The 57,671-nt window shown below is 55.6% G+C and carries 46 protein-coding genes, 2 tRNA genes, 2 rRNA genes and 1 pseudogene (2 of these 51 cut by a window edge); 28 read left to right on the plus strand and 23 right to left on the minus strand.

The annotated features are described in order from the left end of the window. The 4 genes from BH712_RS15410 to BH712_RS15425 all read left to right on the plus strand — a co-directional run. Positions 1-976 (plus strand): 23S ribosomal RNA (locus BH712_RS15410) (it extends 1,930 nt beyond the left edge of the window). A gap of 72 nt (positions 977-1,048) precedes the next feature. Beyond that, a 5S ribosomal RNA gene (rrf, locus tag BH712_RS15415) occupies positions 1,049-1,164 on the plus strand. 55 nt (positions 1,165-1,219) lie between these two features. Further along, positions 1,220-1,296 (plus strand) — tRNA-Asp (locus BH712_RS15420). Between the two features lie 52 nt (positions 1,297-1,348). Beyond that, positions 1,349-1,424 (plus strand) — tRNA-Trp (locus BH712_RS15425). Between the two features lie 100 nt (positions 1,425-1,524). On the opposite strand, the gene hdfR is transcribed toward BH712_RS15425, so the two are convergent. Continuing rightward, the gene (gene hdfR, locus BH712_RS15430; protein WP_017693775.1) at positions 1,525-2,346 is read right to left on the minus strand and encodes an HTH-type transcriptional regulator HdfR; all 822 of its coding nucleotides are present in this window, start codon (positions 2,344-2,346) and stop codon (positions 1,525-1,527) included. A gap of 118 nt (positions 2,347-2,464) precedes the next feature. On the opposite strand from hdfR, the gene BH712_RS15435 reads away from it, so the two are divergent. Then, positions 2,465-2,803 carry a MaoP family protein gene (locus BH712_RS15435; RefSeq protein ID WP_006808641.1) on the plus strand — a complete coding sequence of 113 codons (339 nt, stop codon included), beginning with the start codon at positions 2,465-2,467 and terminating at the stop codon, positions 2,801-2,803. 28 nt (positions 2,804-2,831) lie between these two features. Here BH712_RS15435 and BH712_RS15440 read toward each other — a convergent pair whose 3' ends face one another. Continuing rightward, a complete protein-coding gene (locus BH712_RS15440; protein WP_032673461.1) occupies positions 2,832-4,352 on the minus strand; it encodes a YifB family Mg chelatase-like AAA ATPase in 1,521 nt (506 codons plus the stop codon). A gap of 341 nt (positions 4,353-4,693) precedes the next feature. Between BH712_RS15440 and ilvL the strand changes: the two genes are divergently transcribed. The 7 genes from ilvL (at position 4,694) to ilvA (ending at position 11,244) form a co-directional block, all read left to right on the plus strand. After that, complete coding sequence (gene ilvL / locus BH712_RS15445) at positions 4,694-4,792, plus strand: ilv operon leader peptide (RefSeq protein ID WP_001311244.1); 99 nt, start codon at positions 4,694-4,696, stop codon at positions 4,790-4,792. Positions 4,793-4,878: 86 nt separating this feature from the next. Beyond that, the gene (gene ilvX / locus BH712_RS25000) at positions 4,879-4,929 is read left to right on the plus strand and encodes a peptide IlvX (RefSeq protein WP_166792073.1); all 51 of its coding nucleotides are present in this window, start codon (positions 4,879-4,881) and stop codon (positions 4,927-4,929) included. Between the two features lie 2 nt (positions 4,930-4,931). Beyond that, positions 4,932-6,578, plus strand: coding sequence for an acetolactate synthase 2 catalytic subunit (gene ilvG, locus BH712_RS15450; protein WP_006808639.1), 1,647 nt, complete (start codon positions 4,932-4,934; stop codon positions 6,576-6,578). Continuing rightward, positions 6,575-6,838 carry an acetolactate synthase 2 small subunit gene (gene ilvM / locus BH712_RS15455; protein ID WP_003860184.1) on the plus strand — a complete coding sequence of 88 codons (264 nt, stop codon included), beginning with the start codon at positions 6,575-6,577 and terminating at the stop codon, positions 6,836-6,838. The genes ilvG and ilvM overlap by 4 nt, the downstream gene beginning before the upstream one ends. A gap of 18 nt (positions 6,839-6,856) precedes the next feature. Continuing rightward, positions 6,857-7,786, plus strand: coding sequence for a branched-chain amino acid transaminase (locus BH712_RS15460; RefSeq protein WP_006808638.1), 930 nt, complete (start codon positions 6,857-6,859; stop codon positions 7,784-7,786). A gap of 60 nt (positions 7,787-7,846) precedes the next feature. Further along, entirely contained in the window at positions 7,847-9,697 is a 1,851-nt protein-coding gene (gene ilvD / locus BH712_RS15465) for a dihydroxy-acid dehydratase (RefSeq protein WP_006808637.1), read from the plus strand. 2 nt (positions 9,698-9,699) lie between these two features. Then, the gene (gene ilvA, locus BH712_RS15470; protein ID WP_062933753.1) at positions 9,700-11,244 is read left to right on the plus strand and encodes a threonine ammonia-lyase, biosynthetic; all 1,545 of its coding nucleotides are present in this window, start codon (positions 9,700-9,702) and stop codon (positions 11,242-11,244) included. 45 nt (positions 11,245-11,289) lie between these two features. On the opposite strand, the gene ilvY is transcribed toward ilvA, so the two are convergent. Further along, a complete protein-coding gene (gene ilvY / locus BH712_RS15475) occupies positions 11,290-12,180 on the minus strand; it encodes an HTH-type transcriptional activator IlvY (protein ID WP_006808635.1) in 891 nt (296 codons plus the stop codon). A 152-nt stretch (positions 12,181-12,332) separates the two neighbouring features. On the opposite strand from ilvY, the gene ilvC reads away from it, so the two are divergent. Next, positions 12,333-13,808: a ketol-acid reductoisomerase gene (ilvC, locus tag BH712_RS15480; RefSeq protein WP_006808634.1), complete on the plus strand. Its 1,476-nt coding sequence runs from the start codon at positions 12,333-12,335 to the stop codon at positions 13,806-13,808. 38 nt (positions 13,809-13,846) lie between these two features. Here ilvC and trmL read toward each other — a convergent pair whose 3' ends face one another. The 5 genes from trmL to lldP all read right to left on the minus strand — a co-directional run bounded on the left by trmL (position 13,847) and on the right by lldP (position 19,497). Then, a complete protein-coding gene (gene trmL, locus BH712_RS15485) occupies positions 13,847-14,320 on the minus strand; it encodes a tRNA (uridine(34)/cytosine(34)/5-carboxymethylaminomethyluridine(34)-2'-O)-methyltransferase TrmL (RefSeq protein WP_006808633.1) in 474 nt (157 codons plus the stop codon). A gap of 46 nt (positions 14,321-14,366) precedes the next feature. Next, on the minus strand, positions 14,367-15,707 hold the full coding sequence (locus tag BH712_RS15490) for an MFS transporter (RefSeq protein WP_006808632.1): 1,341 nt from the start codon (positions 15,705-15,707) through the stop codon (positions 14,367-14,369). A 180-nt stretch (positions 15,708-15,887) separates the two neighbouring features. Further along, on the minus strand, positions 15,888-17,075 hold the full coding sequence (gene lldD, locus BH712_RS15495) for a quinone-dependent L-lactate dehydrogenase (RefSeq protein ID WP_006808631.1): 1,188 nt from the start codon (positions 17,073-17,075) through the stop codon (positions 15,888-15,890). Beyond that, complete coding sequence (lldR, locus tag BH712_RS15500; RefSeq protein ID WP_006808630.1) at positions 17,072-17,845, minus strand: transcriptional regulator LldR; 774 nt, start codon at positions 17,843-17,845, stop codon at positions 17,072-17,074. The genes lldD and lldR overlap by 4 nt, the downstream gene beginning before the upstream one ends. Further along, on the minus strand, positions 17,842-19,497 hold the full coding sequence (lldP, locus tag BH712_RS15505) for an L-lactate permease (protein ID WP_006808629.1): 1,656 nt from the start codon (positions 19,495-19,497) through the stop codon (positions 17,842-17,844). Before lldP ends, lldR begins: the two co-directional genes overlap by 4 nt. Before the next feature lie 1,098 nt (positions 19,498-20,595). Here lldP and BH712_RS15510 point away from each other — a divergent pair. The 4 genes and pseudogenes from BH712_RS15510 to BH712_RS15525 all read left to right on the plus strand — a co-directional run bounded on the left by BH712_RS15510 (position 20,596) and on the right by BH712_RS15525 (position 25,472). After that, positions 20,596-21,177 carry a fimbrial protein gene (locus tag BH712_RS15510; RefSeq protein ID WP_006808628.1) on the plus strand — a complete coding sequence of 194 codons (582 nt, stop codon included), beginning with the start codon at positions 20,596-20,598 and terminating at the stop codon, positions 21,175-21,177. Between the two features lie 30 nt (positions 21,178-21,207). After that, positions 21,208-21,883, plus strand: a pseudogene (locus BH712_RS15515) (fimbrial biogenesis chaperone). Between the two features lie 4 nt (positions 21,884-21,887). Continuing rightward, positions 21,888-24,368, plus strand: coding sequence for a fimbria/pilus outer membrane usher protein (locus BH712_RS15520; RefSeq protein WP_006808626.1), 2,481 nt, complete (start codon positions 21,888-21,890; stop codon positions 24,366-24,368). A gap of 9 nt (positions 24,369-24,377) precedes the next feature. Continuing rightward, on the plus strand, positions 24,378-25,472 hold the full coding sequence (locus BH712_RS15525) for a fimbrial protein (protein WP_006808625.1): 1,095 nt from the start codon (positions 24,378-24,380) through the stop codon (positions 25,470-25,472). Positions 25,473-25,610: 138 nt separating this feature from the next. Here BH712_RS15525 and BH712_RS15530 read toward each other — a convergent pair whose 3' ends face one another. Beyond that, positions 25,611-25,913 (minus strand): hypothetical protein, encoded by a 303-nt coding sequence (locus BH712_RS15530; RefSeq protein WP_006808624.1) that lies wholly within the window; start codon positions 25,911-25,913, stop codon positions 25,611-25,613. A gap of 192 nt (positions 25,914-26,105) precedes the next feature. Here BH712_RS15530 and BH712_RS15545 point away from each other — a divergent pair. Next, a protein-coding gene (locus BH712_RS15545; protein ID WP_108454466.1) for an IS3-like element ISEc52 family transposase occupies positions 26,106-27,274 on the plus strand; the annotation gives its coding sequence in 2 pieces (ribosomal slippage) (positions 26,106-26,355 and positions 26,355-27,274; 1,170 coding nt in all). Positions 27,275-27,279: 5 nt separating this feature from the next. On the opposite strand, the gene BH712_RS15550 is transcribed toward BH712_RS15545, so the two are convergent. From BH712_RS15550 to BH712_RS15570, 5 genes are all read right to left on the minus strand, one after another. Next, complete coding sequence (locus tag BH712_RS15550; protein WP_006808623.1) at positions 27,280-28,065, minus strand: DUF4011 domain-containing protein; 786 nt, start codon at positions 28,063-28,065, stop codon at positions 27,280-27,282. A gap of 267 nt (positions 28,066-28,332) precedes the next feature. Further along, a complete protein-coding gene (locus BH712_RS15555; protein ID WP_006808622.1) occupies positions 28,333-28,695 on the minus strand; it encodes a YibL family ribosome-associated protein in 363 nt (120 codons plus the stop codon). 58 nt (positions 28,696-28,753) lie between these two features. Continuing rightward, on the minus strand, positions 28,754-29,344 hold the full coding sequence (gene mtlR / locus BH712_RS15560; RefSeq protein WP_006808621.1) for a mannitol operon repressor MtlR: 591 nt from the start codon (positions 29,342-29,344) through the stop codon (positions 28,754-28,756). Then, a complete protein-coding gene (mtlD, locus tag BH712_RS15565) occupies positions 29,341-30,489 on the minus strand; it encodes a mannitol-1-phosphate 5-dehydrogenase (RefSeq protein ID WP_032673460.1) in 1,149 nt (382 codons plus the stop codon). Before mtlD ends, mtlR begins: the two co-directional genes overlap by 4 nt. A 102-nt stretch (positions 30,490-30,591) precedes the next feature. After that, entirely contained in the window at positions 30,592-32,499 is a 1,908-nt protein-coding gene (locus tag BH712_RS15570) for a PTS mannitol transporter subunit IICBA (RefSeq protein WP_006808619.1), read from the minus strand. Between the two features lie 664 nt (positions 32,500-33,163). Here BH712_RS15570 and BH712_RS15575 point away from each other — a divergent pair. The 5 genes from BH712_RS15575 (at position 33,164) to selB (ending at position 38,681) form a co-directional block, all read left to right on the plus strand. Continuing rightward, positions 33,164-33,520 carry a DUF3302 domain-containing protein gene (locus tag BH712_RS15575; RefSeq protein ID WP_006808618.1) on the plus strand — a complete coding sequence of 119 codons (357 nt, stop codon included), beginning with the start codon at positions 33,164-33,166 and terminating at the stop codon, positions 33,518-33,520. Positions 33,521-33,522: 2 nt separating this feature from the next. Beyond that, positions 33,523-34,659: an HlyD family secretion protein gene (locus tag BH712_RS15580; RefSeq protein ID WP_006808617.1), complete on the plus strand. Its 1,137-nt coding sequence runs from the start codon at positions 33,523-33,525 to the stop codon at positions 34,657-34,659. Between the two features lie 89 nt (positions 34,660-34,748). Next, positions 34,749-35,357, plus strand: a complete 609-nt coding sequence (locus BH712_RS15585) for a glutathione S-transferase (RefSeq protein ID WP_006808616.1) — start codon at positions 34,749-34,751, stop codon at positions 35,355-35,357. A 103-nt stretch (positions 35,358-35,460) separates the two neighbouring features. Then, positions 35,461-36,846, plus strand: a complete 1,386-nt coding sequence (gene selA / locus BH712_RS15590; RefSeq protein WP_032673459.1) for an L-seryl-tRNA(Sec) selenium transferase — start codon at positions 35,461-35,463, stop codon at positions 36,844-36,846. Beyond that, entirely contained in the window at positions 36,843-38,681 is a 1,839-nt protein-coding gene (gene selB, locus BH712_RS15595; RefSeq protein WP_006808614.1) for a selenocysteine-specific translation elongation factor, read from the plus strand. The genes selA and selB overlap by 4 nt, the downstream gene beginning before the upstream one ends. 3 nt (positions 38,682-38,684) lie before the next feature. Here selB and BH712_RS15600 read toward each other — a convergent pair whose 3' ends face one another. After that, a complete protein-coding gene (locus BH712_RS15600; protein WP_032673457.1) occupies positions 38,685-39,569 on the minus strand; it encodes an ROK family protein in 885 nt (294 codons plus the stop codon). Positions 39,570-39,735: 166 nt separating this feature from the next. On the opposite strand from BH712_RS15600, the gene aldB reads away from it, so the two are divergent. Next, positions 39,736-41,274, plus strand: coding sequence for an aldehyde dehydrogenase AldB (gene aldB / locus BH712_RS15605; RefSeq protein ID WP_006808612.1), 1,539 nt, complete (start codon positions 39,736-39,738; stop codon positions 41,272-41,274). Between the two features lie 99 nt (positions 41,275-41,373). Here aldB and BH712_RS15610 read toward each other — a convergent pair whose 3' ends face one another. Continuing rightward, the gene (locus BH712_RS15610; RefSeq protein ID WP_032673456.1) at positions 41,374-43,323 is read right to left on the minus strand and encodes a glycoside hydrolase family 127 protein; all 1,950 of its coding nucleotides are present in this window, start codon (positions 43,321-43,323) and stop codon (positions 41,374-41,376) included. A gap of 10 nt (positions 43,324-43,333) precedes the next feature. After that, the gene (locus BH712_RS15615; RefSeq protein WP_006808610.1) at positions 43,334-44,734 is read right to left on the minus strand and encodes an MFS transporter; all 1,401 of its coding nucleotides are present in this window, start codon (positions 44,732-44,734) and stop codon (positions 43,334-43,336) included. Between the two features lie 224 nt (positions 44,735-44,958). Here BH712_RS15615 and BH712_RS15620 point away from each other — a divergent pair, with 224 nt between their 5' ends. Together BH712_RS15620 and BH712_RS15625 are read left to right on the plus strand one after the other, a co-directional pair. After that, on the plus strand, positions 44,959-45,777 hold the full coding sequence (locus BH712_RS15620) for an AraC family transcriptional regulator (protein ID WP_006808609.1): 819 nt from the start codon (positions 44,959-44,961) through the stop codon (positions 45,775-45,777). A 93-nt stretch (positions 45,778-45,870) separates the two neighbouring features. Then, positions 45,871-46,326, plus strand: a complete 456-nt coding sequence (locus BH712_RS15625; protein WP_032673455.1) for a 4Fe-4S dicluster domain-containing protein — start codon at positions 45,871-45,873, stop codon at positions 46,324-46,326. A gap of 7 nt (positions 46,327-46,333) precedes the next feature. Here BH712_RS15625 and avtA read toward each other — a convergent pair whose 3' ends face one another. Together avtA and BH712_RS15635 are read right to left on the minus strand one after the other, a co-directional pair. Then, positions 46,334-47,587: a valine--pyruvate transaminase gene (gene avtA / locus BH712_RS15630; RefSeq protein WP_032673454.1), complete on the minus strand. Its 1,254-nt coding sequence runs from the start codon at positions 47,585-47,587 to the stop codon at positions 46,334-46,336. 237 nt (positions 47,588-47,824) lie between these two features. Beyond that, positions 47,825-49,855 (minus strand): alpha-amylase, encoded by a 2,031-nt coding sequence (locus BH712_RS15635; protein WP_032673453.1) that lies wholly within the window; start codon positions 49,853-49,855, stop codon positions 47,825-47,827. 314 nt (positions 49,856-50,169) lie between these two features. On the opposite strand from BH712_RS15635, the gene BH712_RS15645 reads away from it, so the two are divergent. Further along, on the plus strand, positions 50,170-50,994 hold the full coding sequence (locus BH712_RS15645) for a protein bax (protein WP_006808605.1): 825 nt from the start codon (positions 50,170-50,172) through the stop codon (positions 50,992-50,994). Between the two features lie 35 nt (positions 50,995-51,029). On the opposite strand, the gene xylR is transcribed toward BH712_RS15645, so the two are convergent. The 4 genes from xylR to xylF all read right to left on the minus strand — a co-directional run bounded on the left by xylR (position 51,030) and on the right by xylF (position 56,008). Beyond that, on the minus strand, positions 51,030-52,208 hold the full coding sequence (gene xylR / locus BH712_RS15650; protein ID WP_006808604.1) for a D-xylose utilization transcriptional activator XylR: 1,179 nt from the start codon (positions 52,206-52,208) through the stop codon (positions 51,030-51,032). 34 nt (positions 52,209-52,242) lie between these two features. Next, positions 52,243-53,424, minus strand: a complete 1,182-nt coding sequence (gene xylH, locus BH712_RS15655) for a xylose ABC transporter permease XylH (protein WP_003860151.1) — start codon at positions 53,422-53,424, stop codon at positions 52,243-52,245. After that, a complete protein-coding gene (locus BH712_RS15660) occupies positions 53,402-54,943 on the minus strand; it encodes a xylose ABC transporter ATP-binding protein (RefSeq protein ID WP_006808603.1) in 1,542 nt (513 codons plus the stop codon). Before BH712_RS15660 ends, xylH begins: the two co-directional genes overlap by 23 nt. A gap of 72 nt (positions 54,944-55,015) precedes the next feature. Continuing rightward, positions 55,016-56,008: a D-xylose ABC transporter substrate-binding protein gene (gene xylF, locus BH712_RS15665; protein WP_006808602.1), complete on the minus strand. Its 993-nt coding sequence runs from the start codon at positions 56,006-56,008 to the stop codon at positions 55,016-55,018. A 370-nt stretch (positions 56,009-56,378) separates the two neighbouring features. Between xylF and xylA the strand changes: the two genes are divergently transcribed. Beyond that, positions 56,379-57,671, plus strand: the 5' portion of a protein-coding gene (xylA, locus tag BH712_RS15675; protein ID WP_026080557.1) for a xylose isomerase. The gene runs 30 nt beyond the window's last position; 1,293 of the gene's 1,323 nt are visible here — the first part of the coding sequence; the start codon lies at positions 56,379-56,381; its stop codon lies beyond the right edge, outside the window.

Genomic DNA, 57,671 nt, shown 5'->3' on the forward strand with positions numbered 1-57,671 from the left:
GGTAGCGAAATTCCTTGTCGGGTAAGTTCCGACCTGCACGAATGGCGTAATGATGGCCAGGCTGTCTCCACCCGAGACTCAGTGAAATTGAACTCGCTGTGAAGATGCAGTGTACCCGCGGCAAGACGGAAAGACCCCGTGAACCTTTACTATAGCTTGACACTGAACACTGGTCCTTGATGTGTAGGATAGGTGGGAGGCTTTGAAGCGTGGACGCCAGTCTGCGTGGAGCCGCCCTTGAAATACCACCCTTTAATGGCTGGTGTTCTAACGTAGACCCGTAATCCGGGTTGCGGACAGTGTCTGGTGGGTAGTTTGACTGGGGCGGTCTCCTCCCAAAGAGTAACGGAGGAGCACGAAGGTTGGCTAATCCTGGTCGGACATCAGGAGGTTAGTGCAATGGCATAAGCCAGCTTGACTGCGAGCGTGACGGCGCGAGCAGGTGCGAAAGCAGGTCATAGTGATCCGGTGGTTCTGAATGGAAGGGCCATCGCTCAACGGATAAAAGGTACTCCGGGGATAACAGGCTGATACCGCCCAAGAGTTCATATCGACGGCGGTGTTTGGCACCTCGATGTCGGCTCATCACATCCTGGGGCTGAAGTAGGTCCCAAGGGTATGGCTGTTCGCCATTTAAAGTGGTACGCGAGCTGGGTTTAGAACGTCGTGAGACAGTTCGGTCCCTATCTGCCGTGGGCGCTGGAGAATTGAGGGGGGCTGCTCCTAGTACGAGAGGACCGGAGTGGACGCATCACTGGTGTTCGGGTTGTCATGCCAATGGCACTGCCCGGTAGCTAAATGCGGAAGAGATAAGTGCTGAAAGCATCTAAGCACGAAACTTGCCCCGAGATGAGTTCTCCCTGAGACTTTAAGTCTCCTGAAGGAACGTTAAAGACGATGACGTTGATAGGTCGGGTGTGTAAGCGCAGCGATGCGTTGAGCTAACCGATACTAATGAACCGTGAGGCTTAACCTTACAACGCCGAAGATGTTTTGGCGAAGAGACAGACAATCAAATTTCAGCTTTGATACAGATTAACAGAATTTGCCTGGCGGCTTTAGCGCGGTGGTCCCACCTGACCCCATGCCGAACTCAGAAGTGAAACGCCGTAGCGCCGATGGTAGTGTGGGGTCTCCCCATGTGAGAGTAGGGAACTGCCAGGCATCAAATTAAGTAGTAAGCCGGTGCATTAATCCGGTGGTTACAGAAGTATTCGGTGGAGCGGTAGTTCAGTCGGTTAGAATACCTGCCTGTCACGCAGGGGGTCGCGGGTTCGAGTCCCGTCCGTTCCGCCACTTATTAAGACATTAAGCCTGCCCTTTCGGCAGGCTTAATGGCAAAAACTTTAGGGGCGTAGCTCAGTTGGTAGAGCACCGGTCTCCAAAACCGGGTGTCGCGAGTTCGAGTCTCTCCGCCCCTGCCATATAGAATCCTTTGCTTCGGCAAAGGATTTTTTTTTGCCTGCAAAACAGCTCAACACCTTCCTGAAGAATAATCAGCCTGCGCTCCCGCAGGCTTTTGCGTTAATCCAGTATGCTGGTTTTTAACAGATCTTTTATCTGCGACTGCTTATCGCTGTTTTGCAGCCAAATGGCATACAGCGGCCTGGAGAGAGTTGTCGAATCGGTGACAACATGAAGTGCAGGTTTATTATCCGCCCAGCGAACAGGTAACCAGGTACAACCTTTCAATGCGGGAAGATGCTGGCAGGCGATTTCCGCAGAGCTTGTCGTGAGTTGCGGGATATCATCGCTGGCGATTAACCCCGTCTCGTGCTGCTGAAAATCAGGCCCCCACTCCAGGCGTAAATAGTTAAGGTCGGCCTTCATCATTGCAGGCTCCGATGCATAGAGCGCCAGACTAAACTGTCCAACAATCTGGCTGCTAAATTCGTCCATCTTGGGGGCTTCTGTGGTGATCAGCAGATCAAGCTGCCGTTCGTGGAGTTGCTTAACCAATGACTGACGTTGTGCAATCCTCGCCTCAAATTGCAGATGGTTGTGTGTGCGATATAGCCGCATAAGCCACTGGCTGAGCATACATTCCCATAGTGATGCGCTGGCACCGATCGAGAATTCATTATGCCGGGAGGTGTGCGCAACCTCCTTTCGCGCTGCCTGCCAGGTATTCATCAGGGTTTCTGCATACGGCAACAGTTTTTCACCGGCCGGTGTTAAACGAATATTGTTGCGATGGCGAGTAAAAAGGTTCACACCCAGTTGATTTTCCAGCTGTCGAATACGAAAACTGACTGCTGACTGCGTCAGGTAAAGGGCTTCAGCTGCTCGCCCAAAGTGCCGCGTTCTGCTCACTTCGAGGAAAGTTTTTAGCAATTCCGTATCCACATCTTTCTCCACAAAATTATTTGTCGTTATGATTTAAATGTTTTGTTTTACACTCTGTCAAGCGTAACTAATACTCCGCGCCATAAATAGCTCGGCCAAAGAATTAGGAGCGTGTAGGATGGCGGAAAGCTTTACGACGACTAATCGTTTTTTCGACAATAAACATTATCCGCGCGGGTTCTCTCGTCACGGCGATTTCACGATCAAAGAAGCTCAACTTCTTGAGCGCCATGGTTATGCCTTTAACGAGCTGGATCTGGGTAAACGTGAACCGGCAACCGAAGATGAAAAACAGTTTGTCTCTGTTTGCCGTGGTGAGCGTGAGCCGCAATCTGATGCAGAACGTGTATGGATCAAGTATATGGCTCGCATTAAGCGTCCTAAGCGTTTCCATACGCTGTCTGGCGGTAAGCCGCAGATGGAAGGTGCAGAAGACTACACCGAGTCTGACGATTAAAAAGAGAAGGGGCTACGGCCCCTTTTTTTTACGCCAGCATTTTTTGCAGATGCAACAGCAGCCGATCGATCGCACGGTAACTCAAGGCCTCCTGCAAATGGCGCCTCTCAATGCCGGGGCAGCCTTCCACGTCAGCGACCGTGCGGGCTACTTTCAACAAACGCTGCCACGCGCGAATGGATAGCCCAAACCGCGTCAGTGTCTCTTCCAGCCAGCCTGCATCTTCAGCGTTGAGAGAACAAAACTGTCGGATCCCGGCGTTATCCAGCCGGGCATTCAGCCTGTTCTGACGAGCATACTGCCGCGCCTGCGCCGCAATAACCCGTTCGCGCACCGCTGCTGAACTTTCCCCTTTCATACCGGCTTGTCTCAGCAGACCGGGCGGTGGCAGGGGGATCTCGAGAGATAAATCAAAACGGTCGAGGAAGGGGCCAGACAGCTTACTCAGATAGCGCAGGGTCTGCTCCGGCGTACAGCGGTTATGGTTGCCCTGATAATGTCCCGTAGGGCTAGGGTTCATCGCAGCGACCAGCTGAAACTGCGCAGGGTAGCTTATTTTGGCGCGTGTACGAGACAGATGGATTTCGCCGGATTCAATCGGCTCCCGCAACGCATCCAGGACGCGGCGTTCAAACTCTGGCAATTCATCCAGAAACAGAATGCCGTTGTGCGCCAGTGAAATTTCACCCGGTCCGGGGATCGACCCTCCGCCTACCATCGCGGTAAGAGACGCGCTGTGGTGTGGAGAGCGGAAAGGACGGCGGCGCCACTGTTTATGCAGCGACGTTGAACTGACTAGGCTAAATATCGCGGCGCTTTCCAGCGCTTCGTGATTATTGAGGGGTGGCAGCAGGCCGTTCAACCTGCTCGCCAGCATCGTTTTCCCCGTGCCTGGCGGACCTATCAGTAACAGGTTATGCCCACCCGCGGCCGTTATCTCTAACGCCCGCTTACCCTGATCCTGGCCCATAATATCGCTGAGGTCATCGGGAGAATCTGGCGCCACCTCGTCATTCTCCTGCGGTTCGGCAAGCTCATGTCGGCCTTCCAGCCAGGCGCAAACCTCCTGCAAATGTCCCGCGACAAGACATCCCTTTTCGGCGATAAGGCTGACTTCAGAGGCATTTTCATTGGCCACAATGATTTGTCTTCCCGCGCGTATGGCTTCAAGCGCACCCGAGATTGCTCCGGGAACGCCTCTTAACGCGCCTGTAAGCGCTAATTCGCCCACGAACTCGCACGAGCTTAGCCCTGGCGTCTTGAGCTGTTCAGAAGCCGCGAGAAGCGCTATAGCAATAGGTAAATCATATCGCCCACCCTCCTTAGGCAAATCTGCTGGCGCAAGATTGATGGTGATCTTCTTCGCCGGAAAAGCATAACCGCTATTAATAATTGCGCTGCGTACGCGATCCCTCGCCTCTTTAACGGTCGTTTCTGGCAAGCCGACCAGCGTCAATCCGGGCAGTCCATTGCTTAAATGAACCTCCACAGAGATAAGCGGTGCCTTCACGCCGATAGCCGCGCGTGTATAAACAACTGACAGTGACATAAGCCCCTCCTTGGCGGCGACTATGCCAGTATCATTTATTCCTGTTGAGTGTTGATTCACTGATTTACGGTGCTCGTTCAAGACTTTTGGCGGCAAAATGTAACCATTACACGTTGGCGGAAGCGGCCTCGCAGAAAAGCAATCACGTGCGCCTTGCCTCTCGGAAGAGGGCAAAAAAATGAAAAATCTTCATTTCTATTTTTTCCCTATATAAAACAACGATTTTGAAAGAAATAGTTCGCATGCTACAGAAATGGGTCATAAAAAAATCTTGTGCCACATGAAATATCTGTGGTAACTCTTTAGGTATTCCTTCGAACAAGATGCAAAAAGAACTGAAAATGACAGCCCTTCTACGAGTGATTAGCCTGGTCGTGATTAGCGTGGTGGTGATTATTATCCCACCGTGCGGGGCTGCACTTGGACGAGGAAAGGCTTAAGAATCAAGCCTTAACGAACTAAGACCCCCGCACCGAAAGGTCCGGGGGTTTTTTTATGACTAAAAAACTTAAATGAGGAGCAGAGAATGACGACTAGCACAAAATTCTGTTTCTCCAGATTTATGACGGGGAACTAACTATGAATGGGGCACAATGGGTAGTACATGCGTTGCGCGCGCAGGGAGTCGAAACCGTATTCGGTTATCCGGGTGGCGCAATTATGCCGATTTACGATGCACTGTATGACGGCGGCGTGGAACACCTGTTGTGCCGACATGAGCAGGGCGCAGCGATGGCCGCCATCGGATATGCCCGTGCGACCGGTAAAACCGGCGTCTGTATGGCCACCTCCGGTCCGGGCGCAACGAACCTGATCACCGGCCTGGCTGACGCGCTGCTCGATTCCGTTCCCGTGGTGGCGATCACGGGCCAGGTTGCTTCTCCGTTCATCGGTACCGATGCCTTCCAGGAAGTGGACGTCCTCGGTTTATCGCTGGCCTGCACCAAACACAGTTTCCTCGTTCAGTCCCTCGAAGAGCTGCCGCGCGTGATGGCCGAAGCGTTCGAGGTTGCCAGCTCTGGCCGTCCTGGCCCGGTTCTGGTGGATATCCCGAAAGATATCCAGGTTGCACTCGGCGATCTGGAGCCGCATTTCTCTACCGTGGAAAGCGACGATGCGTTCCCGCATGCCGAGGTTGAAGAGGCGCGTCAGATGATCGCGCAGGCGAAACAACCGATGCTGTACGTAGGCGGTGGCGTGGGTATGGCGCAGGCTGTTCCGGCGCTTCGCGCGTTCATTGCAACCACGCAAATGCCCGCCACCTGCACGCTGAAAGGCCTGGGCGCGGTAGAAGCGGATTACCCGTACTACCTCGGCATGCTGGGGATGCATGGCACCAAAGCGGCAAACCTGGCGGTGCAGGCATGCGACTTGCTCATCGCCGTAGGCGCCCGTTTTGACGACCGCGTCACCGGCAAGCTGAATACCTTCGCGCCGAATGCCAAAGTGATCCATATGGATATCGACCCGGCGGAGATGAACAAACTGCGTCAGGCGCATGTCGCGTTGCAGGGCGATCTTAACGCGCTGTTACCGGCGCTGGAGCAGCCGCTGGATATCAGTGCATGGCGCCAGCACACCGCAGACATGCGCGCCGAGCATGCCTGGCGTTACGATCATCCCGGCGAGGCCATCTACGCGCCGCTGCTGTTGAAGCAGTTGTCCGACCGCAAACCCGCAGACAGCGTGGTGACGACGGATGTCGGCCAGCACCAGATGTGGTCAGCCCAGCACATGACCTACACCCGCCCGGAGAACTTCATCACCTCCAGCGGCTTAGGCACGATGGGCTTTGGCCTGCCCGCTGCCGTAGGGGCACAGGTTGCCCGCCCGAACGATACCGTTATCTGTATCTCCGGTGACGGCTCCTTCATGATGAACGTTCAGGAGTTGGGCACCGTGAAGCGTAAGCAGTTACCGCTGAAGATCGTCTTGCTCGATAACCAGCGTTTAGGGATGGTTCGCCAGTGGCAGCAGCTGTTCTTCCAGGAGCGTTACAGCGAAACAACGCTGACCGACAACCCCGATTTCCTCACTCTGGCCAGCGCCTTCGGCATTCCTGGTCAGCACATCACCCGTAAAGACCAGGTTGAAGCGGCACTCGACACCATGCTGTCAAGCGAAGGGCCATACCTGCTTCATGTCTCAATCGACGAGCTTGAGAACGTCTGGCCGTTGGTACCGCCAGGTGCCAGTAACTCACAAATGCTGGAGAAATTATCATGATGCAACATCAGGTCGCCGTGCAGGCTCGCTTCAACCCGGAAACCTTAGAACGCGTTTTGCGCGTGGTCCGTCACCGTGGCTTTCAGATTTGCTCGATGAATATGGAAACGGCCACCGACGCGCAGAACATCAGTATCGAATTAACCGTTGCCAGCCCGCGGCCGGTCGACTTACTGTTTAGTCAGTTATCAAAACTGGTAGACGTTGCCCATGTTGCCATCTGCCAGAGCACAACCACATCACAACAAATCCGCGCTTAAGCGTGACAGGACGAAAAAATGACGACAAAAAAAGCTGATTACATTTGGTTCAATGGCGAGATGGTTCGCTGGGAAGACGCGAAAGTTCACGTGATGTCCCACGCGCTGCACTACGGTACCTCTGTGTTTGAAGGGATCCGTTGCTACGATTCTCACAAAGGGCCAGTGGTGTTCCGCCATCGCGAACACATGCAGCGTCTGCATGACTCAGCCAAAATTTATCGTTTCCCGGTCTCTCAAAGCGTTGATGAGCTGATGGAAGCCTGCCGCGACGTGATCCGTAAGAACAACCTGACCAGCGCCTATATTCGTCCGCTGGTCTTCGTGGGCGACGTCGGCATGGGCGTAAACCCGCCAGAAGGTTACACCACCGATGTGATCATTGCTGCGTTCCCGTGGGGCGCCTACCTGGGCGCGGAAGCACTGGATCAGGGGATCGACGCAATGGTTTCTTCCTGGAACCGCGTGGCGCCTAACACTATCCCGACTGCGGCTAAAGCGGGCGGTAACTACCTCTCCTCACTGCTGGTCGGCAGCGAAGCACGTCGCCACGGCTACCAGGAAGGTATCGCGCTTGACGTGAACGGCTACATCTCCGAAGGCGCGGGCGAAAACCTGTTTGAAGTGAAAGACGGCATTCTGTTCACGCCGCCGTTCACCTCTTCCGCGCTGCCGGGCATCACCCGCGACGCCATCATCAAGCTGGCAAAAGATCTGGGTATCGAAGTGCGCGAGCAGGTACTGTCCCGCGAATCCCTGTATCTGGCCGATGAAGTATTCATGTCCGGTACCGCGGCTGAAATCACGCCGGTGCGCAGCGTCGACGGCATTCAGGTGGGCGAAGGCCGCTGTGGTCCGGTGACCAAACGCATTCAGCAAGCCTTCTTCGGCCTCTTCACCGGCGAAACAGAAGACAAATACGGCTGGTTGGATCAGGTTAATCACTAAATATAAATTTGGGACGGCACGCACCGTCCCATTTAATCGTCAGACGGGAGTCAATAAAGCATGCCTAAGTATCGTTCAGCCACCACCACCCACGGCCGTAACATGGCGGGTGCCCGCGCGCTGTGGCGCGCCACCGGAATGACCGACGCCGATTTCGGCAAGCCGATTATCGCCGTGGTGAACTCCTTCACCCAGTTCGTACCGGGCCACGTGCACCTGCGCGATCTCGGTAAACTGGTTGCCGAGCAAATCGAAGCCTCCGGCGGCGTGGCGAAAGAGTTCAACACCATTGCGGTGGATGACGGTATCGCGATGGGCCACGGGGGGATGCTCTATTCACTGCCGTCGCGCGAGCTGATCGCCGACTCGGTGGAGTACATGGTTAACGCCCACTGCGCCGATGCGATGGTCTGTATCTCCAACTGCGACAAAATCACCCCGGGGATGCTGATGGCCTCCCTGCGCCTGAACATTCCGGTGATCTTCGTCTCCGGCGGCCCGATGGAAGCGGGGAAAACCAAGCTGTCCGACAAAATCATCAAGCTCGACCTGGTCGATGCGATGATCCAGGGCGCGGACCCGAAAGTCTCTGACGAGCAGAGCGACCAGGTGGAACGCTCTGCGTGTCCGACCTGCGGCTCCTGTTCCGGGATGTTCACCGCCAACTCCATGAACTGTCTGACCGAAGCGCTGGGCCTCTCGCAGCCGGGCAACGGCTCGCTGCTGGCGACCCACGCCGACCGTAAGCAACTGTTCCTGAACGCCGGTAAGCGCATCGTTGAGCTGACCAAACGCTACTACGAGCAGGACGATGCCAGCGCGCTGCCGCGCAACATCGCCAGCAAAGCGGCGTTCGAAAACGCCATGACGCTGGATATCGCCATGGGTGGCTCCACCAACACCGTTCTGCACCTGCTGGCCGCCGCGCAGGAAGCTGAAATCGACTTCACCATGAGCGACATCGACAAGCTCTCCCGCAAAGTGCCGCAGCTGTGTAAAGTCGCACCGAGTACCCAGAAGTACCACATGGAAGACGTGCACCGTGCTGGTGGTGTCATCGGTATCCTCGGTGAGCTGGATCGCGCCGGGCTGCTGAACCGCGACGTGAAAAACGTGCTCGGCCTGACGCTGCCGGAGTCGCTGGATCAATACGACGTGATGCTGACCAAAGACGACGCGGTGAAAAAGATGTTCCGCGCTGGCCCTGCCGGTATTCGTACCACCCAGGCGTTCTCGCAGGATTGCCGCTGGGACACGCTGGACGATGACCGTGCCGAAGGCTGTATCCGCTCGCTGGAGCATGCCTACAGCAAAGACGGCGGTCTGGCCGTGCTGTACGGTAACTTCGCGGAAAACGGCTGCATCGTGAAAACCGCAGGCGTGGACGACAGCATCCTGAAATTCACCGGTCCGGCGAAAGTGTACGAAAGCCAGGATGAAGCGGTAGACGCGATCCTCGGCGGCAAAGTGGTGGAAGGTGACGTGGTTGTCATTCGCTACGAAGGGCCGAAAGGCGGCCCGGGCATGCAGGAAATGCTTTACCCAACCACCTTCCTGAAATCGATGGGCCTCGGCAAAGCCTGTGCGCTGATCACCGACGGGCGTTTCTCCGGCGGCACCTCCGGCCTCTCCATCGGCCACGTTTCCCCGGAAGCGGCAAGCGGCGGCAACATCGCGATCATTGAAGATGGCGACCTGATCGAAATCGATATTCCTAACCGTGGCATTCAGCTGAAGCTGAGCGACCAGGAAATTGCGGCCCGTCGTGAAGCGCAGGAGACCCGCGGCGACAAAGCCTGGACGCCGAAAGATCGCCAGCGTGAAGTCTCCTTCGCCCTGCGCGCGTACGCGAGCCTTGCCACCAGTGCAGATAAAGGCGCGGTGCGCGATAAATCTAAACTTGGGGGCTAATGATGGCCGAGTCACAACCCTTATCCGCCGCCCCCGAGGGGGCGGAATACCTGAGAGCGGTGCTACGCGCGCCGGTCTATGAGGCGGTGCAGGTCACGCCCCTGCAAAAAATGGACAAACTCTCTTCACGCCTGGATAACGTCATTCTGGTGAAGCGCGAAGACCGCCAGCCGGTGCACAGCTTCAAGCTGCGCGGTGCCTACGCAATGATGGCCGGGCTGACGGACGAGCAGAAAGCGCGCGGGGTGATTACCGCGTCGGCGGGAAATCACGCGCAGGGTGTGGCGTTCTCGTCTGCTCGTCTGGGGCTGAAAGCGCTGATTGTGATGCCGGTTGCCACCGCAGACATCAAAGTCGACGCGGTGCGCGGGTTCGGCGGAGAAGTGCTGCTTCACGGCGCTAACTTTGATGAAGCCAAAGCCAAAGCGATTGAGCTGGCGCAGCAGCAGGGTTTCACCTGGGTGCCGCCGTTCGATCACCCGATGGTGATTGCCGGGCAGGGTACGCTGGCGCTGGAGCTGTTGCAGCAGGACGCGCATCTCGACCGCGTTTTCGTCCCGGTGGGCGGCGGTGGCTTAGCCGCAGGTGTGGCGGTGCTGATTAAACAGCTGATGCCGCAGATCAAAGTGATTGCGGTTGAAGCGGAAGACTCTGCCTGCCTGAAGGCGGCGCTGGACGCCGGACATCCGGTGGATCTGCCGCGCGTCGGGCTGTTTGCCGAGGGCGTGGCGGTGAAGCGCATTGGCGATGAAACGTTCCGTCTTTGCCAGGAGTATCTCGACGATATCGTCACCGTCGACAGCGATGCGATCTGCGCGGCGATGAAAGATCTGTTCGAGGATGTACGGGCGGTGGCGGAACCGTCCGGCGCGCTGGCGCTGGCGGGAATGAAAAAATATATCGCCCAGCACAACATTCGCGGCGAACGTCTGGCGCACGTGCTGTCTGGTGCGAACGTGAACTTCCACGGTCTGCGCTACGTTTCCGAACGCTGCGAACTGGGTGAACAGCGTGAAGCGCTGCTGGCGGTGACCATCCCGGAAGAGAAGGGCAGTTTCCTGAAGTTCTGCCAGCTGCTGGGCGGCCGTTCGGTGACGGAATTCAACTACCGCTTTGCCGATGCCAAAGACGCCTGCATTTTTGTCGGCGTGCGTCTGAGCCGTGGCGTGGAGGAGCGCAAAGAGATCCTCAGTCTGCTGCATGACGGCGGCTACAGCGTGGTCGATCTCTCCGATGACGAAATGGCGAAGCTGCACGTGCGCTACATGGTCGGCGGCCGTCCGTCGAAGCCGCTCAGGGAACGCCTGTTCAGCTTCGAGTTCCCGGAATCACCGGGCGCATTGCTCAAGTTCCTGCATACGCTGGGTACCCACTGGAACATCTCTCTGTTCCACTATCGCAGCCACGGCACCGACTACGGCCGCGTGCTGGCAGCGTTCGAACTGGGCGAGCACGAGCCGGATTTCGAAACGCGGCTGAACGAGCTGGGCTATGAGTGCCACGACGAAACCCACAACCCGGCGTTCCGTTTCTTCCTGGCGGGCTAAGGGTTGAACTGCGTGTAGGCCGGGTAAGCGCAGCGCCACCCGGCTTTAGTGGTTGGGCAGAATCTTCCAGAACGCATCAATAAGCGGCTCATGCAGCCGCTTTTTTTGTGCACACACGCCAAGTTCGAACGGCGTTTTCTCGTCGCTGCGTTCTAATATCATCACGCGGTTGCGCACCGGTTCCGGGCTGTTTTCCAGCACCACTTCCGGCAGTAGCGCCACGCCGCAGCCGAGCGCCACCATCGACACCATTGCCTCATGGCCGCCGACCGTGGCGTAAATTGACGGGTTGCTGATCTTCTGGCGGCGGAACCACAGCTCGATGCGGCGACGCACTGGCCCTTGATCGGCCATGATAAACGGCACCGTTGACCAGTCTGGTTTTTCCACCGAGATCTGGTTGCGCACCGGGCAGGGCAGCGCCGGGGCAATCAGCACCACCGCCAGATTCTCCAGCATCGAGAACGCCACCGCACCCGGAAGGGTTTCAGGTTTCCCGGCAATCGCCAGATCCGCTTCGCCCGTGACCACTTTTTCCATCGCGTCGGCGGCATCGCCGGTGGTGAGTTTAATTTCGACCGACGGATGTTCCGCGCGGAAGCGATCGAGAATGGGAGGAAGATGGCTGTAGGCGGCGGTTACGGAGCAGAAAATATGCAGTTCGCCGGAAAGCGACGGCCCCTGCTGGTCAATGGTGTGCCGCAGCTGCTGATACTGCAACAGCGTCTGCTGGGCAAAAATGCGCAGTTCTTCCCCGGCTTCCGTGAGGGTGACGGTGCGGTTATCGCGCACGAACAGCGGCTGGCCGAGGTCTTCCTCAAGGCGCTGGATCTGGCGCGACAGCGTGGAGGGGCTGACGTGCATCGCCCGGGCGCTACGGCCAAAGTGGCGGCTTTCCGCCAGATGCAGGAACATTTTCAGATCGCGTAAATCCACCGATTCCACTCCCTCTTTTTACATTGCATAAATTGCAATGTGACGTTGTGAATATATCAATTTCCGCAATAAATTTCCTGTTGTAATGTGGGTACATTCTCGCTGAAACGCGAACCGAACAATAAGACACACAACATCACGAGGTATCACCCATGGCTAACTACTTTAATACACTGAACTTGCGCCAGCAGCTGGCGCAGCTGGGCAAATGCCGCTTCATGGCGCGCGACGAATTTGCCGATGGCGCGAGCTACCTTCAGGGTAAAAAAGTGGTCATCGTCGGCTGTGGCGCACAGGGTCTGAACCAGGGCCTTAACATGCGTGACTCCGGGCTGGATATCTCTTACGCCCTGCGTAAAGAAGCGATCGCTGAGAAGCGCGCGTCCTGGCGTAAAGCGACCGAAAACGGCTTTAAGGTGGGTACCTACGAAGAGCTGATCCCGCAGGCGGATCTGGTGGTTAACCTGACGCCAGACAAGCAGCACTCTGACGTTGTGCGTTCCGTACAGCCGCTGATGAAAGACGGCGCCGCGCTGGGTTACTCCCACGGCTTCAACATTGTTGAAGTGGGCGAGCAGATCCGTAAAGACATCACCGTCGTGATGGTGGCACCGAAGTGCCCGGGTACAGAAGTACGCGAAGAGTACAAACGTGGCTTCGGCGTGCCGACGCTTATCGCCGTTCACCCGGAAAACGATCCGAAAGGCGAAGGCATGGCGATTGCCAAAGCCTGGGCAGCGGCGACCGGCGGTCACCGTGCGGGCGTTCTGGAATCTTCCTTCGTTGCGGAAGTGAAATCTGACCTGATGGGCGAGCAGACCATCCTGTGCGGTATGCTCCAGGCTGGCTCTCTGCTGTGCTTCGACAAGCTGGTGGAAGAAGGCACCGATCCGGCATATGCGGAAAAACTGATTCAGTTCGGCTGGGAAACCATCACCGAAGCGCTGAAGCAGGGCGGCATTACGCTGATGATGGACCGTCTGTCCAACCCGGCAAAACTGCGCGCGTTCGCACTCTCTGAACAGCTGAAAACCATCATGGCGCCGCTGTTCCAGAAACACATGGACGATATCATCTCCGGCGAGTTCTCTTCCGGCATGATGGCGGACTGGGCGAATGACGATAAGAAACTGCTGACCTGGCGCGAAGAGACCGGTAAAACCGCGTTCGAAACCGCACCACAGTACGACGGCAAGATCACCGAGCAGGAGTACTTCGATAAAGGCGTCCTGATGATCGCGATGGTGAAAGCAGGCGTTGAGCTGGCGTTCGAAACCATGGTGGATTCCGGCATCATCGAAGAGTCTGCGTACTACGAATCTCTGCACGAGCTGCCGCTGATTGCGAACACCATCGCCCGTAAGCGTCTGTATGAGATGAACGTGGTGATCTCCGATACCGCCGAGTACGGTAACTACCTGTTCTCTTACGCCTGCGTACCGCTGCTGAAAGAGTTTATGACCACCCTGCAAGCAGGCGATCTGGGCCAGGCGATTGCGGAAGGTGCGGTTGATAACGCGCAACTGCGTGACGTAAACGAAGCGATTCGCAGCCACGAAATCGAGAAAGTGGGACAGAAGCTGCGTGGCTACATGACCGATATGAAACGTATCGCGGTAGCAGGCTAAATACGACGAATCGGGTGGCGCAAGCCACCCGAATTGTTTTAACTACGCAGTATCGCGCCGGGATATCCCAGCTGGCGCCACGCCTCATACACCACTACCGACACCGCATTCGACAGGTTCATGCTGCGGCTGTCCGGCATCATCGGAATACGAATTTTCTGCTCCGCGGGCAGGGCATCCAGAATCGTGGCGGGCAGGCCGCGGGTTTCCGGGCCAAACATCAGATAATCCCCGTCCTGATAGCTTACGGCGCTGTGCGCTGGCGTACCTTTGGTGGTCAGGGCGAACATGCGCTGCGGTTTTTCGGCTTCCAGAAACGCGGCGTAATCGTGGTGGCGAACGACGGCAGTAAATTCATGATAATCCAGCCCCGCGCGACGCAGGCGCTTGTCGTCCCACGTAAAGCCCATCGGCTCGATGATGTGCAGGCGAAAACCGGTGTTGGCACACAGGCGGATGATATTACCGGTATTGGGTGGGATTTCTGGTTCAAATAAGACGATGTTAAGCATGCTGCCCCCTTAATTGCGGGGGGCAGAATAGCAGAAAAGAGAGGGATTACGCGACGCCCGGCTCCTGCGAGCGGCTATACAGCATTTTGTAGACGGTAGCCGCCGCAGCCACCAGAGCAGGCACGCTGAGGATCATTAAAATACTGTCGGCCTGCCACTGCATGGCAAGAAGCTGGGCGCTGGTCATGGTGCCTGCTACGCCGCCGAAGCGGCCGATCCCCTGCATCCAGGCGATACCTGTCGCGCGGCATTCGGTAGGGTAAAAGGTGGCGGCCAGGGTCTGCATGCCCGACTGCGCCCCGTTCATTGCGATCCCCATCAGGAAAATTAACCCGCCAAACAGGGCGATATGGTTATGCTCAATCCCCAGTAAAAGAATGAGGCCCATCGTCAGCACGAAACCACACGCGACCACCTTGTGCGCTTCCCAGCGATCCATCATCCAGCCAGCGAGCAAAATGCCCGCGGTGCCGCCGAAGGTGAATAGCGAGGTGAGCCAGGCGGATTCCGCCAGCGCATAACCCATCCCCTGCATCAGCGTCGGCATCCAGCTCAGCAGGACGTAGTAAATGACCAGCCCCATAAAGTAGGTCACCCACAGCATCAGGGTGCCGGGCAGCCAGGGCATGGAAAACAGCTGCGCCACGCTCCCTTTTTTAGACGCCACCTTGTCTTCCACCAGGAAAAAGCCCGTGACGCTATCGAGCGTGCTGCGGGCGAACCGGCTGGCGATGCGACGAACCTGGGCGAGATCTTTCCCGCGCTGCACCAGAAACTTCACCGACTCCGGCAACAGCAGTGCCAGCAGCACTGTTAAAATCAGCGGTGCAATCGCGCCGGTCAGCAGCACGCTTCGCCAGCCATGGTGAGGAATAAGCCAGGACGAGATCGCCCCGCCGCCCGCTGCACCCAGCGGAAAGCCGCAGTACATGGTGTTAATCGCCATGGCGCGGCAGCGCTGGGGCGCAAACTCTGAGATCAGCGTGATGGCGTTAGGCATCGCGGCGCCCAGCCCGAGACCGGTCAGAAAGCGCCACAGCGTCAGGGTATTCAGACTTTGCGCCCAGGCCGTGCCCAGACTCGCCAGGCCGAAGAACAGGCACGAAAAGACCAGCACACGCTTGCGTCCCATCCGGTCCGATACCGGACCGGCAATAAGGGCTCCCAGCGACAGCCCGAGCAGCGCCGCACTTAGCACCGGCCCCAGATCCTGTTTATGTATTCCCCACTCCGCCGACAGCGTAGGCGCAATGTAACCCATCGCTGCGGTATCGAACCCATCGATCGCCAGCACCAGAAAGCCCAGCACGATAAGAAGCCAGTGAAACCCTGAAAAAGGACTCTCATCGATCACCTGCTGAATATCCACCCGACCTGAATACGCCATACGTTCCTCTCCGATGTGATGTTGTTTTTGTGTTCTTGTATTTGCTTGTCTATACAATTGCGGAGGGGCGGGTTGTGTCAAATTTTCTTATCCAGAATGTTACGTAGGTGTTATTTTCGGCAAAAAAAAGCGCCCGATGGAAAGTCGGGCGCAGAAGAAGGGGAGGCTAACCAGAGGAGATCAGGCCGCGTTTCCCTGTGACAACGGTGCCAGCGCCGCAGGCAGCTTGCTCAGCTCCTGCACCAGCGAATCTTTGCTGATTTCACTTATCGATTTTGCCCCGGTCAGGGTCATCGCCACCTTCATCTCTTTCTCGATCAGGTTCAGCAGGTTCGCCACGCCCGCCTGACCGCTGGTGGCCAGCGCGTACAGGTAAGCACGGCCCAGCAGCACGCTGTCTGCTCCCAGCGCAATCATGCGCACCACGTCCAGGCCATTACGGATGCCGCTGTCGGCCAGGATCGCTATATCGCCCTTCACCGCATCGGCAATGGCTGGCAGCGCGCGGGCTGAAGAGAGCACGCCGTCGAGCTGGCGTCCGCCATGGTTAGAGACCACGATCCCATCGGCGCCAAAACGCACCGCGTCGCGCGCATCTTCCGGATCGAGGATCCCTTTGATCACCATCGGGCCGTCCCAGAATTCGCGGATCCACTCCAGGTCCTTCCACGAGATCGACGGATCGAAGTTGTTCGCCAGCCAGCCGATGTAATCTTCCAGCCCGGTCGGTTTACCGAGGTAGGCCGAAATGTTCCCCAGATCGTGCGGACGACCGTTCAGCCCGACATCCCACGCCCACTGCGGGTGCGTCACCGCCTGCCAGTAGCGGCGCAGGGCGGCGTTAGGGCCGCTCATGCCGGAGTGGGCATCACGGTAGCGCGCGCCAGGGGTCGGCATATCGACGGTAAAGACCAGCGTTGAACAGCCCGCCGCTTTGGCGCGCTCCAGCGCGTTGCGCATAAAACCGCGATCGCGCAGGACGTACAGCTGGAACCACATCGGGCGCTTGATGGTCGGGGCGACTTCTTCAATCGGGCAGACGGATACGGTGGACAGGGTAAACGGAATGCCTTTGGCATCCGCGGCGGCGGCGGCCTGCACTTCGCCCCGGCGGGCGTACATGCCGCATAAGCCGACAGGTGCGAGCGCTACCGGCATGGAGAGCGTTTCGTTAAACAGCTTCGTCTCAAGGCTCAGGTCAGACATATTCTTCAGCACACGCTGGCGCAGGGCCACTTCCGACAGATCCTCCACGTTGCGGCGCAGGGTATATTCGGCATACGCCCCACCGTCAATGTAGTGGAACAGGAACGGCGGCAAAATGCGCTGCGCCGCGGCGCGATAGTCACTGGCTGCTGAAATAATCATGCTTTGTTCTCCCTGGAAATATCACTCTCGCCAGGCAGACGGGTAATACGCGCCTGTCGGGCCTGATCTTCATCGAATCGTTTAATGGTGGTATGGACGAAGCCCAGATGCGCCATCATCGCTTTGCGCGCGGCCTCGGCATCACCGGCCAGAATGGCGTTGAGCACCGCCTCGTGCTGTTCGGTCAGTTGAGCAAACACCGGCGGGACCAGATACATGCGCTGGCGGCTCTGCTTCACGGAAGATTGCAGCAGGTCGAAGAACCCGCGCATGGTTTGCAGCAGCACCACGTTGTGCGAGGCCTCGGCAATGGCCAGATGGAACCGCACGTCGGCCTGAGAGGCGATGTCCGGGTCGCTGCTTTGCGTGGCTTCGAAGCAGGCTTTGAGCTTCTCTTTGTCGGCGTCGGTTGCCCGCATCGCCGCGTGCCACGCGGTACTGGTTTCGATGGCGTGACGCGCTTCGAGGATGTCGAAGCTGTAGTCCGGGTCGTTTTCCATCAGCGTCTTTAACGGCTGCACGATGTTTTGTTCGGACCAGTCATCATGCTGCCAGCGTACAAAGGTGCCGCCGCCGCGACGGCTCAGCAGCACCCCTTCGCTGACCAGCGTCGCCAGCGCTTCGCGCAGTGAATTGCGCGACACGCCAAGCTGGGCGGCAAGCTGACGCTCGGCGGGCAATCTCATGCCCGCTTCCAGCTGTTGTTCTTCTATCAGCGCTCGTACGCGAGTGGCAATCTCGTCGGACAGGCGTCTGGGCATCACTATCATGGAATCATCCAGGTTAAGACATAGGCCTGCAATGTGGTGATCACGCCTACCATGCAGGTAAATATCAGGCTGTGTTTCACGGTAAAACGGAACAGATCCGACTCTTTACCCACCAGTCCTACCGCGGCACAGGCAATGGCGATGGACTGCGGCGAGATCATCTTCCCGGTCACGCCGCCGGTGGTGTTCGCAGCGACCAGCAGCACGTCCGAGACGCCAATCTGCTGCGCGGCCGTTGCCTGGAGGGCGGCAAACAGGGCGTTAGATGACGTATCTGAACCGGTCAGGAAGACCCCCAGCCAGCCGAGGAACGGCGAGAAGAAGGTAAACGCGTGGCCGGTGTGCGCCAGCGCTAACGCCAGCGTCGACGACAGGCCGGAGTAGTTCGAAATAAACGCGAACGCCAGCACCATCCCGATGGAGTAGATCGGCAGCATCAGCTCTTTAATCGTCGCCGCAAAAGTCTGTACCGCGACGGCAGGCTTCATGCGCAGCCACACTACGGAAAGGATAGCGGCAAACAGGATGGCTGTGCCGGTGGCAGAGAACCAGTCGAACTTAAACACCGCCGCATACGGCGTGGCGTCGTGCACCACCGGCGGCATACGGGCGACCATCTTGTCGAGGAACGGCACGGAGATATTAATCACCATGTCGTACAGCGCGCCGCCCGGGGCGAACAGCGCCTTAAACGGCGGAATGCTCCACAGCGTCACGGTTGCGGTCAGGAACAGGAACGGCGACCATGCGCGCACAATCTGTCCGGCGGTATAGCCGGTGCGCGCCAGCGTCTGATCCACGTGCGATGCGCCCATGTCAGCAAAGCGGAAGATACGTACCGGCTGCCAGCGTTTCAGGAATAATGTCAGACAGACCAGCGACACCAGGGAAGAGATGATGTCCGGCAGTTCCGGGCCGAGGAAGTTGGAGCTGAGATACTGGGCAATGGCGAACGAACCGCCCGCCACCATCACCGCAGGCCAGGTCTCCTTCACGCCGCGCCAGCCGTCCATAATCGCCATGATCCAGAACAGCACGATAATGGTCAGGAACGGCAGCTGGCGGCCCACCATCTGGCCGATCTCGAAGCTGTCCAGTCCGGTCACCTGGCCCGCCACCAGAATCGGAATGCCCATCGCGCCAAAGGCCACCGGCGCGGTGTTCACAATCAGGCACAGGCCCGCGGCATACAGGGGATTAAAGCCCAGCCCGACCAGCAGGGCGGCGGTGATCGCCACCGGCGCGCCGAATCCTGCTGCCCCTTCAAGGAACGCCCCGAAGGAGAAACCGACAATCAGCATCTGCAAACGCTGGTCCGGTGTGATAGAGAGAATCGACGAGCGAATAATGTCGAACTGCCCGGTTTTGACCGAGATTTTGTAGACAAAGACGGCGGCGATGATGATCCACGCAATCGGCCACAGGCCGTAGAAGAAACCATACACCACGGAGGCCAGCGCGCGATCGACCGGCATTTTATAGAAGAACAGCGCCACCAGCAGGGCGATGGCAACGGTATACGTCGCGGCAAGGTAGCCCTTCAGCTTGAGCTTAATCAGCGCAAAGAAGAAGAACAGAATGGGTAGCGATGCGATCAGGCTCGACAGCCAGATGTTCCCGGCGGGATCGTAGTTTTGTTGCCAGAGGCTCATGCAGGTCTCCTGGGGACCACACAGCCTGCACTGCGGGTGAGTCTCCGCTCATCTCTGCATCACAGTCTGTGTAAAAGTGGTCCATCCAATAATGTGTTGTAGGGGTAATGGCAATAAATGGTTAACTAAGTGTTGCTATTCGGCAATGGTTTTGTGAAGTGAAGCATTGGAAGTGTGAACGGTGGTTCGCTTTAAAGACGATTGGTAGGACCAAACTGTCTCCACGTGTAATCCGCCCCGGGTACTGACCGTGATGGCCAGTAGCGCATTATGTGTCAGACAGGAGCGCGCACGGTGCGTTAAATATGATGGGCAAAATACAGTGTTGATACGTGTTCGTTAATAAAGGGATTTGTTTTTGTCTTATTTGTGTTTGCAAGTAATAAGTTCAGTGTGAGCGAAATGGCTTATTTCAGATAAATAAAAATTTTTTTTAGTTAAAAATGCGGAATCTAATATGTAGCAAAAAATTTTAATTAAGGTAAATTTAACATATAGATTTTAACAGCCTATTACAAACGATCAATTGCTGATCAACAAGGATATGTCCCGAAAATACGTATTTTTTCAGGATAATGTCAAAGCGCATCGCGTAAAACACAATAATTTATTCTAATAATATTCTGAAATAAATTGATCAAACATTGATCAGTCGAATCTATTTTTAATTGAGGGGCGGTATTAGAAGCGGGTTAATAATTTTTTGTGCAATGAAAAAGGGTTAAATTTGTTGCGGAGCTGTTAATTTTAAAATGTTTATAAAACGTTCCTGACCTTTTTCAATGCGTAGACGTAATAAGGTATTTCATTTACTATTTATTCAGAAGCAGCGTTACAGAAGAATCTGTAATTGTTTTAAACCTTAAAGCATTCATGGTTATTTTCGAGCTGACATATTTTTCTGACAGGGAATATGCAAACAGGGCTTAATGAAAATATATGGATTATCACACTGGGATGGACCCCGCTTTATTCTATGAGGTCGCGTCACCAACTCTACTGGCACCCTTTAGTGACGTTTTCAAATTCTTACAGGAATGATTGCACCTGGTACAACAAGTCTGGATCTGTTTAATCTACAGAGGGTAATACTTTCAAATGAAAATCAAAAATGTGGCGCTGGCAATTGCCGCAGCGGGGATACTGTTATCTTCTCAATCAGTGCTGGCAAGTAGTGATTCAGGGGTAAATACGTCCCTGGACGCTGGCGCCGGCTCGCAAAGCACTGGCGGGGTAATCAATTTTACCGGGAAAATTACCCTTATTTCCTGTGATATTACGCCTGCGTCAAAAAACAAAACGGTAGACCTTGGTGCATGGGCGAAAAACTACTTTGATGAGCACGTCGAAACGACGCCGCGTGAGTTTAAAATCAATGTGGAGAATTGTCCCCCGGCGGTTGAATCTGTTGCGGTGCTGTTCGACGGGAATAAAGATTCGGACGATGCCACGCTGTTGCAGGTTACGCCAGGCACGGGGATGGCGACGGGCGTCGGGGTGAAGCTCTATAACAGCGATCGCAGCACGGCGATTAAACCGGGCACGGTTTCTAAAACAACCGCACCGGATGAAGAAGGCAATGCTGAATTAACTTTCTATGCCGCACTTGACAAAGATGGCACGGAAATCAACGCGGGTGATGTCAACGCCGTATCCAACTTCCTGATGGTTTATAACTGATTTCACAGTCAGCCACCTCCAGAGATAATAATGATGAAACGTTTATCGTATATTATGCTCACTGCATTAATGGTTAGTTCTGCGTCAGTTTCCGCTGGCGTTGTAATGGGGGGGAACACGGATCGTATACCCACAACACAGCAAGGAGGTGGCATTTTCTGTTTCTAATATGGAAAGTGCGGTTCCCTACCTTATTCAGTCATGGGTTGAAGGCGATGGGCAGGATAAAAATAACGCTGCGCCATTTATTGTCACGCCACCCCTGTTCAGACTTGATCCGGAGCAGACCAACACGCTGCGTATCCAATATACCGGCACACCGCTGCCCACCGATCGTGAATCTGTATTCTGGCTTGATATTAAAGCGATTGCGCCAAAGCCAAAAGAGAGCACTAACGAATTACAGGTTAACGTAAAATCTAAATTTAAAATTTTCTACCGCCCGGACAATCTGAAAGGGGACGCTGCCACTGCCTGGCAGAAAATAACGTTTTCGCGGACGGGAAAAAGGCTTAAGGCCGCCAACCCGACGCCATACTACGTCTCTTTTTATCGGCTGACCGTTGGCGGGCATAAAATTGAGCAACCGGGCATGATCGGCCCAGGGGAAACCCGCGAATGGCCTGTGTCCGCCTCCGGGGGCGTAAGCTGGTCGGCTATTAATGATTTTGGTGCCATCACCGCCACCCACTCCCAGCCTCTGTAACACCATGCTTTTTCGCCTGTTTCGTTACGCGCCGCTTTCGGTGTTGCTGCTTAGCTTCAGCCGCGCGGGGATAGCCGAGGATTATTTTGATCCCGCCGCGCTGGAGCTTTCCTCTACCGAACAGAAAACGGCGGATCTGCACTATTTCTCTGAAAAGGGCGGGCAAATGCCAGGCACCTGGCTCGTGACGCTGGAGATTAACGGACGCGAGGAGCGGCATCAGGAGATCACCTTCGTCAATGAGAAAGGCAGCCTGCAACCCGTTTTTAGCGTATCGCTGCTGGAAACGCTTGGGGTGAATGTCAGGGCCATTCCTGCATTCTCCCGATTGCAGGAGGGGGAAACGTTCACGCACCTCGCGGATTTTATTCCGGCAGCGCGGACCTCCTATGACTTCAGCCAGCAGCGCCTTTTTCTCAGCCTGCCACAGGCGGCGATGAAACACCGCAGCCGTGGCTACGTGCCGCAGTCACGGTGGGATGATGGTATCCCGGCGGCATTTACTGATTACAGTCTGTCGGGCGGCCAGGCACGTCATCAGAGTGGCGTCACGACATCCAGCTATCTGAGCCTGCGTAACGGTATCAATCTGGGGGCGTGGCGGTTGCGCAACACCTCCGCCTGGAGCCACAGCGACGCGGGTGGCGACCATTTTCAGTCGCAAAGTAGCTGGCTGACCCGGGATATTCGCCGTCTTAACAGCCAGCTGCGGCTCGGCGATGCCTGGACCGCAGGCGATGTCTTCGATAGCGTGGCGTTTCGCGGGGTACAGCTCTCATCAAGCGAAAGCATGTTACCCGACAGCCAGCGCGGTTTTGCACCAACCATCCGCGGTGTCGCACACAGTTTCGCTAAAGTCTCCGTTTCGCAAAATGGCTATGTGATCTATGAAACCTGGGTGGCCGCCGGGCCATTTATCATTAACGATCTGTTCCCCGGCGCACAAAGTGGCGATCTACAGGTTACGGTCACGGAAAGTGACGGCTCAACGCGCGTCTTTACCCAACCCTATTCTGCGGTGCCGTTTATGCGACGCCAGGGCAGCCTGAAATACAGCCTCAATGCCGGACGATTTCACTCCGGCTCCGGCGATGCACGTTCGCCCGAGTTTGTTGAAGGCGCTTTCTTCTACGGTCTGCTCTCCAGGATGACGGTGTATGGCGGCTTTCGCACGGCGAACAACTATCAGGCCGGTGCGATTGGCGTAGGCAGAGGATTTGGCGCATTCGGCTCGCTGGGCATTGACGATACGCTGGCAAAAAGCCGTTTACCCAACGGCAAAAGCGCGATGGGGCAGGCGTGGCGCATTCAGTACCAGAAAGATTTTAGCGCGACCGGCACCGCCTTCAGTCTTGCCAGTTATCGCTATGCCTCGCGTAATTACTATGAATTTGGCGAACTGAATCAGTCTGACAGCCAACAGTTGCAACTTAATAATCGCCGTAGCCGCTCGCAGGTCACCTTCTCACAGACGCTGGGTCAGTTCGGCAGCCTCAGCGTCTCGGCATGGATGCAGGATTACTGGCATACCTCCGGGCAGGATAAAACTATCCATATTGGCTGGTACACCAGCTGGCGGGGCATTTCCTGGGGCGCGGGGTATGACTACACCGACTCAGCGCTTGAGCAGCATCCCGATCGCACCGTGTCGTTTAACGTCAATGTTCCGCTTGGTCACTGGTTACCGGACAGCTCGGTCAGTTACTTCATCAACCATAACAATCGCGGGATGACCACGCAGCAGGTGTCACTCAACGGCAGCGCGCTGGCGAACCGCAACCTTATTTACAGCGTTCAGCAGAGTCAGGCCAGCGAGGGACAAGCCGACAGCACCAGCCTGGCGCTGCAATACAACGGTGGTTATGGCAACGTCAGCCTCGGTTATGACCACAGCCGAAGCGGTAGCAACGCGAGCCTCGGACTCGCCGGAGGCGTTATCGCCACGCAGTATGGCATCACGCTTAGCCAGCCGCTGGGCGATACCGTTGCCCTGATACGCGTGCCCGGTGCGGCAAACGTTGAGCCGGAGGGCTACAACGGGATCCATACCAACAGCCGCGGCTATGCGGTCATGCCAACGCTCTCGGCGTATCGCAAAAATACCGTCAGTCTTGATACGGCGACGCTGGGTGAGAACGTCGACGTTGAGCAGAGCGGTCTGACGCTCATTCCTACCAGCGGCGCGGTGGTGCTGGCCAATTACAAAACCCACATTGGTTATCGCGTTCTGTTTTCCCTGCGCTACCACGGCGAACCGTTGCCGTTTGGCGCGCAGGCTGAAGTGGTGGAGCAGAACCGCCGTTCTGCAAACCGAAGCATGGTCGCTGACGGCGGTCAGGCCTACCTGAGCGGCGTACCAGAGCGCGGCACCCTGCGCGTCACCTGGTATGAAGACGGGGAGCAGCAGCAATGCCAGACACCTTTCAGACTGGGGAAAGCGCATATGGCCCCCGGTATCGCCACGCTGTCCGTTGAGTGCCATTAGAGGAATATCATGCGTCGTTTTATTCACTGGTTTTTCTATCTGAGCCTTCTTTCGCTGTTTGGCATGCTGAGTTTTCATGTCCATGCCCAGACCTCGCCTTGCCACACCACGCGCGATCAGTGGGTCGTTCAGGTGCCTTACGCCATTGGGTATGCACCCGGCACGGCGGACTGGACGCCGATATCTGCGCCGATACAGTCTACCGGGGCGGATTTCTACAGCTGTGATGGCGGGAATGACGCCTGGCGGAGTATCGGCTTTGTCGACATGGATAACCCCGTCGGCACCGTAGTAGGTGAGGACGGCGCGTCACGTCACGTCTATAAAACCCAGATTGACGGCATTGGCTACGCGCTGGGGTTCCGGGAGCAGCAGTACTGCGGCGCCGATGCGATACGCTATATTGACGGCACAAGTCAGATGAATGGCAATGAGTCCCGGCGCATTTGCGACGCATCGCAAAACCCCGCCTTTGCCAGCGCCTCAACGTACAAAATGCAGTTCTGGGTGGTGTTTTATAAAATTCCAACGACCAGCGCCATGCCTGACGATAACGCCAATTCCCAGGAGCAAAATGTGGGATCGCTGATATTGCAGGCGGGAGAAAATCAAGCCAGCGCCACCAATGTGGCGACACCGGTACAGATCCATCTCGCCAGCTTCACCGTCAGGCGTACCAGCTGTTCAGTAGGCTCTCGCAGCATTCTTGTTCCCATGGGGAGCGTGAGCCAGCGTGAATTTCACGGCACAGGTTCACGGGCCGGAGGCGGACGCTTCAGCATTCCGGTGACCTGCGAAAATAACACGGCGGTTAAGATGGGGTTCTTTGGCGATACCACGCCGGCCAACGATCGGGCACTGGCATTGACGAAGCAGGAGGATAGCGCCAGCGGTGTCGGGATCGAACTGCTCTACGGTGACAATACCGGTTCGGTTCAGGGGCAGGTGGTACAGTGGAACACCCCGCAGGTATCAGCGCTTGGGCAAGTGGGGGATAACCAGACGCAGACCTTCTGGTTTGATGCGCATTATATTCAGACAGAAGAGAACGTGACGGCGGGAAAAGCGGATGCGATGGCGACGTTTAACCTGATTTACAACTGAGTTTCCCCTGCCGCAGCGGCAGGGGAGAGCGATCAAAATTCGGTCTTACAAAAGCCCGTCATCTCTTTCAGGCCCATTTCGCGGCGCTCACCTAGTAATGGTGAGCCTCCAGGAAAGGGTTAAATACATAAGGATGAATTAAACAACATTTCTGATGCTATCAACGTGAGGCTCATCAATCAAAATAAGACCATCATGTTGCTTGAGGTGCTTATCTTTAATCTGTTGCTCAATAGTATCGGAGATGACTCTCTTCAGAACACTGCTGGTTGATTTAAAACCAAGCATTCTCGACACAGCTGTAATGATTTCATCCTCTGTTGCGCCCAAGCTAGCCCTGACAATTTGCATTGCTCCAGAAGCGATTTCTTTAGGTGCAATCAATTCAGGTTTACGTAAACCCGTAGATATCACGTTCTGCCTGTTTCGAAGTTGAATCATTACTTCCTTATGATAGAAAAATCCATTTTCTTCGTAAATTTTACCTTTCTTACAAGCAATTTGAGCGGCCTGGCTGACAACGCTTTCTATCCTTGCTCCAGCCCGTTGTAATCCCCATGCTGAAGTGGTTTACTGAATTTGGCCACCTGAACAGAGGTGATATGCTCACCTCAGAACAACACAGGTGTCATAATGAAAAAAAGAAATTTCAGCGCAGAGTTTAAACGCGAATCCGCTCAACTGGTCGTTGACCAGAACTACACCGTGGCAGATGCAGCCAGCGCTATGGATGTCGGCCTTTCCACAATGACGCGATGGGTGAAACAATTACGTGATGAACGGCAGGGCAAAACACCAAAAGCCTCCCCCATTACCCCGGAACAAATTGAAATCCGTGAGCTCAGGAAAAAGCTACAACGTATTGAAATGGAAAATGAAATATTAAAAAAGGCTACCGCGCTCTTGATGTCAGACTCCCTGAACAGTTCTCGATAATCGGGAAACTCAGGGCGCGTTATCCTGTGGCCACTCTCTGCCATGTGTTCGGGGTTCATCGCAGCAGCTACAAATACTGGAAAAACCGTCCTGAAAAGCCAGACGGCAGACGGGCTGTATTACGCAGTCAGGTACTTGAACTGCATGGCATCAGCCACGGCTCTGCCGGAGCAAGAAGCATCGCCACAATGGCAACCCAGAGAGGTTACCAAATGGGGCGCTGGCTTGCTGGCAGACTCATGAAAGAGCTGGGGCTGGTCAGTTGCCAGCAGCCGACTCACCGGTATAAGCGTGGCGGTCATGAGCACGTTGCTATCCCGAATCATCTTGAGCGACAGTTCGCCGTAACGGAACCAAATCAGGTGTGGTGCGGTGATGTGACCTATATCTGGACGGGTAAGCGCTGGGCGTACCTCGCCGTTGTTCTCGACCTGTTCGCAAGAAAGCCAGTGGGCTGGGCCATGTCGTTCTCGCCGGACAGCAGGCTCACCATGAAAGCACTGGAAATGGCATGGGAAACCCGTGGTAAGCCCGTCGGGGTGATGTTCCACAGCGATCAAGGCAGCCATTATACGAGCAGGCAGTTCCGGCAGTTACTGTGGCGATACCGGATCAGGCAGAGTATGAGTCGGCGTGGAAACTGCTGGGATAACAGCCCAATGGAGCGCTTCTTCAGGAGTCTGAAGAACGAATGGGTGCCGGCGACGGGCTATGTAAGCTTCAGCGATGCAGCTCACGCAATAACGGACTATATCGTTGGATATTACAGCGCACTAAGACCGCACGAATATAATGGTGGGTTAACGCCAAACGAATCAGAAAACCGATACTGGAAAAACTCTAACGCGGTGGCCAGTTTTTGTTGACCACTTCAATACATCAAAAATTTAGAAAATGAGAACAAACCAAGGATAATGTCGTTGGGTATAACTTCCCAATCTGATTTCAATGCTATTGCTTGCTGTACAGAGTCAAAGTAACCACTTATGTTAATTTCATCATCGTCAGATTGCATTACAGGTAATGTGATCTGGTGCACGCGTTCAAGGAAGGCTTCCAGAGAAAGGTTAGGGATTATGTCTTCTGAACGCGCTTTTAGTTTAAATCTTTCTCCAGCACTACCGCGTTCCAGACTGACTGGCACCAGAATCAACGGGGCATAACGGATATTCTCTTTATTCGCGGGATCCACCCACTTCAACGTGCCCAATGCCAGGAAAAGAATGTTTGCTCCTTGCTCTTCTTCAAGCGTTTTGGCGTCGTGATACAAATCGAGTAATCGGGTCTGCAACCCTTTAGGTGTCAAACGAGTCTGTAGTTTGGTATCAAGATGCTGCGATTTTATTTCGGTGTCTGTCTCATCGAATTGATAAATAAAATATTTTTCCTCTGAAAGACTATCTTCACTCTCCAGGCCGTCTTCTTTTCCTGATTTACCATGTAAAAATGTGAACGTCTTTTTTTCATTAAACAGAAGTTTGTAAACCAGTTCGGAACGCTCATCAATCACTTCCAAGAAACGCGTATTCTTCGATCGTGGAATGTTGAGTAAGCGGTTCCTTGCCCCTAAGTCCAGAAGTTCAGCCCTGGCTTTTTCAAGTTTTTGTTCTAAAGAAAGGGCGCTGTTTTGAAAGGTTGAGCTCTCAGTAGAATTCATAAAATTTATAACCTAATGCAATGACATACCATCAAGCCAAAGAAAATATATTATATTTCAATGGCGTGCCGTGTGTATTAGTTAGATCGAAAGAAATGAATGTCCACTTTACTCTTAACAATGACAATTGTGAACCCGCAGAGTTTACTATTACTTCTTTACATTTTCGGGCAGCAGTCCGGTACTTTTAGGTAATAAGAAAACCCAATACATTCCCTTGGTGAATATATTGGGCTGGTTTGTATTTAATTTAACTTAAATTAAGTATCAGAACGCGGTCTTACAAAAGCCCGTCATCTCTTTCAGGCCCATTTCGCGGCCAAGCTCGGTCATCGGGTGCACCACCACCAGGCCACGGACGCTCTTCTTCAGCTTGCCCATGTCGGCCTGCTCTTTTTTGGTGATCGCGCGGCGATGCGGCATGTTCATCAGCTTCTGCGCTTCTTTACTCAGCTTCTGGCCTTTCACGTCGCGCAGGCGCTCAATTTCCGCCTCCAGCTTCACGGACTCTTTTTCCAGCTCGGCATATTTCTCGGCGGAATCGACCAGGGAGAGGCCAGCCATCTGATGGCGGATCAGATCCAGGCGGTCGCTCAGGCGTTTAATTTCGTTCTTTTCGACTTCTTTCATGACAAATAACTCTGAAAACGGGGAATTTACAGGGAAGGATACACCAATGTGTGCGGGCTTACTTCTGAAACGCTTTTTTTAAGCTGATTTTAGAAATCAGCTCAGTCAGGGAAAGCACCATGGTGGAGCGAACAACCTGTTGATAACGCAGCTTTTGCATCGCGTACAGCTCAGGGTCGCTGTTATCAAACGTCGGTGCGGGAGGAAGCGCGGATACGCAGTGCAGTTCGCCGAAGGGGCCCAGAATCTCATCATCGGTAAAGGTGTACTCGTTACCGTCATGATTAAGCTCTTCGCGCAGCGCCATTAACAGCTCGGCGTCTTCATACTCCTGGCGGTTCAGCACGCCAAGACCGTAAATCAGCTTCAGCCGTACCGATAAATCGCCCAGCGGTCCGTCTCCGTCCAGTAACGGTTCTACAGCATACTTTACCGCGTAGTCGTCTTTGCGAAACACCTGAAGCACCAGAATGTTCACCGCCTCGGTTAACAGCTCAACGGCGGCAATCAGGAAACTTCGTACGGTTTTGCCAGCATTCAGACGCTCAAGCACACGATTTTCAAAGGCCTGGGTTTGTTCCATTATTGCCTGCATATCTGACAATCTGTTATTCGGGCGCAGGCTAACCTGCGCCGGACTCTGCATCATTTGGTTGCGTTGTATGCGCTGACCGCCTCCGCAACTACGTCACTGTTGGCATCCAGACCGGAGATCTGCGCCAGCGCAGCCTGCGCGCCTTTGTCATCAATCAGCTGAGCCAGCTCAATCGCCTGCGGGTCCTGCTCGCTGCGGTAGTGCATAGCGGCAGCGATGCCCTTCACCAGGTTAGCGTGCGGCAGGCCGTATTCCAGCGTGCCCAGCAGCGGTTTAATCAGGCGGTCGCCCGCGCTTAGTTTACGCAGCGGCTGACGACCCACGCGCTCAACGTCATCTTTCAGATACGGGTTTTCAAAACGACCGAGGATTTTCTGGATGTATGCTGCGTGTTTATCAGCATCAAAACCGTAGCGTTTGATCAGCACCGCGCCGCTCTCTTCCATTGCCCCTTTGACCACCGCACGGATGTTCTCATCGAGGATCGCGTCACGAATCGTCTGATGACCGGCCAATTTTCCGAGGTACGCGGTTATAGCATGCCCGGTGTTCAGCGTGAAGAGTTTACGTTCGACAAATGCCATCAGGTTATCGGTTAATTCCATTCCCGGAATGGTCGGCAGCGCGCCCTTAAACTGGGTTTTATCAACGATCCACTCGCTGAAGGTTTCCACGGTCACTTCCAGCGGATCGTTGGTGGCGGATTCGGATGGCGGAACGATGCGGTCAACGGCGGAATCTACAAACCCGACGTGCGCTTCAACCCAGGCTTTATCTTCGTCTGCAACGGCCGCAAGAACGTGGCCTTTCAACTGCGTGGTGCCGCGCACCATGTTTTCACAGGCGATGATGTTCAGCGGAGCGTCAACGCCCTGCGCTTTACGTTTCGCCAGGCCTTTCGCAACCGCCGGGGCGATACGCTCAAGTACTACCGGACCCACGGCAGTGGTGACGAGGTCAACGTTCGCGATGAGGTCGATCACGTCGTCGCCAATGCTGCTCACCGCATTGACGCCAGAGACCGTTTCAACCTGCTCGTTTTCACCCACCACGTGAACCTGATAGCTATGACGGGCATTCAGGGCATCCAGAACCACCTGATTCACATCGGCGAATGTCAGGGTAATGCCCGCGTCTGCCAGCAGTTTACCGATAAAGCCACGACCGATATTACCTGCGCCAAAATGTAATGCTTTCATAGTGTTAACCTTCATCAATGTTTTTACCCGAGAGGGCTGGGGTGAGGAACGTTTTCCCCTCACCCTAGCCCTCTCCCCAAAGGGGAGAGGGAAGAGGCGCTGCTATTTGTTGAGCAGGGCCAGAACTTCTTCCACGCTGGTGGTGTTGGCCAGGCGCTCGATGACGGTTTCGTCGTCCAGCGCGTTGGTCAGGCTGGTAATCACCTGGATATGCTCGTTGTTGCGAGCGGCGATACCAATCACCAGACGGGCGATGTCGTCCTCTTCTTCACCGAAGCGTACGCCGTCAGGATACTGACAGAACACCACGCCGGTTTTCAGCACGCGATCTTTCGCTTCCACCGTACCGTGTGGAACCGCGATGGATTCACCCAGGTAGGTTGGGGTCAGTTTTTCGCGTTCCAGCATCGCGTCAACGTATTCTGGCTGAACGTAGCCGCCTTTCACCAGCTGCTCACCAGCGAAGCGAATGGCCTCTTCTTTATTGGTCGCCGTGCGGCCGAGGAAGATGTTTTCTGCGCCCAGTTTGAACAGATGCGCGTTGCTCTCGTCGAAGCTGTCTTGCAGGCTGGTGCGCACTTTCACTTCGTTATCTTCATGGCGCTGCGCCGCTACCAGACGTTCAGTCAGGCTGGAGTACAGGCCGCTGTCGAGGAAGTTGGTCAGGGAAATGTGCTGCGCCTGCGGCACCTGACGCATTGCGCGTTCGGTCAGATCGCGGTGCGTGATCACCAGGTCAACGTCCGGTGGCAGGCTGTTAATCGCGCTGTTGGTGACGGAGATGTTGGTCAGACCCGCATCCTGCACTTTCTTACGCAGCACGCCCGCACCCATGGCGCTGGAGCCCATACCGGCATCACAGGCCACGATGATTTTACGCACGTGGCTCAGGTCGTTAGAGACATCACCCGCCGCCAGCGGGGTCGCGCCTTTGGATTCGGCTTTCATGTCATGCATACGACGGGTTGCCGCTTCGATATCGTCGTCTTCTTTCACCTTGCTGGTTTTCAGCAGGATAGCGGAGACCACGAAGGAGACCGCCATGGCCGCACAGATCGCCGCGATGTTCGCGAAGTAGGCGCCTTTCGGGGTCATCGCCAGCACCGCCAGGATAGAGCCTGGAGAAGCAGGAGACACCAGACCACCGCCCAGCACGCTCAGGGTGAACACGCCGGTCATACCGCCGAGGATAACGGCCAGGATCAGACGAGGGTTCATCAGCACATACGGGAAGTAAATTTCGTGAATACCGCCCAGGAAGTGAATGATCGCCGCACCGCCAGCAGACTGTTTTGCGCTGCCGCGACCAAAGAACATATAGGCCAGCAGAACGCCCATACCGGGACCCGGGTTCGCTTCAATCAGGAAGAAGATGGACTTGCCGAGATCGTGTGACTGCTGAATACCCAGCGGTGAGAAGATACCGTGGTTGATGGCGTTGTTGAGGAACAGGATTTTCGCCGGTTCAACGAAGATAGACGCCAGCGGCAGCATGTCATGCGCCACCATGAAGTTAACGCCCGCCGCCAGCAGCTTGGACAGCACTTCAACCGCCGGACCAATGCCGAGGAACGCCAGAATCGCGAGGATCATCCCGATGATGCCCGCGGAGAAGTTATTCACCAGCATTTCGAAGCCGGATTTGATCTTGCCATCAACCCAGACGTCGAATTTCTTAATTGCCCAGCCGCCCAGAGGACCGGCAATCATCGCACCGAGGAACATCGGCATATCCGCGCCGACGATAACCCCCATGGTTGTGATGGCACCCACGACGCCACCACGGTCTCCGCCCACCAGACGACCACCGGTATAACCGATAAGCAGCGGCAGCAGGTATGTAATCATTGGGCCAACAAGTTTCGCCAGCGTTTCGTTAGGCAACCACCCTGTCGGAATAAATAATGCGGTGATAATACCCCACGCGATGAACGCGCCGATATTTGGCATCACCATGTTGCTGAGGAAACGACCAAAGCTTTGCACTTTGATCTTGAAATCGGATGACATAAAACACCCCTTCTTATGTTTACGCTTAGGCTTGCGGCCCGAGGTTTATCGTTAATGTGCGGCGGCAGAGGTAGCCGGGCCCTGTTCTGATGCTGTGAAATCTGGCACTGAATCGTTCAACTGTCCAGACAGCGGAATTTTGTGTGATCTGAATCACGTAAATGTAGGGGGTGAGGATATTAATGAAGTGATCGCGATCACATAATGCGTGTGTAAAAAAAATACATCGCTCAGAATTACGCCAAAACGGGCGGTGTTTTGTGATTTATATCACAATGTTAAGTTGGCTGTTTGTTTCCAGATTGTGATTTGATTCACAAAATATTTTTATTCCGATTTCTCCCGCTGCGAGCGCAGTCATTTTCTGCGTGTAGCAGTGCGGCACCCTGTAAAAAAGCAACATTAATCGCTAAGCCAAATGCGCCAAAATGTTGTATGGCGAAAAGCGAAAACCTGGATTACGCTCATATCGTAAGCGTAAATATATTTTTATTCAGGTTATATTTTGACACGTTTATAAACTTGCATGCAGTTATTATAAGAAACGATACTTCCCGGCTCTGAAATAATAGCCGCAGCCTGTTTGTTTAAAAATAAATAAATTAATCAGGTTGCGCACCAATTTATTCAATTAATAAGTTGACGTTGTGTAAGCGAGGAGACTATGTTTCTCAACTATTTCGCGCTGGGCATATTAATTTTCGTGTTCCTGGTTCTGTTCTACGGGATCATCGCTATTCATGATATTCCCTATAATATGGCGAAAAAACGCAATCATCCCCATGCGGATGCTATCCATACGGCAGGCTGGATCAGCCTGTTTACGCTCCATGCCATCTGGCCCTTCCTGTGGATTTGGGCCACGCTGTACCGGGAAGATCGCGGCTGGGGTATGCAAAACCACATTCAGCCGTCAGACCGACCCTATGACGTTGATGCCCTTGCGAAACGCGTCACCGAGCTTGAGCAAAAGCTCGCCGCCGTGCAGCCCGTGGTCGATAAAAACACGCTGGAGCGATAATCATGGATCTGTTGATTATTCTGACCTATGTGGCCTTCGCCTGGGCTATTTTTAAAATATTCCGTATTCCGGTAAATCAGTGGACGCTCGCCACCGCGTCATTAGGCGGAATATTTATTGTGGCGGGGCTGATTCTGCTAATGAACTATAACCATCCCTATACCTTTACGGCGCAAAAAGCGGTTATTTCAATCCCCATTACGCCGCAGGTCACTGGCGTGGTCAGTGAAGTGACCCATAAAAATAACCAGCTTATTAAAAAGGGCGAAGTGTTATTTAAACTCGATCCGGGTAAGTATCAGGCGCGCGTCGACAGGCTGAAAGCCGATCTGGTTACCGCCACGCACAATATTGATGTACTGAAAGCCCAGCTCTCTGAAGCGCAGGCCAACACGACCCGCGTGTCTGCTGAACGCGACCGGCTGTATAAAGATTATCAGCGCTACGTCAAAGGCAGCCGGGCGAAGGTCAATCCGTTCTCTGAAAGCGATATCGATAACGCACGGCAGAACTATCTGGCGCAGGATGCGCTGGTAAAAGGCTCGGTTGCTGAACAGACCCAGATCCAGAGTCAGTTAGACAGTATGGTCAACGGCGAGCAGTCGCAAATTGCTTCGCTTCGTGCGCAACTGGCCGAGGCCACCTATAACCTGGAACAGACGGTGGTCCGCGCGCCAGGCAACGGCTACGTCACGCAGGTGCTGATCCGCCCGGGAACCTACGCTGCGGCGCTGCCGCTGCGTCCGGTGATGGTGTTTATTCCTGAACAGAAACGCCAGATTATCGCTCAGTTCCGCCAGAACTCATTACTGCGTCTGAAGCCTGGCGACGAAGCGGAAGTGGTGTTCAACGCGCTGCCGGGCCGGGTGTTCTCCGGCAAGCTCACCAGCATCCTGCCGGTGGTGCCGGGAGGAACCTATCAGGCACAGGGGGTGTTACAGTCGCTGACGGTGGCGCCGGGTACGGATGGGGTGCAGGCGCTTATCGAACTGGAACCGAACGCGGATGTTGATGCGCTGCCTGACGGCATCTATGCCCAGGTGGCCGTCTATTCCGACCACTTCGCCCACGTCTCGGTGATGCGTAAGGTATTGCTGCGTATGACCAGCTGGATGCACTACCTTTACCTCGACCATTAAGCGTTGGAGGGCAGGAATGCGAGATGCATACCTGCCTTTTTTCACGGCTTGATCCATACTGACCTCTTTGTGGGCATTAAGGATAAGCAATGAAACTCATCGGCAGTTACACCAGTCCTTTCGTGCGTAAGATTTCGATTCTCCTGCTGGAGAAAGGAATTGAATTTGAATTCGTGAATGAACAGCCCTACAACGCAGAGAACGGCGTTGCGCAGTACAACCCGCTGGGGAAAGTCCCGGCGCTGGTAACGGACGAGGGCGACTACTGGTTTGATTCCCCGATCATTGCGGAGTACATCGAGCTGCTTGGCGTTGCGCCAGCCATGCTGCCGACGGAGCCAAAAGCGGCGCTGGCGATGAAGCAAATTGAAGCCCTGACGGATGGCATTATGGATGCGGCGCTGACGTCCGTGCGCGAGCAGGCAAGGCCCGCCGCCCAGCAGTCAGAAAATGAACTGCTGCGCCAGCGTGAAAAAATCAGCCGCAGCCTGGACAGGTGCGAACAGCTGATCCGCGACGGTAAAATTCAGAGCGATAGCCTGAATCTGGCGACGATCGCCATCGCCTGCGCCATTGGCTACCTCAATTTCCGCCGCGTCTCCCCGGGCTGGTGCGTGGATCGTCCGCTGCTGGTCAAACTGGCGGAGACGCTCTTCCAGCGCGAAAGTTTTGCCCGGACGGAACCACCAAAGGCTTGATGCGGGTTATAACACTTCCTGGCGGGAGGCGGTACAATCCCCCCACATGTTAACTCCCTCTCCCGTCGGGAGGGGGGAAGATATTTACTCGCCAGGCGCATTCATGACTACTCATCATTCCCTCTACAGCCAGATCCCCGCTACCGATCGTCTGCTTCGTGACCCGCGCATTACGGCGGTGCTGGAGCAGTTTGGCCATACTGCAACGGTCGATATGCTACGCCAGCTTCAGGACGACGCGCGTCGCCATATTCAGGCTGAGAATGCGATACCCGGCTGGTGCGTGGCGTGGGCGCAGGAAGCTGAACGGAGGCTGAGCAAGCATGCGCAAAGCGCGTTGCGTCCGGTCATTAACCTGACGGGCACGGTGCTGCACACCAATCTGGGGCGGGCACAGCAGGCAGAAGAGGCAATAGAGGCTGTCACCCAGGCCATGCGCTCGCCGGTGACGCTGGAGTACGATCTGGACGGCGCCGGACGTGGGCATCGCGACCGCGCGCTGGCAGATCTTCTCTGCCAGATCACCGGTGCGGAAGATGCCTGCATCGTGAATAACAACGCGGCGGCGGTGCTGTTAATGCTGGCGGCCACCGCGAGCGGAAAAGAGGTTGTCGTCTCTCGCGGCGAGCTGGTGGAGATCGGCGGAGCGTTTCGTATTCCGGACGTCATGCGCCAGGCGGGCTGCACGCTGCATGAGGTGGGCACAACCAACCGTACCCATGCAAAAGATTATCGCGCGGCGGTGAATGAAAACACCGCGCTGCTGATGAAAGTGCATACCAGCAATTACCATATCGAAGGGTTTACCAAAACGGTGGAAGAGGCCGACCTGGCCGCCATCGGGCGCGAGCTAAACGTGCCGGTGATTGCCGATCTCGGCAGCGGGTCGCTGGTGGATATGCGCCAGTTCGGGCTGCCGAAAGAGCCGATGGTGCAGGAGATGATCGCCGCGGGCGTCAGCCTGGTCAGTTTCTCCGGTGATAAACTGCTGGGCGGGCCGCAGGCGGGGATTATCGTCGGCAGGCGCGAGCTGATTGCGCAGCTACAGCAGCATCCGCTGAAGCGTGCTCTGCGTGCCGATAAAATGACGCTGGCCGCGCTGGAAGCCACGCTGCGGCTCTATCTCCACCCGGAGAAACTGGCTGACCGCCTGCCCACGTTGCGTTTGCTGAGCCGTGATGCGGCCTCCATTCGCGCGCAGGCGGAAGCGCTACTGCCGCAGGTTGCTCCTCATTACCCTGAGTTTGACGTTCGTATCGAGCCTTGCCTGTCGCAAATTGGCAGTGGCTCGCTGCCCGTGGACAGGTTACCGAGCGAAGCGCTGACGTTCACCCCGCGCGACGGACGCGGAAGCCAGCTTGAGGCGCTGTCGGCGCGCTGGCGCGCATTACCGACGCCGGTGATAGGCCGTATCGGTGACGGGCGCATGTGGCTGGATTTACGCTGTCTGGAAGATGAAATGCGGTTTCTGGAGATGATGTTGAAATGATTATTGCCACCGCCGGTCACGTTGACCACGGCAAAACCACGTTATTGCAGGCCATTACGGGCGTGAATGCCGATCGCCTGCCGGAAGAGAAAAAGCGCGGCATGACCATTGACCTGGGTTATGCCTACTGGCCGCAGCCCGATGGTCGCGTGCTGGGTTTTATCGACGTGCCCGGTCACGAGAAGTTTCTTTCCAATATGCTCGCGGGCGTGGGCGGTATCGATCACGCGCTGCTGGTGGTTGCATGCGATGACGGGGTGATGGCGCAAACGCGCGAGCATCTGGCGATCCTCCAGCTGACGGGAAACCCGCAGTTGACCGTCGCCCTCACCAAAGCGGACCGTGTGGACGAGGCGCGTATCAACGAGGTGCGCGCTGAGGTGCTGGCGGCACTGGCTGAATACGGTTTCGAGGATGCCGCGCTGTTTGTCACCGTGGCGACAGAAGGCCGCGGTATCGACGCCCTTCGCGAACATTTGCAGCAGATCCCGTCTCGTGAACAGGCCAGCCATCACCGGTTCCGTCTGGCGATCGACAGGGCATTCACCGTGAAAGGGGCTGGGCTGGTGGTGACCGGCACCGCGCTGAGCGGCGAAGTGAACGTGGGCGATACCCTGTGGCTGACGGGGGTGAACACATCGATGCGCGTGCGTGGGCTTCATGCGCAAAACCAGCCGGTAGAGCGGGCCTACGCCGGGCAGCGTATCGCGCTGAATATTGTCGGTGATGCCGAAAAAGACCAGCTTAACCGCGGCGACTGGCTGCTGGCTGACGCGCCGCCGGAGCCTTCTGAACGGATCATCGTTTCACTCCAGACCCACACGCCGCTGACCCAGTGGCAGCCGCTGCACATCCACCACGCGGCCAGCCACATCACCGGGCGCGTGTCGCTGCTGGAAAACGATCTCGCCGAGCTGGTGTTCGACTCCCCGCTCTGGCTGGCGGATAACGATCGCCTGGTTCTGCGTGATATTTCGGCGCGGGAAACGCTGGCGGGGGCGCGCGTGGTCATGCTGGATCCGCCCCGTCGCGGCAAGCGTAAGCCCGAGTATTTACAGTGGCTGGCCGCGCTGGCGAAGGCAAGCGACGATAGGTCTGCGTTAGATATCCACCTTGAGCGTGGTGCGGTGGATCTGGCGGCGTTCGCCTGGGCGCGCCAGCTTAGCGGCGAAGGATTGCGTCTTCTGACGCAGGAGCCAGGGTTTATTCAGGCCGGTAACCGCCTGCTGAACGCGCCGGTAGCGGCGCGCTGGCAGCGTAAAGTGCTGAGCACGCTGGCGACCTACCATGAACAGCATCAGGATGAGCCAGGCCCGGGCCGCGAGCGTTTGCGGCGCATGGCGTTGCCCATGGAAGATGATGCGCTGGTGCTGTTGCTGATTGAAAACATGCGTGAAAGCGGCGTGATTAACAGTCACCACGGCTGGCTACACCTGCCGGAACACAAGGCCGGTTTTACCGCTGAGCAGGACGCGGTCTGGCAAAAAGTCGCGGCGCTGTTTGGCGATGAACCGTGGTGGGTGCGCGATCTGGCGCGTGAAACCCATACCGACGAGCAGCTGATGCGTCAGGTACTGCGCCATGCGGCACAGCAGGGGATGATAGTGGCGATCGTGAAAGATCGTTATTACCGCAACGATCGGATCGTCGCGTTTGCGAACCTGATCCGGGAGCTGGATCAGGCGCGCGGATCAACCTGCGCCGCAGATTTTCGCGATCGGCTGAACGTGGGACGCAAACTGGCGATTCAGATCCTGGAGTATTTCAACCGCATCGGGTTTACGCGTCGTCGCGGCAATGACCATGTGCTACGCGACGCGCAGTTATTTCCGTAAGCGTTAAGCGCTGCGCGCCTGCTTCTGCTTAGCCAGCCAGACCGCGCCCAGCCTTCCCGCCTGGTTACCCAGCTCGCAGGGAAGGATGGGCACCCGGAGCGCCTCCCACTCTTCGAATCGCTGTAGGTATTTATCCAGCAGGAGATAGATTTTCTCCTGCTCGCTAATGCCGCCGCCAATCAGCACCGCCTGTGGATCAAACATAGATATCACGCTGTAAATGCCGCGCGAGAGGAAATGTGCCCACTCTTCTATGGCCTCACGCAGATGCACGTCGCTGTCCATGCGTTTAAACAGCTCTTCCCCGTCAGGCATCTCCTCTTCCGACACGGCCAGCGCGCGGCGGCAGGCTTTCATCAGGCCGCTGGCTGACGCCACTTCGTGCATCGGTTCGCCGTTGTTACCCACGGGCAGCACGCCAAATTCGCCCGCCCGGTAGTGCGACCCACGGTAGAGATCGCCCTCCATGACGATACCGCCGCCGATACCGGTGCCGATGGTGATGCAGACAAAATGCTCATAGTCCTTACCGGCGCCCTGCCAGCGTTCGCCCAGCGCCGCGCAGTTGGCGTCATTCTCGGCTGTGACGGGGAGATCGGTCAGCTGTGCGAAAAGCTCGCACAGGTTTTCGCCGTCAAGATAATCCAGCGCCCCGGCTTTGGCCGCTTCGCCGGTATGGTGATTAATATGGCCCGGGAAACTCACGCCGATGCCGACGATCTCATACTCCTGGCGGTACTTATCCACCACCGTTTTCCACTTCTGTTTGAAGGTGCTTTCATCGTCAGGCGTATCATATTCATCGGATGTCAGTTCTTCGCCGTTTTCATTAATCACGCCGTGTTTGATGTGGGTTCCGCCCACGTCAAAGCCGATAAATAGCTGCATTGCATCGTTCCTCATGAGCCCCTGAGCTATTAAGTATGGCTCCGGCGGCAGAAACGAAACGTAAAGTACGGTAATCCGTGATACGGCTCGTAAACCCGTTACCGGCTGGCGAGAAAATCACCAGCCGGAACTACCCTTGTTGTACACCTACTGCAAGGAGACGATCATGACAAACAATCCTCCCTCATCGCGTATCCAGCCTGGCGAGTATGGTTTTCCCCTTAAGCTCAAGCCCCGTTATGACAACTTTATCGGTGGCGACTGGGTGGCACCCGTCGACGGTGAATACTATTCCAACCTGACGCCCGTCACCGGCCAGCCGCTGTGTGAAATTGCCAGTTCGGGCAAGCGGGATATTGATTTAGCGCTGGATGCGGCGCATAAGGCGAAAGATAAATGGGGACAAACGTCCGTTCAGGACAGAGCGGCCATTTTGTTCAAAATCGCCGATCGGATGGAGCAGAATCTGGAGCTGCTGGCGACCGCTGAAACGTGGGACAACGGCAAGCCGATCCGGGAAACCATGGCGGCGGACGTGCCGCTGGCGATTGACCATTTCCGTTATTTTGCCTCCTGCATTCGTGCCCAGGAGGGGGGAATCAGTGAAGTTGACAAAGATACCGTGGCGTATCACTTCCACGAGCCGCTCGGCGTGGTAGGGCAAATTATTCCCTGGAACTTCCCGCTGCTGATGGCAAGCTGGAAAATGGCGCCCGCGCTGGCGGCAGGTAACTGCGTTGTGCTGAAACCCGCACGCCTGACGCCGCTTTCGGTACTGCTGCTGATGGAGGTGATTGGCGACCTGTTGCCGCCGGGGGTGATTAACGTGGTCAACGGGGCTGGAGGCGAGATTGGCGAATATCTGGCTACTTCAAAGCGTATTGCCAAAGTGGCGTTTACCGGCTCAACGGAAGTGGGTCAGCAGATCATGCAGTACGCGACCCAGAACATCATTCCGGTCACGCTGGAGCTGGGCGGGAAATCGCCGAACATTTTCTTTGCCGACGTGATGGATGAAGAGGACGCCTTCTTCGACAAAGCGCTGGAAGGGTTTGCGTTGTTCGCGTTTAACCAGGGTGAAGTCTGTACCTGTCCGAGCCGCGCGCTGGTGCAGGAATCAATCTATGAGCGCTTTATGGAGCGGGCGATCCGGCGCGTGGAGTCGATTCGCAGCGGTAATCCGCTGGATAACGTCACCCAGATGGGGGCGCAGGTATCGCATGGTCAGCTGGAAACCATCCTCAACTATATTGATATCGGCAAAAAAGAGGGGGCCGATGTGTTGACCGGCGGTCGTCGTAAGGTGCTGGGCGGCGATTTGCAGGAGGGTTACTACCTTGAGCCGACCATCCTGTTCGGTAAGAACAACATGCGCGTTTTCCAGGAGGAAATTTTTGGACCGGTGCTGGCCGTCACCACGTTTAAAACCATGGACGAAGCGCTGGAACTCGCCAACGACACGCAGTATGGCCTGGGGGCTGGCGTCTGGAGCCGTAACGGCAATCTGGCCTATAAAATGGGGCGCGGCATTCAGGCCGGACGCGTATGGACCAACTGCTATCACGCCTATCCGGCTCATGCGGCGTTTGGCGGCTACAAGCAGTCGGGCATCGGGCGTGAAACCCATAAGATGATGCTGGAGCACTACCAGCAAACGAAATGTCTGCTGGTCAGCTACTCCGATAAACCGCTGGGGCTGTTTTAAACTTCCTGCGCAGGCCGCCTCGGGCGGCCTGAGCCAGCCTACGTTTTACTCCCTCTCCCGTGGGAGAGGGCTGGGGTGAGGGCAACAGACCGCCGCTATTCAGCCCTCATCCACCCATATCCGCATTTCCCCTTCTCCCCGGTTTGCCCAGCTAAACCATGGAATAAAGGTCAGCGTCCGGGGCTGACGTTCTACCGGCGAGCGATCGTACTGCCACAGGGCATTAGTGTCCTTCGCCTGATACCCGATCCCCTCTGCCTGTATCAGCATTTTATGCGCGAAAATGCCTTTGCCTTCAAATACCCGAAACGCGCTGTCTTGTGGCAAAGAAAGGTTATGCAGATTTGCGCCGTTATCGGCCTCTTCCAGGCAGTAAACCAGCGGCCCGCGCTGGAGCGCGACTTTCCCCGCCTGCTGGCGCACCTGCGGGTTGCCATACACGCGGCGAACCGGCATCGGTAACGTCAGCGACAGCGTATCGCCTTCCTGCCAGCTGCGGTTGAGGTATAGGTATCCCCGGGAGACCTCGCCGGTAATGGCTTCGCCATTCAGCGAAACCGCCGGTTCAGCGCACCAGTCCGGCAGCCTCAGGGCCAGCGTGTGAGTCACCGGAACTGGCGAGGTTATCTCGATTTTCACCTGCTCATGCCACGGATAGTTGCCGCTAATCCGCAGCTGGAGGATGTTATCCCCAACCGGAATGGCGACGTCGTTCCCCACGTACAGATTGATCAACAGCGCGTCCGGGCGAACGGTATAAATGTAGTGCCCCAGCGAAGTCAGGACGCGCGCAATATTCGGCGGGCAACAGGCGCAGCCGAACCAGCGCTGACGCACCGGTTTCACGTGGTCATAGATATGGTTGAAGGCCAGCGTTTTCGGGTGTACTTCCAGCGGATTCACATAAAAGAAATGCTTACCGTCGAGCGCCATGCCGCCCAGCACCGTGTTGTACAGTGCACGCTCCATCACGTCGGCGTAGTGGCCGTCTGCCTCCATCTCCAGCATCCGGCGGGCAAACATCATCAGGCCAATGGAGGCGCAGCTTTCCGCATATACCGTATCGTTGGGCAGATCGTAATCGCTGCTGAACGCCTCGCCGCTGCTTTGCGAGCCAATCCCGCCGGTAATGTACAGCTGGCGCTGCGCCATGTTGTTCCACAGCCGCAGACAGTCCTGGCGTTTGCCTTCGTCATTGCTCAGGCGCGCCAGGTGCGCCATGCCCGCCATCAGGTAGACGAAACGCACCGCATGGCCGATAGCCGTTTGCTGTTCGGCAAGGGTCTGATGCGCCTGGCTGTAGGCTTTGTCCTTGACCATCCACGCCGGGCCATAGGTATTCCAGTAGGACGTTTTGCCGCGCTTCTCGTATTCAATGTCGTAGAAGTGAGGCTGTGCGCCGCGTTCCTCAATGAAATATTTCACCATGTTGAGATAGCGTGGCTCCTGCGTGACGTCGTACAGCCGCATCAGCGCCAGCTCGATTTCCGGGTGTCCCGGATAGCAGTGCAACTGCGTCTCGCCTGGGCCAAACACGCCGTCGATATGGTCCGCCAGCCTGCACACCACGTCCAGCAGGCGGCGCTTTCCGGTTCCCTGGAAATACGCCACGCCCGCTTCAATCATATGTCCGGCGCAGTACAGTTCGTGGCATTCCGCCAGATTGGTCCAGCGCTCCTCGGGGGCTTTCACCGTGAAATAGGTATTGAGATAACCATCTTCGCACTGCGCCGCCGCGACCAGTTCGATCACCTCGTCGGCGGTTTTTTCCAGTTCAGCATCCAGCTTCTGGCACAGGGACCACGCCACGGCTTCGAGCCATTTCGCCACGTCACTGTCCTGAAATACCATCCCGTAAAACTCCCCCTGTTCCAGACCGGCCGCGATGCGAAAGTTGGCGATGGCGTGGCTGGGTTCGGCCTCTGCCACGCGGTCGTTAAGCGCCTCCCACTGGTAGGGGATCACCACATCGCGGACCAGCCGTTGGTACTGACCAAGAAACGGGTCGTTGATTTTCAACTGGTGAAGGTCGGCTTCCATTATGGTCATATCGTTCTCCTCAGGACTGTACATGACGCTGGCGCAAATCGGTGGCAATGCGCGACATCACGGGATTGTTAAGCCTGCACCAGCGGATAGCGACCGCCAGCAGCAGGTGGAAAAGGGCAGGGAGTAGCGTCTCCATGGCGGTGATGCCCTGCAATGAGGCGGGTGTCTGGTTACCCGCGCCTGGCTGATAGGCCACGGCAATAAACACCAGGCTGATGATCCCGGCGCTGGATGCCCACGCGAGCTTGATGAAAAACAGGTTGAAAGCGAAGTTCATGCCCGATGAGCGCACGCCGGTTTTCCATTCGCCGTAATCATCGGCAAAGGCCATCAGCGAGAAGTGCAGCGGCAGAGTGAAGCCCAGGATCACGCCGTTGCTTAAAATGACGATCAGCCAGAGCGTCTGGTGCGCCGGGCCACCCGGCAGAAACCACATGCCCACCGCAAGTGCTGCGAGCACCAGGTTGGTGTAGTAGTAGAGTTTGACGGTATCCATTCGGCGCGACAGCGGGTTGACGATCACCGCACCCAGAATGGCGGCAAAGGTCACCATGGTGAAAAACAGCGAGGTGTACGCCGCGCTGCCCTGAAGCACGTAGGTGATGAAGTACATGTATCCGCCGCCGCGAATGTTGAATACGTTAATCAGCAGGAACGACATCACCAGCATCAGCAGCAGCTGATCGTTTTTACGCAGGCCCGCCAGATGCTCGCGCAGGGTGAATTTGCCCATCAGCGCCAGCGGGACGCGCTCGCGTACCCAGAAGAAGCAGCACAGGAACATCACCACGGCGATGGCACACAGCACGCCGACGCCCAGTTGATAACCCCGGGCGGCATTGCCCTGGCCCAGCGCCGCCACCAGCCACGGCAGGCCAACGGAGACCAGAAAGCCCGCCACGCCGCACAGTACGAAGCGCCAGGACTGGCAGGATATGACCTCGTTGTGGCGGGTGGTCATGGTATTGATCAGCGCACAATACGGCACGTTGATGGCGGTATAGCCCACGGACAACAGCAAATAGGTGCCGAACGCCCAGGCGATTTTCACGCCCATGCTGGCGTCCGGGACGGTAAAGGTCAGCACGCCGATGATGCCGATGGGAAGCGCGACCCACAGCTGCCAGGGACGAAAACGTCCCCAGCGGCTCTGCGTGCGGTCAGCAATCACGCCCATCACCGGATCGGAAACTGCGTCAAATACCCGCAGGGCTATGAACAGCGTGCCGACGAGCGCGGGCGTCAGGCCAAACACATCGGTATAGAAAAAGGTCAGAAAATTCATGATCAGACAGGTGATTACCGTGCCGCCCGCGTCACCCAGGCCGTAGCCAATTTTTTCGCGGACCGACAGCCGGTCATCGGCTACCTGTTTTGCAACTTCAGCGTCTGTAATCGGTGTGGAAGTCATGGGGTAACTCCTCGATAAACGATTTTTATCATATTTGTGCAAGGTACCCCATTTATTCTGCATTCAACGGGCAGACCAACAAGGGAAGGGAAAAGTATAAAAAGGTGACGATTCCGACCTGATGATAAAAGTGTGAGTTTGATCGAGCGGTTATGCTGATATTTATTAATAATCAAAGAATAAAGGCAATATTCGCCACCATAAAAGCGGAAAAATGAATATCCATGCTTGAATTATCCATAGCACTTCCGATTAAGGTTCAAAATGGCGGGTTATTTATCTCCCGGGGCGTGGGCCGTCATCCCGCACGAAAATTATCATCGTGGGAGATTATTTTTGTCGAAAAAGGGACATTAACGATCCAGGAGGAAAATACGCTTTTTGAGGTAAACGCTGGTGAGAGTTTATTACTTTGGCCGAAGCGGCGGCATGTCGGGGTGGACGATTTTCCGGGCGATCTGAAATTTTACTGGCTGCATTTTGAGGTGGATGAACGCTTGCCTGCGTTGCCAGGCGCGTCGCCGCTGTCGATTGAGCAACACTGTAGCGTTCGGGATCCGCAATATGTTATTGCGTTATTCCGACAGTTTTTAAGCGAGCAGGAAAAATTACAGCGTAGCCAGGCGCTGGAGATCATTTTGCTGTTAATTTTGCAGCAAATATCGCTCTCGCCGGGATATGAAGATAAAGCGGATGATGCGGGCGCGGCAATGGCGTGGAAGGCCAAACAGCTTATCCGTACGCATTTTCATTTGCCCATATCCACTTCGCAACTGGCGAAAGAGCTGCACTGCAACGCTGATTACCTTGGGCGAGTATTTCGCCGGACGTTTCATTTAACCCTGACGGAGGCAATTCATCGCCAGCGCGTCAGGGCCGCTGAAAAACTGTTGCTGAACGATGCGGCCTCGTTAACTGAAGTGGCCGCCCGGTGCGGTTTTAATGACGTGGGTTATTTCCGGCAGATATTTTCGAAACATACCGGGTTAACGCCCGCCGTGTGGAAACGGCGGTACTGTAAAGAGCATATTAATTCCGGCTAAGCGCCGCCTCTTTGACTCATCACACCTTCGCTGCCTGAAACGTTATGTATGATGTGCCCGGAACCGGGTTTTAACGTGCACGAGGCGTAACACATGAACCAATTTATCATGGCGGATTCGGAAAAATGTATCGGGTGTCGCACCTGTGAGGTGGCGTGCATATTGTCGCATCAGAATGATGCTACGCCAGGTGCTGTTACGTCCCGTATTCGGGTGGTTAAGGGCGATACGTTCACCACGACCGTGGGCTGTCACCAGTGTGAAGACGCACCCTGCGCGAATGTCTGCCCGACGCAGGCAATTCACCGCACTGCCGGGGCCTGGCTGGTGGAGCAGGCGCGCTGTATCGGCTGCAAAAGCTGTATGGTGGCGTGCCCGTTCGGGGCAATGCAGGTTCGGCTCGTGGAAGATCGCGTTCAGGCGTTGAAATGTGATTTGTGCGTGCATCGCGAAGGGGGTCCCGCCTGCGTCGAAGCCTGTCCCACCCACGCGCTGCGCTGCATAGACCCCGCCAGATTACGCGCGGAACGGCTGCGTAATCTGGCCTGAGGTCGTTTTAACCGGCTTCGCGCCAGGCGTTCTCAATCTCTTCGGCGAGAATTTTCACCCCCGCTTCGATTTTTTCCGGGTCCGGGACGTAGTTCATGCGCATGCACTGGTGCGTGTGCGGCCATGGCTTATCCAGCCCCGGGAAGAAGTAATCTCCTGGCACCATCAGCACGCCACGTTTTTTCAGACGCTGATAAAGCAGCTCTGTCGTAACAGGCAGATCCTTAAACCACAGCCACAGGAAAATGGCCCCTTCCGGTTTATGGATCAGGCAGCGTTCTTCCGGTAAATAGCGGCGAAGGATGGCGATGGTTTCCTGAACGCGCTGAGAGTAAAACGGCTTGATCACCTCATTCGACAGGCGCAGCAGGTCGTTACGCCTGATCATCTCGCACATCATCGCCGGGCCGATGCCGCCTGGCGAAAGGCTGATAATGCCGTTCATGTTGGTAATGGCGGTGATGATTTTCTCGTTAGCAATGATAATGCCGCAGCGGCTGCCCGGCAGGCCCAGCTTGGAGAGGCTCATGCACAGCACAATATTCGGGTTCCACAGCGGGCGCGCTTCGCTGAAGATGATCCCCGGGAACGGTACGCCATAGGCGTTGTCGATCACCAGCGGGATGTCGTGCTGATTCGCCAGCGCATCCAGCTTCATCAGCTCGTCGTCGGTGATCACGTTGCCCGTCGGGTTGGTGGGACGGGATACGCAGATCATGCCCGTCTCTTCACCGATATGCAGATGTTCAAAATCGACGTGATATTTGAACTGACCCTCTGGCAACAACTCGATATTCGGACGCGCGGACACAAACAGGTCTTCTTCGAGGCCGGCATCGGCATAGCCGATATACTCCGGTGCCAGCGGGAACAGCACTTTTTTTGTGGTGCCGTCGGCGCGGCGTCCGGCGAAGAGATTGAACAAGTAGAAAAACGCGCTCTGACTGCCGTTTGTCAGTGCAATATTCTGTGGTTCGATATCCCAACCCAGCGCTTCCCGCAGCATTGCCGCCAGAAGCGTCAGTAGTTCGGTTTTACCCTGTGGGCCGTCGTAATTACACAGCGCATCGGTTGCTTTACCGTTTTCCAGCATGTCTGCCAGCAGCGTCTGGAAGTAGGTGTTCATCTCCGGAATTTGAGCCGGGTTTCCGCCGCCAAGCATGATAGCGCCTGGGGTGCGCAGCCCGTCGTTGAGGTCCTCCATCAGGCGGGTAATGCCTGAATGGCGGGTAAATTTGTCGCCGAATTGTGAAAACGTCATAGCAGGTGATCTGTCGGGCTTAATATGAAAGGCAGTAACCATAACGCCAGCACCGTGTTGGTGCAAATCGGCGAATGTGGTCGGATTTGTTGTTTTATGTGGCGGGTTTGTATTTGTGTGGTGAATTGTTCTGGTGAATGCCCCTCACCCCGGCCCTCTCCCCAAAGGGGCGAGGGAGAAAAAACGCACCGTGCCATCCCCTCTCCCCCCCTGGGGAGAGGGTTAGGGTGAGGGGGTCTATTGATTACCCGCCCACACCACCATCACCTTATCGCCTTTGTGCTCGCGCACAAAGCCGTAGCCTTCTTTCATCGACAGCGTGGTTTGCTTGCCTTCACCTACCGCCGGATGACGGGCGCGGAACTGCCCCAGAAGCTGCCAGTGGGCGACAGTTAACGCCTGTTTACCCGTGACGTCCTGCCAGTTCATATCCGAACGGGTTCCCTGTAGCGGATCGGAGCCCGTCGGGCCGAATGGACGCTCTGATTCATCGCCGTAATAGATCTGCACGCTTCCCGGTGCCAGCAGCATTAATTCAGCGGCGCGCTGGCCCCCTTCACGGAACAGACGCGTATCGTGGGAGGAGAGATAGCTCAGCACATTGAAACTTTGCAGCTTTTCTGCCATCTGCTGCCAGGTCAAATCCATATCCGCCAGACAATCCACCGCTTTCGCCGCCTGCTCCTGATAGTCAAAGTTGATCATCGCATCGAAGCCGTGGCGGTAATAATCGCTCTGCATCACGCCATGGCCCCAGGATTCACCGGTCATCCAGAATGGCGCATCGTCGAGTTTTTTGTCCGGGTTGGCGGCTTTCCACGCGGCCAGCGCCTGGCTGGCCTGGTTTTTCAGTTGCTGCCAGGCTTCAGGCTCAACGTGTTTAGCGGTATCGACCCGAAAACCGTCGATGCCGTAGTCACGTACCCACTGACTGAGCCAGTGGGTCAGATAATCCCGGGGGGTGAAATTCGTCATCACCTTCGCGTTGGTGTCGGGCTTATGTTGATAAAAGTTTGGCAAACCTGACGGGATCTTAGATTCCGTTTTCAGATCCGGCAGGAAGGCCAGCGACATGGTCAGATCGTCAAAGCCCGGGTTGTCGTAATCACCGATATCGGTACGGATCCATTTTTTACCCCACCACTTTTCCCATGCGGCTTTATCACTGAAGTTGATGTAATCGTTGAAGCTGTGCCAGCTTTGGCCCGCGCCTGGCTTCCAGTCAGTCCAGCGCTCACCGAGGATTTTTTTCAGTTCATCTCCCTGCAAATACAACGCGCCAAACTGATACTCCTGCATATCGGCAAGCGTCGCATAGCCCGCGTGATTCATGACAACGTCAAACAGGACGCGGATACCGCGCCGGTGCGCTTCATCGACAAGCTGGCGCAAATCTTCTTCGTTGCCCATGTTGGCGTCGAGTTTCGTCCAGTCCTGGGTGTAATAGCCGTGATAGGCGTAGTGGGGGAAATCCCCTTTCGTGCCGCCGCCAACCCAGCCGTGGATCTGCTCCAGCGGAGAGCTTATCCAGAGCGCATTCACGCCCAGCTGCTGAAGATAATCCAGTTTGCTGGTAAGCCCTTTAAGATCGCCGCCGTGGAAAGTACCAATCTCCTGCATACCGTCTTTATGGCGGCCATAGCTGTTGTCGTTGGTGGGGTCGCCATTCACAAAGCGATCGGTCAGCACGAAATAGACGGTGGCGTTTTGCCAGCTGAACGGCGCGGGTTTGTCCGTCTCGGCGCGCTCAAGCAGCAGCAGGCCGTTGCTGTTGGCGGCTGGCTGAAGCGTGACTTTGCCATTTTGAACGGTCGCGGTCTGTTTGCTGTAAAAATCACGCACCACCGTGCCTTCCGGGAAGGTGTTAACGACGTCGATCGTGAGCGGTTGGCCGTCCCACTTCGGGCACTGGCGGGTAACGTTAGCGACAGGCTGTGGCGCCGCACTGTTCACCGTCAGCATCAGCGTCGGCGTTCCCGAGCGCGTATCAATACGCATCTGATAAACGCCGTCACGGAATAACCGCCACTGCGGCGGGGTGCCTTCGCACGGTTTGAGCGACAGCATCTCGTTGAGCTTAATGGCATCTGTCGGCTGCCAGCACGCGTTGTCAAGACTCAGCGTCAGCGGGCGGGTACCCTTCGCAAGCCTTGCCTGGCTGGTAAAAACGCCGGTACCTTCAGCGTTAAACGCGTCAAATCCTGGCGATGACCAGTCGGCATGCGCGAGTGCGGGTAACATCAGAACAGCTAATGCAGTGCGTTTCATTCCATTTTCCTGTCGCGGCATTTTTGACCAGTGTGCCATTCGGTTCAGGGGAAAAACTCCTCCTCTGAGGCTTTCTGCCAGGAGGACGCGAAGGGATGAGTGATCCCGCGCAAAATTAGGCAGTTATCTGCGATATCGCGCACATTTTTCCAGTGTTGATGCTTTAATGAGCACGTTCCGGATGACATAGTTTCGGAATTGGACTATTTGTATACGTGCTCTTGAGGACTATTTTTGGTATGATTTGAGATTCCGCTCTCAAATTTTTGAAGAAAATAAGGTGTTGGAATGCTTATATCCGACCAGGAGACCTAATGATATCGACTCCCATTCGACGATATGGGGCCGCGATACTCATGTTACTCACCATGGCATTTTCAGGTGAGGTGCTTGCAAAGACGCACACGGATACAACGAGTAAGAAAGCCCACGTAATAAAGACGACAAGCAGTAAGGTTAGCAGTAAACAAGAGTATTCTCGCAATAGTGCAAAGAGTAGTTCACTTCCTGATTTGCGAAAATACCCTTCCGGAACACCAAGAAAAAAAGCGTTTCTCCGGACGGTAATGCCTTACATTAAAAGTCAAAATGCCGCGATTACTGCGGATCGTAACTGGCTGATCTCCAAACAGTACGATAGCCGCTGGTCGCCGTCTGAGCGCACTCGCCTGAAAGACATTGCCAAACGCTATAAAGTGAAGTGGAGCGGGAACACGCGTCGCGTGCCGTGGAATTCACTGTTAGAGCGTGTGGACATCATTCCAGGCAGTATGGTCGCGACAATGGCTGCCGCCGAAAGCGGTTGGGGCACCTCGAAGCTGGCGCGCAACAACAACAATCTGTTTGGCATGAAATGCGCAAAAGGTCGTTGTACCAATGCACCCGGCAAGGTGAAGGGCTATTCACAGTTTGAATCGGTGAAAGATTCCGTGAATGCCTATGTGGTGAACCTGAACACCCATCCGGCCTACTCCTCGTTCCGTAAGTCACGCGCACAGTTGCGTAAGGCGGATCAGGAAGTAACGGCCACGGCGATGATCCACAAGCTGAAAGGTTATTCCACTCAGGGACAGCGTTATAACAATTACCTGTTCTCCATGTACCAGGATAACCAGCGTCTGATTGCCGCGCATATGTAATGAAAAACGCCTTCCACTGGAAGGCGTTCTCTTTTCTAGAGCAGGACTTCACTGTACCGTTCCCGGTACTCCTTCGGCGTGGTGTCGTACTCTTTCCTGAACACCGAATAGAAATACTGTAGCGACGGGTAACCGCACATCTGTGAAATCTCGTTGATCGACAGCGAGGTGGAGATCAGCAAACTGCGCGCTTTCTCCAGCTTTTCCGCATGGATCACGGCGTGAATGGTCTCACCGACTTCCTCTTTGAACCGTTTTTCCAGATTCGAACGTGAAATACCGACCGAATCCAGCACCTGATCGACCTTAATCCCTTTGCAGGCATGATTGCGAATGTAGTGCATTGCCTGAATCACGGCCGGATCGTTTAAGGAACGGTAGTCAGTTGAGCGACGCTCGACCACGCGAACGGGCGGAACCAGCAGACGCTGGAGCGGCAGGGATTCTTTGTCTAACAGCCTGTGCAGCAGCTTCGCGGCCTGATAGCCCATCTGACGGGTACCCTGAGCCACGGATGAGAGCGCCACGCGTGACAGATAGCGCGTAAGCTCTTCGTTATCAATACCAATCACGCACAGCTTTTCCGGCACCGGAATATGCAAATGTTCGCACACCTGTAATACGTGGCGGGCGCGGGCGTCCGTCACGGCGATGATCCCGGTCTGTGGCGGCAGCGTTTGCAGCCAGTCAGCCAGGCGATTCTGTGCGTGCTGCCAGTTTTCTGGCGCGGTTTCCAGCCCTTGATAAACGACGCCGCGATACTTCTCCTGAGCGACCAGCTGGCAGAAGGCATATTCACGCTCCATCGCCCAGCGCTTTCCGCTGGTGGCGGGCAATCCGTAAAACGCAAAACGATGTACGCCTTTCTCCTTTAAATGGAGAAAGGCGGTCTCGACCAGGGCATGGTTATCCGTGGCGATGTAGTGAACGGGGGGATAATGTTCCGGTGAATGGTAAGAGCCGCCAACGCCCACGATAGGCACGTCGACGCCACTCAGCAGCTGTTCAATCACGGGGTCGTCAAAGTCGGCGATGACCCCGTCTCCCAGCCAGTCTTTGATGTTCTCCAGACGGGTACGGAAATCTTCTTCGATGAAAATATCCCATTCCGATTGCGACGCCTGCAAATATTCACCAACCCCTTCAACCACCTGCCGGTCATAGGCTTTGTTGGCATTGAATAACAACGTAATGCGGTGACGCTTTTCAAACATGGCTCATTTTCCCAGATTAGTCACGATACTGTTATCAGGCGCGCCGCTTGGTGGCAGAGTCCATCCAGACTGCCAGCAAAAGAATGGCACCCTTGACGATATACTGCCAAAACGTCGGCACGTCCATCATACTCATCCCGTTATCCAGCGAAGCCATAATAAATGCGCCCATCACCGCACCCGCCACGCTGCCAATGCCCCCGGCGAGGCTGGTCCCGCCAATCACGCAGGCGGCGATGGCGTCCAGTTCGGCAATGTTACCGGCGGAGGGGGAGCCTGCCCCCAGACGCGAGCTGAGGATCAGCCCCGCGATGGCCACCATCAGACCGTTGATGGCAAAGACGGCGAGTTTCGTTCGCTCGACGTTGATCCCGGATAAACGCGCGGCCTCCAGGTTGCCGCCGATGGCATAAATACGGCGGCCAAAAGCGGTACGTGTGGCCATAAACATCCCACCTAACAGCAGCAGGGCCAGCAGCAGAACGGGCGTTGGGACGCCGCGATAATCGTTTAGCAGCCAGATGGCGCCCAGCACAATCACCGCAGTAAGCGCCTGACGACCGACAACCGAGGTTGAAGCAGGCGAGGCCAGACCCAGCGCCTGGCGACGCATACGTCCCCGCCATTGCCACGCCACAAACGCCATCAGCCCAACCACGCCGATCGTAAAACCGACGCCATCAGAGAGGTAGCTTTGGCCAATCTGGGACATAGAGGCGCTGGTAGGGGAGACGGTGGTGCCGTTGGTGATCCCAATCAGAATACCGCGGAAGGCCAGCATCCCCGCTAAGGTGACGATAAACGACGGAACTTTCCGGTAGGCTACCCACCAGCCATTCCACGCCCCCAGCAGCAGACCCAGTACCAGCGTGACCGCAATTGTCAGCGGCAGCGGCCAGCCGAGCCAGACGTCAAAAATTGCCGCCACGCCGCCGAGGAGACCCATCATCGACCCTACCGACAGGTCAATTTCCGCTGAGATAATCACGAAGACCATCCCCACCGCCAGGATGCCGGTGATGGCGGTCTGACGCAGCAGGTTAGAGACGTTGCGGGCGCTCAAATAGGAGCCATCGGTCATCCAGGTAAAGAACAACATGATGACGATAATGGCGGCAATCATCACAAAAACTTGCAGATTCAGCGATTTAAGTCCTGCGAACGCACCGGGCGTCGGAACAGCGACTTTGATATCAGACGGGTTGCTTTTCGACATGGCGTTCGCTCCTTAAGGCAGCTTCCATCACCTGCTCTTGCGTCAGGTTCTGGTTGTTCAGATTGGCTTTGAGCTTCCCTTCATGCATAACCAGCACGCGGTCGCTCAGGCCCAGCACTTCAGGCAATTCGGACGAGATAACAATGACGGCAATGCCTTGCTGCACAAGCTGGTTGATCAGCTTGTAGATTTCATACTTCGCGCCGATATCGATCCCGCGGGTGGGTTCGTCCAGAATTAAAATGCGCGGATTAAGCAGCAGGCAGCGCGCCAGAATCGCTTTTTGCTGGTTGCCGCCGCTCAGGCGTCCTATCGCCAGCTCCGGCGAGGATGTTTTTACCTTGAGTCTGGCAAGGGACTGAAGAATACACTGCTGCTCTGCGGCATCATCCAGGCTGCTCAGCGCACCGGAAAACTGGCTGAGCGCCGCCAGCGTGATATTTTTTCCTACCGCCATTACCGGCACGATACCGTCTTTTTTACGATCTTCTGGCACCATGGCAATGCCTTTGGCAATGGCCTGCTGGCAGTTGTCGATTTTTACCGGCTGACCGTCGATATAAATTTTGCCTTCCCAGCGCCCCGGCCAGACGCCAAAGAGACACTGTACGGCCTCGGTTCTTCCGGCCCCCACTAAACCGGCAATGCCGAGAATTTCGCCGCGATGTAGTGAGAAAGAGAGGTTATCCACGCGCTTGATATGGCGGTTAACGGGGTGCCACGCCGTCAGGTTTTCCACGCGCAGGAGTTCTTCGCCAATCGCGTGCGGTTCGCTGGGGTACAGCGCGGTGAGTTCACGGCCCACCATCATGGTGATGATGTCATCCTCGCTCATGCCTTCTGCTTCACGCGTACCGATGTGCTGCCCGTCGCGGATGACACAGATGGTGTCAGAAATGGCTTTGACCTCATTGAGCTTGTGCGAAATATAGATGCAGGCGATGCCGTGGTTTTGCAGGTCGCGGATGATATTGAGCAGAACGGCCGTTTCCTGTTCGGTGAGTGAAGCGGTTGGCTCGTCGAGGATCAGCAGGCGTACCTGTTTGTTCAGCGCCTTGGCGATCTCCACCAGCTGCTGCTGGCCCAAACCTAAGTCGCCCACACGCGTATCCGGTGAGATAGCCAGGCTCACCTGAGCCAGCAGTTTTTCGCAGCGCAGCGTCATGGTGTCGTAATCCAGCACGCCGTGGCGTGAGAGTTCGGCCCCGAGGAAGATATTTTCCAGCACGGTGAGGTGCTTCACCAGCGCCAGCTCCTGGTGAATGATCGCGATGCCTTTACGCTCGGTATCACGAATGTGCGTGGCCTGGAGCACCTCTCCGGCAAAGACGATTTCGCCCTCGTAGCTGCCGTGCGGGTAGATCCCACACAACACTTTCATCAGCGTGGATTTTCCCGAGCCATTTTCGCCACACAGCGACATCACTTCGCCGGGATTCAGCCGCAGGCTCACGTTGTCGACCGCTTTCACCGCCCCGAAGGCTTTAGTGATGCTTTTCATTTCAAGTAAATAAGACATAACTGCTCCGCATAGCCCGACAGATGAACAGGGCAGAACGATGCGCCCCTGCCGGGCAGGGGCTGCGCTGGATTACAGTTCACTCTTCTTATGGAAACCGTCTTTCACCACCGTGGCGTCAATATTCTCTTTGTTGACCTCGATAGGGGTAAGCAGGCGAGCAGGTACGTCTTTCAGGCCATTATTTAACGTCGCGTCTGCTTTAGGTTGTTGACCATTGCCCAGCTCAACGGCAATTTCAGCGGCCGTATTGGCAAGCTCGGTAATGGGCTTATAGACCGTCATGGTCTGAGTCCCCGCGATAATGCGTTTGACACCCGCAAGGTCGGCGTCCTGACCGGAAATAGCGACTTTTCCGGCCAGACCTTGCGCGCTTAGCGCCTGAATGGCGCCACCCGCAGTAGCATCGTTAGAGGCCACCACCGCATCGATTTTGTTGTTATTTGCGGTCAACGCGTTTTCCATAATTTTCAGCGCGTTTTCCGGTAACCAGCCATCAGCCCATTGGTCGCCGACGACTTTAATTTTGCCCTCATCGATATAGGGCTTAAGCACTTTCATTTGCCCCTGGCGGAACAGCTTGGCGTTGTTATCCACAGGCGAGCCGCCCATCAGGAAATAATTCCCTTGAGGCACTTTTGCGACCAGGCTTTTAGCCTGTAATTCACCCACCTTTTCATTGTCGAAAGAAATATAATAATCAATGTCCGCATTATTAATCATGCGGTCATAAGCCAGGACTTTTATGCCTTCCTGTTTTGCTTCTTTCACCACGTTGCTTAATACCTGGCCGTTATACGGGATAATGACCAGCACATCGACGCCACGGTTGATCATATTCTCGATTTGCGACATTTGCGTCTCTTCGTTGCCGTTAGCGGATTGCACGAACACCTCCGCGCCGAGAGATTCCGCTTTTTTAACAAAGATATCGCGATCTTTTTGCCAGCGCTCCAGGCGCAGGTCATCGATTGCCATGCCAATTTTGACCTCTTTGGCGTGGCCAGCAAAGCTTGCAAGCAGGAGAGTGGTGCAGAGCGTTAGGGTCAGGTTCTTTATCTTCATAATTATTAGGCCTTTTGTAGGGGTATGTGTCGCTGAGATAAAAGAAACATTCACTGCTGAGACGCAGCAAATTTTTAACGTGGAAAGTCCTGCTGGCAATTACAGATTTTTATCTTCTCATTACGATATTTGGTTTATTTCTGAATTTATGACCGCGATCGGATTTTAAAAAGCGTAACCTATTAATTACATTTGATTCTGGAATACGCGCCGAAAAATAGTTTGTCTGCACATTATTTTGCGAGTCAGCGCACAATTGCGCATTCTCTCAATAGCAGTGTGAAATAACGTAATTGAGCAACCCCCAATGTCTATTCACTATTACTCCAGAAGCAAGACCACGCCGCATACCCTGATTATGGAGCTCAATATGCAAGCTTATTTCGACCAACTCGATCGCGTTCGTTTCGAAGGCACGAAAACGACCAATCCTTTAGCATTTCGTCACTACAACCCGGATGAGCTGGTGCTGGGTAAGCGCATGGAAGATCACTTGCGCTTTGCCGCCTGCTACTGGCACACCTTCTGCTGGAACGGTGCCGATATGTTCGGCGTGGGCTCTTTTGACCGTCCATGGCAGCAGCCGGGCGAGGCCATCGAGCTGGCGAAGCGTAAAGCCGACGTCGCGTTCGAGTTCTTCCATAAACTGAACGTGCCGTACTACTGTTTCCACGATGTGGACGTGTCGCCGGAAGGGGCATCGCTGAAAGAGTATCTGAACAATTTCGCGCAGATGGTCGACGTACTGGCTGAAAAACAGCAGCAAAGCGGCGTCAAGCTGCTTTGGGGTACGGCTAACTGCTTTACCAATCCTCGCTATGGCGCGGGCGCGGCAACCAACCCGGACCCGGAAGTCTTCAGCTGGGCGGCAACCCAGGTTGTGACCGCGATGAACGCCACGCATCAGCTGGGCGGTGAGAACTATGTGCTCTGGGGCGGTCGTGAAGGCTATGAAACGCTGCTGAATACCGATCTGCGCCAGGAGCGTGAGCAGATTGGCCGCTTTATGCAGATGGTGGTGGACCACAAACACAAAATCGGCTTCCGCGGTACGCTGCTGATTGAGCCAAAACCACAGGAGCCAACCAAGCATCAGTATGATTATGATGTCGCCACCGTGTATGGCTTCCTGAAGCAGTTTGGTCTGGAAAAAGAGATCAAAGTGAACATTGAGGCTAACCACGCCACCCTGGCGGGCCACTCATTCCATCACGAAATTGCCTCTGCGATTGCGCTGGGCATCTTCGGTTCGGTGGATGCGAACCGCGGCGATCCGCAGCTGGGCTGGGATACCGACCAGTTCCCGAACAGCGTCGAAGAAAATGCACTGGTGATGTACGAAATCATCAAAGCGGGTGGTTTCACCACCGGCGGCCTGAACTTCGATGCCAAAGTACGTCGCCAGAGCACCGATAAATACGATCTGTTCTATGGTCATATTGGCGCGATGGACACCATGGCGCTGGCGCTGAAAGTGGCGGCCCGTATGATTGAAGACGGCGAGCTGGATAAGCGCGTGGCGAAGCGCTACAGCGGCTGGAACAGTGAGCTGGGCCAGCAAATTTTGAAAGGTCAGTTATCCCTTGCGGAGATCGCGAAGTACGCTGAACAGCATCAGCTGGCGCCGCAGCACCAGAGCGGCCATCAGGAGTTGCTGGAAAAC

It is taken from the genome of Enterobacter hormaechei ATCC 49162 (assembly GCF_001875655.1).
Classification (GTDB): domain Bacteria; phylum Pseudomonadota; class Gammaproteobacteria; order Enterobacterales; family Enterobacteriaceae; genus Enterobacter; species Enterobacter hormaechei.

What these genes read in the sequence shown, in the direction of transcription:
- BH712_RS15490 (WP_006808632.1), bottom strand. Translation starts at nt 15,707, where the DNA reads ATGGCGTATTCAGGTCGGGTGGATATTCAGCAGGTGATCGATGAGAGT.
- BH712_RS15600 (WP_032673457.1), bottom strand. Translation starts at nt 39,569, where the DNA reads ATGCAGCTATTTATCGGCTTTGACGTGGGCGGAACCCACATCAAACAC.
- BH712_RS15615 (WP_006808610.1), bottom strand. Translation starts at nt 44,734, where the DNA reads ATGACTTCCACACCGATTACAGACGCTGAAGTTGCAAAACAGGTAGCC.
- BH712_RS15510 (WP_006808628.1), top strand. Translation starts at nt 20,596, where the DNA reads ATGAAAATCAAAAATGTGGCGCTGGCAATTGCCGCAGCGGGGATACTG.
- BH712_RS15585 (WP_006808616.1), top strand. Translation starts at nt 34,749, where the DNA reads ATGAAACTCATCGGCAGTTACACCAGTCCTTTCGTGCGTAAGATTTCG.
- BH712_RS15635 (WP_032673453.1), bottom strand. Translation starts at nt 49,855, where the DNA reads ATGAAACGCACTGCATTAGCTGTTCTGATGTTACCCGCACTCGCGCAT.
- BH712_RS15645 (WP_006808605.1), top strand. Translation starts at nt 50,170, where the DNA reads ATGATATCGACTCCCATTCGACGATATGGGGCCGCGATACTCATGTTA.
- aldB (WP_006808612.1), top strand. Translation starts at nt 39,736, where the DNA reads ATGACAAACAATCCTCCCTCATCGCGTATCCAGCCTGGCGAGTATGGT.
- ilvC (WP_006808634.1), top strand. Translation starts at nt 12,333, where the DNA reads ATGGCTAACTACTTTAATACACTGAACTTGCGCCAGCAGCTGGCGCAG.
- BH712_RS15575 (WP_006808618.1), top strand. Translation starts at nt 33,164, where the DNA reads ATGTTTCTCAACTATTTCGCGCTGGGCATATTAATTTTCGTGTTCCTG.
- lldD (WP_006808631.1), bottom strand. Translation starts at nt 17,075, where the DNA reads ATGATTATTTCAGCAGCCAGTGACTATCGCGCCGCGGCGCAGCGCATT.
- BH712_RS15550 (WP_006808623.1), bottom strand. Translation starts at nt 28,065, where the DNA reads ATGAATTCTACTGAGAGCTCAACCTTTCAAAACAGCGCCCTTTCTTTA.
- BH712_RS15530 (WP_006808624.1), bottom strand. Translation starts at nt 25,913, where the DNA reads ATGATTCAACTTCGAAACAGGCAGAACGTGATATCTACGGGTTTACGT.
- trmL (WP_006808633.1), bottom strand. Translation starts at nt 14,320, where the DNA reads ATGCTTAACATCGTCTTATTTGAACCAGAAATCCCACCCAATACCGGT.
- lldR (WP_006808630.1), bottom strand. Translation starts at nt 17,845, where the DNA reads ATGATAGTGATGCCCAGACGCCTGTCCGACGAGATTGCCACTCGCGTA.
- lldP (WP_006808629.1), bottom strand. Translation starts at nt 19,497, where the DNA reads ATGAGCCTCTGGCAACAAAACTACGATCCCGCCGGGAACATCTGGCTG.
- BH712_RS15620 (WP_006808609.1), top strand. Translation starts at nt 44,959, where the DNA reads ATGCTTGAATTATCCATAGCACTTCCGATTAAGGTTCAAAATGGCGGG.
- mtlR (WP_006808621.1), bottom strand. Translation starts at nt 29,344, where the DNA reads ATGATGCAGAGTCCGGCGCAGGTTAGCCTGCGCCCGAATAACAGATTG.
- ilvD (WP_006808637.1), top strand. Translation starts at nt 7,847, where the DNA reads ATGCCTAAGTATCGTTCAGCCACCACCACCCACGGCCGTAACATGGCG.
- ilvA (WP_062933753.1), top strand. Translation starts at nt 9,700, where the DNA reads ATGGCCGAGTCACAACCCTTATCCGCCGCCCCCGAGGGGGCGGAATAC.
- ilvL (WP_001311244.1), top strand. Translation starts at nt 4,694, where the DNA reads ATGACAGCCCTTCTACGAGTGATTAGCCTGGTCGTGATTAGCGTGGTG.
- ilvM (WP_003860184.1), top strand. Translation starts at nt 6,575, where the DNA reads ATGATGCAACATCAGGTCGCCGTGCAGGCTCGCTTCAACCCGGAAACC.
- BH712_RS15660 (WP_006808603.1), bottom strand. Translation starts at nt 54,943, where the DNA reads ATGTCTTATTTACTTGAAATGAAAAGCATCACTAAAGCCTTCGGGGCG.
- selA (WP_032673459.1), top strand. Translation starts at nt 35,461, where the DNA reads ATGACTACTCATCATTCCCTCTACAGCCAGATCCCCGCTACCGATCGT.
- BH712_RS15570 (WP_006808619.1), bottom strand. Translation starts at nt 32,499, where the DNA reads ATGTCATCCGATTTCAAGATCAAAGTGCAAAGCTTTGGTCGTTTCCTC.
- BH712_RS15460 (WP_006808638.1), top strand. Translation starts at nt 6,857, where the DNA reads ATGACGACAAAAAAAGCTGATTACATTTGGTTCAATGGCGAGATGGTT.
- BH712_RS15580 (WP_006808617.1), top strand. Translation starts at nt 33,523, where the DNA reads ATGGATCTGTTGATTATTCTGACCTATGTGGCCTTCGCCTGGGCTATT.
- avtA (WP_032673454.1), bottom strand. Translation starts at nt 47,587, where the DNA reads ATGACGTTTTCACAATTCGGCGACAAATTTACCCGCCATTCAGGCATT.
- BH712_RS15440 (WP_032673461.1), bottom strand. Translation starts at nt 4,352, where the DNA reads ATGTCACTGTCAGTTGTTTATACACGCGCGGCTATCGGCGTGAAGGCA.
- ilvG (WP_006808639.1), top strand. Translation starts at nt 4,932, where the DNA reads ATGAATGGGGCACAATGGGTAGTACATGCGTTGCGCGCGCAGGGAGTC.
- BH712_RS15555 (WP_006808622.1), bottom strand. Translation starts at nt 28,695, where the DNA reads ATGAAAGAAGTCGAAAAGAACGAAATTAAACGCCTGAGCGACCGCCTG.
- BH712_RS15610 (WP_032673456.1), bottom strand. Translation starts at nt 43,323, where the DNA reads ATGACCATAATGGAAGCCGACCTTCACCAGTTGAAAATCAACGACCCG.
- BH712_RS15525 (WP_006808625.1), top strand. Translation starts at nt 24,378, where the DNA reads ATGCGTCGTTTTATTCACTGGTTTTTCTATCTGAGCCTTCTTTCGCTG.
- xylR (WP_006808604.1), bottom strand. Translation starts at nt 52,208, where the DNA reads ATGTTTGAAAAGCGTCACCGCATTACGTTGTTATTCAATGCCAACAAA.
- selB (WP_006808614.1), top strand. Translation starts at nt 36,843, where the DNA reads ATGATTATTGCCACCGCCGGTCACGTTGACCACGGCAAAACCACGTTA.
- BH712_RS15520 (WP_006808626.1), top strand. Translation starts at nt 21,888, where the DNA reads ATGCTTTTTCGCCTGTTTCGTTACGCGCCGCTTTCGGTGTTGCTGCTT.
- BH712_RS15625 (WP_032673455.1), top strand. Translation starts at nt 45,871, where the DNA reads ATGAACCAATTTATCATGGCGGATTCGGAAAAATGTATCGGGTGTCGC.
- xylF (WP_006808602.1), bottom strand. Translation starts at nt 56,008, where the DNA reads ATGAAGATAAAGAACCTGACCCTAACGCTCTGCACCACTCTCCTGCTT.
- BH712_RS15435 (WP_006808641.1), top strand. Translation starts at nt 2,465, where the DNA reads ATGGCGGAAAGCTTTACGACGACTAATCGTTTTTTCGACAATAAACAT.
- xylH (WP_003860151.1), bottom strand. Translation starts at nt 53,424, where the DNA reads ATGTCGAAAAGCAACCCGTCTGATATCAAAGTCGCTGTTCCGACGCCC.
- mtlD (WP_032673460.1), bottom strand. Translation starts at nt 30,489, where the DNA reads ATGAAAGCATTACATTTTGGCGCAGGTAATATCGGTCGTGGCTTTATC.